Origin of the sequence: Limnohabitans sp., from assembly GCF_046052765.1 — a bacterium.
In the GTDB taxonomy this organism is placed as follows: Bacteria; Pseudomonadota; Gammaproteobacteria; order Burkholderiales; family Burkholderiaceae_C; genus Limnohabitans.
Window position 1 is genome coordinate 1 of record NZ_JAVLFQ010000035.1, and the last position, 57671, is coordinate 57671.

Annotated in this window: 60 protein-coding genes (1 of these 60 running past the window's edge); 26 read left to right on the top strand and 34 right to left on the bottom strand. The window is 46.4% G+C overall.

The window, feature by feature from the left end; all coding sequences use genetic code 11:
• The 6 genes from AC9UG7_RS04510 to aceA all read right to left on the bottom strand — a co-directional run.
• On the bottom strand, positions 1-749 hold a 749-nt coding region (locus AC9UG7_RS04510), incomplete at its 3' end, for a phenylalanine--tRNA ligase subunit alpha (protein ID WP_509584766.1).
• A gap of 103 nt (positions 750-852) precedes the next feature.
• Positions 853-1212 carry a 50S ribosomal protein L20 gene (rplT, locus tag AC9UG7_RS04515; RefSeq protein ID WP_509578148.1) on the bottom strand — a complete coding sequence of 120 codons (360 nt, stop codon included), beginning with the start codon at positions 1210-1212 and terminating at the stop codon, positions 853-855.
• Positions 1213-1239: 27 nt separating this feature from the next.
• Entirely contained in the window at positions 1240-1443 is a 204-nt protein-coding gene (rpmI, locus tag AC9UG7_RS04520) for a 50S ribosomal protein L35 (protein WP_509533459.1), read from the bottom strand.
• Between the two features lie 86 nt (positions 1444-1529).
• The gene (gene infC, locus AC9UG7_RS04525; protein WP_509584945.1) at positions 1530-2129 is read right to left on the bottom strand and encodes a translation initiation factor IF-3; all 600 of its coding nucleotides are present in this window, start codon (positions 2127-2129) and stop codon (positions 1530-1532) included.
• Positions 2130-2205: 76 nt separating this feature from the next.
• Positions 2206-4113 carry a threonine--tRNA ligase gene (gene thrS, locus AC9UG7_RS04530; RefSeq protein WP_509584768.1) on the bottom strand — a complete coding sequence of 636 codons (1908 nt, stop codon included), beginning with the start codon at positions 4111-4113 and terminating at the stop codon, positions 2206-2208.
• Between the two features lie 119 nt (positions 4114-4232).
• Entirely contained in the window at positions 4233-5555 is a 1323-nt protein-coding gene (aceA, locus tag AC9UG7_RS04535) for an isocitrate lyase (protein ID WP_509584771.1), read from the bottom strand.
• 445 nt (positions 5556-6000) lie between these two features.
• Here aceA and AC9UG7_RS04540 point away from each other — a divergent pair, with 445 nt between their 5' ends.
• Positions 6001-6474, top strand: coding sequence for an SWIB/MDM2 domain-containing protein (locus AC9UG7_RS04540; protein ID WP_509584773.1), 474 nt, complete (start codon positions 6001-6003; stop codon positions 6472-6474).
• A gap of 49 nt (positions 6475-6523) precedes the next feature.
• Here the strand turns inward: AC9UG7_RS04540 and clpB are convergent, their stop codons facing one another.
• Genes clpB through AC9UG7_RS04575 form a run of 7 tightly spaced genes read right to left on the bottom strand, consistent with a single transcriptional unit; the run spans position 6524 to position 15186 of the window.
• On the bottom strand, positions 6524-9145 hold the full coding sequence (clpB, locus tag AC9UG7_RS04545; protein WP_509584776.1) for an ATP-dependent chaperone ClpB: 2622 nt from the start codon (positions 9143-9145) through the stop codon (positions 6524-6526).
• A gap of 57 nt (positions 9146-9202) precedes the next feature.
• A complete protein-coding gene (locus AC9UG7_RS04550) occupies positions 9203-9703 on the bottom strand; it encodes a molybdenum cofactor biosynthesis protein MoaE (protein ID WP_509584778.1) in 501 nt (166 codons plus the stop codon).
• 2 nt (positions 9704-9705) lie between these two features.
• Positions 9706-9957, bottom strand: a complete 252-nt coding sequence (gene moaD / locus AC9UG7_RS04555; RefSeq protein WP_509584781.1) for a molybdopterin converting factor subunit 1 — start codon at positions 9955-9957, stop codon at positions 9706-9708.
• Complete coding sequence (locus AC9UG7_RS04560) at positions 9954-11189, bottom strand: molybdopterin molybdotransferase MoeA (RefSeq protein WP_509584784.1); 1236 nt, start codon at positions 11187-11189, stop codon at positions 9954-9956. Before AC9UG7_RS04560 ends, moaD begins: the two co-directional genes overlap by 4 nt.
• A gap of 36 nt (positions 11190-11225) precedes the next feature.
• Positions 11226-12653, bottom strand: coding sequence for a threonine synthase (gene thrC / locus AC9UG7_RS04565; protein ID WP_509584787.1), 1428 nt, complete (start codon positions 12651-12653; stop codon positions 11226-11228).
• On the bottom strand, positions 12653-13966 hold the full coding sequence (locus AC9UG7_RS04570; RefSeq protein ID WP_509584789.1) for a homoserine dehydrogenase: 1314 nt from the start codon (positions 13964-13966) through the stop codon (positions 12653-12655). The genes thrC and AC9UG7_RS04570 overlap by 1 nt, the downstream gene beginning before the upstream one ends.
• Complete coding sequence (locus AC9UG7_RS04575; protein ID WP_509584792.1) at positions 13960-15186, bottom strand: pyridoxal phosphate-dependent aminotransferase; 1227 nt, start codon at positions 15184-15186, stop codon at positions 13960-13962. The genes AC9UG7_RS04570 and AC9UG7_RS04575 overlap by 7 nt, the downstream gene beginning before the upstream one ends.
• Positions 15187-15269: 83 nt before the next feature.
• On the opposite strand from AC9UG7_RS04575, the gene AC9UG7_RS04580 reads away from it, so the two are divergent.
• The 3 genes from AC9UG7_RS04580 (at position 15270) to AC9UG7_RS04590 (ending at position 17914) form a co-directional block, all read left to right on the top strand.
• Entirely contained in the window at positions 15270-15647 is a 378-nt protein-coding gene (locus tag AC9UG7_RS04580; RefSeq protein ID WP_509584795.1) for an Mth938-like domain-containing protein, read from the top strand.
• A 119-nt stretch (positions 15648-15766) separates the two neighbouring features.
• Complete coding sequence (locus AC9UG7_RS04585) at positions 15767-16252, top strand: peroxiredoxin (protein WP_509584798.1); 486 nt, start codon at positions 15767-15769, stop codon at positions 16250-16252.
• Between the two features lie 3 nt (positions 16253-16255).
• The gene (locus AC9UG7_RS04590) at positions 16256-17914 is read left to right on the top strand and encodes a PhoH family protein (RefSeq protein ID WP_509584801.1); all 1659 of its coding nucleotides are present in this window, start codon (positions 16256-16258) and stop codon (positions 17912-17914) included.
• A 2-nt stretch (positions 17915-17916) separates the two neighbouring features.
• Here AC9UG7_RS04590 and dnaB read toward each other — a convergent pair whose 3' ends face one another.
• From dnaB to ppsA, 6 genes are all read right to left on the bottom strand, one after another.
• Entirely contained in the window at positions 17917-19323 is a 1407-nt protein-coding gene (dnaB, locus tag AC9UG7_RS04595; RefSeq protein WP_509584804.1) for a replicative DNA helicase, read from the bottom strand.
• Between the two features lie 152 nt (positions 19324-19475).
• Positions 19476-19928, bottom strand: coding sequence for a 50S ribosomal protein L9 (gene rplI, locus AC9UG7_RS04600; RefSeq protein ID WP_509584807.1), 453 nt, complete (start codon positions 19926-19928; stop codon positions 19476-19478).
• A gap of 11 nt (positions 19929-19939) precedes the next feature.
• On the bottom strand, positions 19940-20221 hold the full coding sequence (gene rpsR, locus AC9UG7_RS04605; protein ID WP_506613822.1) for a 30S ribosomal protein S18: 282 nt from the start codon (positions 20219-20221) through the stop codon (positions 19940-19942).
• Between the two features lie 9 nt (positions 20222-20230).
• Positions 20231-20521 carry a primosomal replication protein N gene (priB, locus tag AC9UG7_RS04610; RefSeq protein WP_509584810.1) on the bottom strand — a complete coding sequence of 97 codons (291 nt, stop codon included), beginning with the start codon at positions 20519-20521 and terminating at the stop codon, positions 20231-20233.
• A 13-nt stretch (positions 20522-20534) separates the two neighbouring features.
• Positions 20535-20900: a 30S ribosomal protein S6 gene (gene rpsF, locus AC9UG7_RS04615; protein ID WP_509584813.1), complete on the bottom strand. Its 366-nt coding sequence runs from the start codon at positions 20898-20900 to the stop codon at positions 20535-20537.
• A gap of 81 nt (positions 20901-20981) precedes the next feature.
• Complete coding sequence (ppsA, locus tag AC9UG7_RS04620; protein WP_509584815.1) at positions 20982-23387, bottom strand: phosphoenolpyruvate synthase; 2406 nt, start codon at positions 23385-23387, stop codon at positions 20982-20984.
• 179 nt (positions 23388-23566) lie between these two features.
• Between ppsA and ppsR the strand changes: the two genes are divergently transcribed.
• Entirely contained in the window at positions 23567-24388 is an 822-nt protein-coding gene (gene ppsR / locus AC9UG7_RS04625; protein ID WP_509584817.1) for a posphoenolpyruvate synthetase regulatory kinase/phosphorylase PpsR, read from the top strand.
• 6 nt (positions 24389-24394) lie between these two features.
• Here ppsR and AC9UG7_RS04630 read toward each other — a convergent pair whose 3' ends face one another.
• From AC9UG7_RS04630 to acuI, 8 genes are all read right to left on the bottom strand, one after another.
• The gene (locus AC9UG7_RS04630) at positions 24395-24802 is read right to left on the bottom strand and encodes a GlcG/HbpS family heme-binding protein (RefSeq protein ID WP_509584820.1); all 408 of its coding nucleotides are present in this window, start codon (positions 24800-24802) and stop codon (positions 24395-24397) included.
• Between the two features lie 192 nt (positions 24803-24994).
• Entirely contained in the window at positions 24995-26335 is a 1341-nt protein-coding gene (locus AC9UG7_RS04635; protein ID WP_509584823.1) for an acetyl-CoA hydrolase/transferase family protein, read from the bottom strand.
• A gap of 33 nt (positions 26336-26368) precedes the next feature.
• On the bottom strand, positions 26369-27796 hold the full coding sequence (lpdA, locus tag AC9UG7_RS04640; RefSeq protein ID WP_509584826.1) for a dihydrolipoyl dehydrogenase: 1428 nt from the start codon (positions 27794-27796) through the stop codon (positions 26369-26371).
• Between the two features lie 15 nt (positions 27797-27811).
• Entirely contained in the window at positions 27812-29056 is a 1245-nt protein-coding gene (gene odhB, locus AC9UG7_RS04645; RefSeq protein WP_509584828.1) for a 2-oxoglutarate dehydrogenase complex dihydrolipoyllysine-residue succinyltransferase, read from the bottom strand.
• A gap of 55 nt (positions 29057-29111) precedes the next feature.
• Complete coding sequence (locus AC9UG7_RS04650; RefSeq protein ID WP_509584831.1) at positions 29112-31991, bottom strand: 2-oxoglutarate dehydrogenase E1 component; 2880 nt, start codon at positions 31989-31991, stop codon at positions 29112-29114.
• Between the two features lie 291 nt (positions 31992-32282).
• A complete protein-coding gene (locus AC9UG7_RS04655; protein ID WP_509584834.1) occupies positions 32283-34175 on the bottom strand; it encodes a propionate--CoA ligase in 1893 nt (630 codons plus the stop codon).
• A 20-nt stretch (positions 34176-34195) separates the two neighbouring features.
• Positions 34196-34801 carry an isochorismatase family protein gene (locus AC9UG7_RS04660; protein WP_509584836.1) on the bottom strand — a complete coding sequence of 202 codons (606 nt, stop codon included), beginning with the start codon at positions 34799-34801 and terminating at the stop codon, positions 34196-34198.
• Positions 34802-34804: 3 nt separating this feature from the next.
• On the bottom strand, positions 34805-35779 hold the full coding sequence (gene acuI, locus AC9UG7_RS04665) for an acrylyl-CoA reductase (NADPH) (RefSeq protein WP_509584839.1): 975 nt from the start codon (positions 35777-35779) through the stop codon (positions 34805-34807).
• A 125-nt stretch (positions 35780-35904) separates the two neighbouring features.
• On the opposite strand from acuI, the gene AC9UG7_RS04670 reads away from it, so the two are divergent.
• From AC9UG7_RS04670 to AC9UG7_RS04705, 8 genes are all read left to right on the top strand, one after another.
• Positions 35905-36420: a C40 family peptidase gene (locus tag AC9UG7_RS04670; protein ID WP_509584842.1), complete on the top strand. Its 516-nt coding sequence runs from the start codon at positions 35905-35907 to the stop codon at positions 36418-36420.
• A gap of 6 nt (positions 36421-36426) precedes the next feature.
• Positions 36427-37953, top strand: a complete 1527-nt coding sequence (locus AC9UG7_RS04675) for a helicase HerA-like domain-containing protein (RefSeq protein ID WP_509584845.1) — start codon at positions 36427-36429, stop codon at positions 37951-37953.
• Positions 37954-38283: 330 nt separating this feature from the next.
• Complete coding sequence (locus AC9UG7_RS04680) at positions 38284-38679, top strand: hypothetical protein (protein WP_509584848.1); 396 nt, start codon at positions 38284-38286, stop codon at positions 38677-38679.
• A gap of 32 nt (positions 38680-38711) precedes the next feature.
• Positions 38712-39605 carry a hypothetical protein gene (locus AC9UG7_RS04685; protein WP_509584851.1) on the top strand — a complete coding sequence of 298 codons (894 nt, stop codon included), beginning with the start codon at positions 38712-38714 and terminating at the stop codon, positions 39603-39605.
• 170 nt (positions 39606-39775) lie between these two features.
• Positions 39776-40372, top strand: a complete 597-nt coding sequence (locus AC9UG7_RS04690; protein WP_509584854.1) for a cytochrome b — start codon at positions 39776-39778, stop codon at positions 40370-40372.
• Complete coding sequence (locus AC9UG7_RS04695; RefSeq protein ID WP_509584857.1) at positions 40369-40941, top strand: YceI family protein; 573 nt, start codon at positions 40369-40371, stop codon at positions 40939-40941. The genes AC9UG7_RS04690 and AC9UG7_RS04695 overlap by 4 nt, the downstream gene beginning before the upstream one ends.
• Positions 40942-40972: 31 nt before the next feature.
• Entirely contained in the window at positions 40973-41548 is a 576-nt protein-coding gene (locus AC9UG7_RS04700; RefSeq protein WP_509584860.1) for a YceI family protein, read from the top strand.
• 187 nt (positions 41549-41735) lie between these two features.
• Entirely contained in the window at positions 41736-42866 is a 1131-nt protein-coding gene (locus AC9UG7_RS04705) for an SMP-30/gluconolactonase/LRE family protein (RefSeq protein WP_509584863.1), read from the top strand.
• Between the two features lie 422 nt (positions 42867-43288).
• Here AC9UG7_RS04705 and AC9UG7_RS04710 read toward each other — a convergent pair whose 3' ends face one another.
• Positions 43289-44128, bottom strand: a complete 840-nt coding sequence (locus AC9UG7_RS04710) for a phytanoyl-CoA dioxygenase family protein (RefSeq protein ID WP_509584865.1) — start codon at positions 44126-44128, stop codon at positions 43289-43291.
• A 181-nt stretch (positions 44129-44309) separates the two neighbouring features.
• Between AC9UG7_RS04710 and AC9UG7_RS04715 the strand changes: the two genes are divergently transcribed.
• From AC9UG7_RS04715 to AC9UG7_RS04725, 3 genes are all read left to right on the top strand, one after another.
• Positions 44310-44924, top strand: coding sequence for a 3'-5' exonuclease (locus AC9UG7_RS04715; protein WP_509584868.1), 615 nt, complete (start codon positions 44310-44312; stop codon positions 44922-44924).
• A gap of 227 nt (positions 44925-45151) precedes the next feature.
• Entirely contained in the window at positions 45152-45916 is a 765-nt protein-coding gene (locus AC9UG7_RS04720; RefSeq protein ID WP_509584871.1) for an SDR family oxidoreductase, read from the top strand.
• A 21-nt stretch (positions 45917-45937) separates the two neighbouring features.
• Positions 45938-46531: a 2-hydroxychromene-2-carboxylate isomerase gene (locus AC9UG7_RS04725; RefSeq protein WP_509584874.1), complete on the top strand. Its 594-nt coding sequence runs from the start codon at positions 45938-45940 to the stop codon at positions 46529-46531.
• Positions 46532-46634: 103 nt separating this feature from the next.
• Here AC9UG7_RS04725 and trxC read toward each other — a convergent pair whose 3' ends face one another.
• Both trxC and AC9UG7_RS04735 read right to left on the bottom strand, forming a co-directional pair.
• On the bottom strand, positions 46635-47075 hold the full coding sequence (gene trxC, locus AC9UG7_RS04730) for a thioredoxin TrxC (RefSeq protein WP_509584877.1): 441 nt from the start codon (positions 47073-47075) through the stop codon (positions 46635-46637).
• Between the two features lie 82 nt (positions 47076-47157).
• Positions 47158-48033 (bottom strand): MBL fold metallo-hydrolase, encoded by an 876-nt coding sequence (locus AC9UG7_RS04735; protein WP_509584880.1) that lies wholly within the window; start codon positions 48031-48033, stop codon positions 47158-47160.
• 102 nt (positions 48034-48135) lie between these two features.
• Between AC9UG7_RS04735 and AC9UG7_RS04740 the strand changes: the two genes are divergently transcribed.
• Genes AC9UG7_RS04740 through AC9UG7_RS04755 form a run of 4 tightly spaced genes read left to right on the top strand, consistent with a single transcriptional unit; the run spans position 48136 to position 51134 of the window.
• The gene (locus AC9UG7_RS04740) at positions 48136-48465 is read left to right on the top strand and encodes an ArsR/SmtB family transcription factor (protein ID WP_509584883.1); all 330 of its coding nucleotides are present in this window, start codon (positions 48136-48138) and stop codon (positions 48463-48465) included.
• A complete protein-coding gene (locus AC9UG7_RS04745) occupies positions 48462-48905 on the top strand; it encodes a YeeE/YedE family protein (RefSeq protein ID WP_509584886.1) in 444 nt (147 codons plus the stop codon). The genes AC9UG7_RS04740 and AC9UG7_RS04745 overlap by 4 nt, the downstream gene beginning before the upstream one ends.
• Positions 48906-48914: 9 nt before the next feature.
• Positions 48915-49379: a DUF6691 family protein gene (locus tag AC9UG7_RS04750; protein WP_509584888.1), complete on the top strand. Its 465-nt coding sequence runs from the start codon at positions 48915-48917 to the stop codon at positions 49377-49379.
• Between the two features lie 18 nt (positions 49380-49397).
• Positions 49398-51134 (top strand): SulP family inorganic anion transporter, encoded by a 1737-nt coding sequence (locus AC9UG7_RS04755; protein ID WP_509584891.1) that lies wholly within the window; start codon positions 49398-49400, stop codon positions 51132-51134.
• A 32-nt stretch (positions 51135-51166) separates the two neighbouring features.
• Here AC9UG7_RS04755 and AC9UG7_RS04760 read toward each other — a convergent pair whose 3' ends face one another.
• Positions 51167-51373, bottom strand: a complete 207-nt coding sequence (locus AC9UG7_RS04760) for a hypothetical protein (protein ID WP_509584893.1) — start codon at positions 51371-51373, stop codon at positions 51167-51169.
• Between the two features lie 345 nt (positions 51374-51718).
• On the opposite strand from AC9UG7_RS04760, the gene oxlT reads away from it, so the two are divergent.
• From oxlT to AC9UG7_RS04785, 5 genes are all read left to right on the top strand, one after another.
• The gene (oxlT, locus tag AC9UG7_RS04765; RefSeq protein ID WP_509584896.1) at positions 51719-52972 is read left to right on the top strand and encodes an oxalate/formate MFS antiporter; all 1254 of its coding nucleotides are present in this window, start codon (positions 51719-51721) and stop codon (positions 52970-52972) included.
• A gap of 352 nt (positions 52973-53324) precedes the next feature.
• Positions 53325-53696, top strand: coding sequence for a surface-adhesin E family protein (locus tag AC9UG7_RS04770; protein WP_509584899.1), 372 nt, complete (start codon positions 53325-53327; stop codon positions 53694-53696).
• A 193-nt stretch (positions 53697-53889) separates the two neighbouring features.
• Complete coding sequence (locus AC9UG7_RS04775) at positions 53890-54201, top strand: ElaB/YgaM/YqjD family protein (protein WP_509584902.1); 312 nt, start codon at positions 53890-53892, stop codon at positions 54199-54201.
• Positions 54202-54212: 11 nt separating this feature from the next.
• Entirely contained in the window at positions 54213-54605 is a 393-nt protein-coding gene (locus AC9UG7_RS04780) for a phage holin family protein (RefSeq protein ID WP_509584904.1), read from the top strand.
• Positions 54598-54867, top strand: a complete 270-nt coding sequence (locus tag AC9UG7_RS04785; protein ID WP_509584907.1) for a YqjK family protein — start codon at positions 54598-54600, stop codon at positions 54865-54867. Before AC9UG7_RS04780 ends, AC9UG7_RS04785 begins: the two co-directional genes overlap by 8 nt.
• A 1-nt stretch (position 54868) precedes the next feature.
• On the opposite strand, the gene AC9UG7_RS04790 is transcribed toward AC9UG7_RS04785, so the two are convergent.
• On the bottom strand, positions 54869-55813 hold the full coding sequence (locus AC9UG7_RS04790; RefSeq protein ID WP_509584910.1) for a 2-keto-3-deoxygluconate permease: 945 nt from the start codon (positions 55811-55813) through the stop codon (positions 54869-54871).
• A 306-nt stretch (positions 55814-56119) separates the two neighbouring features.
• On the opposite strand from AC9UG7_RS04790, the gene AC9UG7_RS04795 reads away from it, so the two are divergent.
• Positions 56120-56467: an NIPSNAP family protein gene (locus tag AC9UG7_RS04795; protein ID WP_509584913.1), complete on the top strand. Its 348-nt coding sequence runs from the start codon at positions 56120-56122 to the stop codon at positions 56465-56467.
• A 3-nt stretch (positions 56468-56470) separates the two neighbouring features.
• Here the strand turns inward: AC9UG7_RS04795 and AC9UG7_RS04800 are convergent, their stop codons facing one another.
• Both AC9UG7_RS04800 and trhO read right to left on the bottom strand, forming a co-directional pair.
• Positions 56471-57319 (bottom strand): SDR family NAD(P)-dependent oxidoreductase, encoded by an 849-nt coding sequence (locus AC9UG7_RS04800; RefSeq protein WP_509584915.1) that lies wholly within the window; start codon positions 57317-57319, stop codon positions 56471-56473.
• Between the two features lie 36 nt (positions 57320-57355).
• Positions 57356-57671, bottom strand: the 3' portion of a protein-coding gene (gene trhO / locus AC9UG7_RS04805) for an oxygen-dependent tRNA uridine(34) hydroxylase TrhO (protein WP_509584918.1). It continues 1304 nt past the right edge of the window; the window shows 316 of its 1620 coding nt (coding positions 1305-1620); its start codon lies off the right edge, out of view; the stop codon is at positions 57356-57358.

Here is a 57671-nt window from a genome sequence, read left to right on the forward strand (position 1 = left end):
TTTTCAAAAAAGGTTTTGCAAAAATCAGTAAATACCACTTTCAAGTCTTTGAAGCTGATGTTTTCGCCAATCCACAAGCCTTCACATTGGTGAAACATGGGCGAGTGCGTGGCATCGCTATCAACACGGTAAGTGCGGCCGGGAGCAATCACACGTATTTCTGGCATGGCTTGCCCAGCATCTATCCGAGTCTGGTACTTTTGCACATGTGCCATGGCATGACGGATTTGCATGGGGCTGGTATGGGTGCGCAACAAGTAGCCGCCTTCAACATAAAACGTGTCGTGCATGGAACGCGCAGGATGATCTTCAGGGGTGTTAAGTGCCGTGAAATTGAACCAGTCGGTTTCGATTTCAGGTCCTTGCGCCACTTCAAAACCCATAGAGGTGAATATCTGTTCGATGCGCTCCAGGCTCAAGCTGACGGGATGCAATCCGCCTTGGCTGTGTAAGCTGCCCGGTAAAGTCACGTCGTAGGTTTCAGCCTTTAACTGAGCGTTCAACTCAGCGAGAGCAAGTTGTTCGCGGCAATGGTTCAAAGCCGCTTCGATCGCTTGTTTGGCGACATTGATCAATGCGCCTTGGCTTTTCTTGGCTTCTATATCGAGTTTGGCCAAGCCCTTCATGCGCTCGGTCAAATGCCCTGCTTTTCCCAGGAACTGCGCTTTGGCATTTTCCAGCTCAACAGGTGTGGTGCAAGCGGTGAACAGTTCCTGCGCCTGTTTCACCAAGGAATCGAGCTCATTCATGACTTGTCTTTGCTACAAATGAAGAAGGGATTGAAGTTTGGAAACCTCAACCCCTAGGGATCAACAAACTGCCCGTGGTCAGACGGACAATTCAAAGGCCGGATCAGGCCGCCAACTTGGCTTTCACTTGGTCAACGATGTGACCGAATGCAGCTTTGTCATGCACCGCCAGATCTGCCAGCATTTTGCGGTCGATCTCGATGGCGGCTTTGCGCAAACCGTTGGCGAATTGGCTGTAAGTGATGCCGAATTCACGTGCAGCCGCATTGATACGGGCGATCCACAATTGGCGGAACACACGTTTTTTGGCACGGCGGTCACGGTAGGCGTATTGCCCAGCCTTCATCACCGCTTCTTTGGCGATGCGATAGACGTTACCGCGGCGACCACGGAAGCCTTTTGCAAGGGCTAAAACTTTTTTGTGTCTGGCGCGAGCCGTCACACCACGTTTTACGCGAGGCATATTAAATTCTCCTTGTTCGTCCGTTGATCACAGGCCGGCCATGGGCAGCATTTGCGCCATGTGACCCATATTGGTTTCATGCACACCGGTTGGACCGCGCAAGTGACGTTTGTTCTTGGTGGTCTTTTTGGTCAGGATGTGTCGCTTAAAGGCTTGACCGCGCTTGACGGTACCGCCTGGACGAACGCGAAAACGCTTTTTAGCGCTGCTTTTGGTCTTCATCTTGGGCATATGAATGCTCCTGTTTTTTGTGCTCGTGAGGCGCTGCGAACCAGACGCAGACTTGTTAGCCCCGAGACACTTGTTTGCGTGGCCTTTTACGCTGTCGCTGTTTGCACAGTTTCAGCGGCGGGTTTGGCTACGCTACCCGGTTTTTTCTTGCCCGGCGCGATCATCATGACCATCTGCCGTCCTTCCAGTTTGGGAAACTGCTCAACCACAATCAAGTCAGCAAGTTCATCCCGAATTCTTTGCAATAGCGCCATACCGATTTCTTGGTGGGTAATCTCCCTACCCCTGAATCGCAATGTGATTTTGCATTTGTCGCCATCATCCAAAAACCGTTTGATGTTGCGCAACTTGATGTTGTAGTCACCATCATCAGTGCCAGGACGGAATTTGATTTCCTTAACCTCGATCACTTTTTGCTTGGACTTGGCTTCTGCAGCCTTTTTCTGTTCCTGGTACTTGAATTTGCCGTAATCCATCAACCTACAAACCGGTGGAACCGCGGTGGGTGAAATCTCCACCAAATCCACATCTAGCTCGCCAGCCATTCGCAATGCTTCAGCAAGACTCAGAATGCCTATGGCTTCGTTGTTCGGGCCGCTAACGCGGACTTCGGGAGCCATGATTTCCCGGTTAAGGCGGTGTTTGCGTTCCTCGCGTTGACGGCGATCGCGAAATTCAGTAGCGATGGTTCAATCCTTCAAAAAGTCGCTGAGTAACCAGCAGAAAACACCGCGCAATGAGGCTCAAGGCAATAACAAAATGTCATTGTTTGGAGGCGATATCAGAGGCTAACTTTTGGGAGAAAGCTTCGAGTGTCATGACACCGAGATCGATATTGCCCCGGGCGCGCACTGCGACGGTACCTGCTGCCATTTCCTTGTCACCCATGACTAGGATGTAAGGCAGCTTTTGCATTGAATGCTCGCGTATTTTATACGTAATTTTCTCGTTCCTCAGATCCTTGGTCACCCTAAACCCTTGATTTTTCAGCTTTTTGACCACATCCAAGGCATATTCAGCCTGTGCATCGGTGATATTGAGCACGACCACCTGCTCAGGAGCAAGCCAAACAGGCAGTGCACCAGCATGTTGCTCAATCAAAATACCAATGAATCGCTCAAGACTTCCAACGATGGCTCGATGCAGCATGACCGGACGATGTCGTGCACCGTCTTCTCCCACATATTCCGCGCCAAGTCGCTCTGGCATGGAAAAGTCCACCTGTATGGTTCCACATTGCCATTGACGGCCGATAGCATCCTTCAAGGTGTATTCAATTTTAGGACCGTAAAAAGCGCCGTCACCGGGCGAAATGATGAAGTCGCAACCAGATGCTTTTAAGCTATGCATCAGCGCATCTTCTGCCCTGTCCCAACTTTCGTCAGAGCCTATGCGTTGTGCTGGGCGCGTGGCAATTTTGTAAATGATATCGACAAAGCCAAAATCTTTATAAACCTTTTGCAGTAACGAAGTGTACGCAACGCATTCATCCAATATTTGCTCTTCAGTACAAAAAATATGTCCATCGTCCTGCGTAAAACCACGCACACGCATGATGCCATGCAATCCACCAGTAGGTTCGTTACGGTGACATTGACCGAATTCGCCGTAACGCAAAGGCAATTCGCGATAGCTTTTAATCCCTTGGTTAAAAATCAGAATATGTCCAGGACAATTCATGGGCTTGAGTGCGTAATCACGTTTTTCCGACTCGGTAGTGAACATGTTTTCACGGTACTTGTCCCAGTGACCTGTTTTCTCCCACAAAGTTTTATCTAAGATTTGAGGCGCTTTGACCTCTAGGTACCCGTTGTCACGGTAAACCTGGCGCATGTACTGCTCCACCATCTGCCACAAAGTCCATCCGTTCGGATGCCAGAACACCAGGCCAGGTGCATGGTCGTCGATATGGAACAAATCGAGTTCACGACCCAGCTTGCGGTGGTCGCGTTTTTCAGCTTCTTCTATTTGCGTCAAATACAGTTGTAAGTCTTCTTTGCTTGCCCAAGCAGTTCCATATATACGTTGCAGCATTTCGTTTTTGCTGTCGCCACGCCAATAAGCACCCGCGACTTTCATCAACTTAAAGTGTTTGAGCTTTCCTGTGCTTGGTACATGCGGGCCGCGGCACAAGTCCTCAAACTCTCCTTCCCTGTAAAGACTGACATCTTCACCAGCGGGAATGCTGCCCACGATCTCTGCTTTGTAATGCTCGCCTAAGGATTCAAAATAAGAAACAGCTTCGTCACGCGGTAACACACGGCGAATTACCTGTTCATCCTTTGCCGCAAGTTCGGACATTCTTTTTTCAATGGCCACCAAATCTTCTGGCGTGAAAGGCCGCTCAAATGAAAAGTCATAGTAAAAACCATTTTCAATGACAGGACCAATGGTGACCTGAGCTTGTGGAAACAAGGATTTCACCGCATAAGCCAATAAGTGCGCAGTTGAGTGGCGTATCAACTCAAGACCCTCGGCGTCCTTAGCTGTTATTATGGAAACAGTCGTATCTTGTGAAATGCTGAAACTTGCATCAACAAGAAGACCGTTGACTTTTCCACCTAATGTGGCTTTAGCTAGTCCAGCACCTATGGATGCGGCCAGTTCAGCGACCGTGACGGGGCCAGGGAATTCACGCAAAGAACCGTCAGGTAATGTGATTTGAACCATGTGTCTGAAATTAAAAAAGCGCGGAAATAAACCGCGCTGAATGGCTGGAGTGTCAACAAGTTGTTGATTTTCACATAAAAAAAGCCCGGTCACGACCGGGCTTTACAAAGCAGCGAATTTCAATGGAATTGTTCTTCTTCTGTAGATCCTGTCAGTGCTTTGACGCTAGATGATCCACCTTGAATAACAGTGGTCACATCGTCAAAATAACCAGCACCCACCTCCTGCTGATGCGATACAAACGTATAGCCTTGATCTCTGGCCGCAAACTCAGGTTCTTGAACCATATTCACATAATGTTTCATGCCTTCACCATTTGCATAAGCGTGAGCAAATTGGAAAGTATTAAACCAATTGATATGAATGCCTGCCAAGGTAATGAACTGGTACTTGTAACCCAACGAGGATAAATCTTCCTGGAACGAGGCGATCTGGTTATCATTCAAATTCTTCTTCCAATTGAATGAGGGTGAGCAGTTGTAAGAAAGCAGTTTGCCCGGGCAAGCAGCGTGAACAGCCTGGGCAAATTCGCGCGCAAACCCAATATCGGGAACGCCAGTCTCACACCAGACCAAATCAGCGTAAGGGGCATATGCCACACCACGGCTGATGGCTTGCTCTAAACCGTTTTTGACTCGGTAAAAACCTTCTTGGGTGCGTTCGCCAGTCAAAAATGGCTTGTCGTTAGCATCATGGTCTGAAGTGATCAGATTGGCGGCTTCCGCGTCGGTGCGGGCCAGAACAATGGTAGGCACACCCATGACATCTGCAGCGAATCGTGCAGAAATCAATTTCTCACAAGCTTCATGCGTAGGTACAAGAACCTTGCCGCCCATATGTCCGCATTTCTTAACAGCTGCCAGTTGGTCTTCAAAATGCACCCCTGCAGCACCAGAGGCAATCATGTTTTTCATCAACTCGAAAGCGTTCAATACGCCACCGAAACCTGCTTCTGCATCAGCCACAATCGGCAGGAAATAGTCGATGAAATCATTGTGACCAGGTTCGATACCACGACCCCATTGAATTTCATCAGCACGCTTGAACGTGTTGTTGATACGGCGAACCATTGTCGGCACAGAATCATAGGCATACAAAGATTGGTCGGGATACATCGTCTCTGAAGTATTTCCATCTGCAGCCACTTGCCACCCAGACAGATAGACAGCTTCTAAGCCAGCTTTAGCTTGTTGCATGGCTTGACCGGCACTGATCGCTCCAAAGGCATTGACATAACCTTTCTTAGAACCTCCATTGATTTTGTCCCACAGCTTTTCAGCTCCGCGCTTTGCAAGCGTGTGTTCAATGTGCATACTTCCACGTAAACGCACCACGTCGGCTGCGGAATATCCACGCTTGACGCCTTTCCAACGTGGGTTATTTGCCCAGTCTTTTTCGATGGCTTCGATTTGCTGTTGCCGGTTAAGTAGGGTTTTTGTCATTTTTAGCTCCAATGTGATGAAAATTGAACGGCTCTTCCTTTAACAAGGATGAATATGGGGTGTATTTTAAGTCTTATATAAGATATTTTTTCAATCTTGTGTCTTATATATGAATAAATTAAAATACATATGAATCAATACTTTATATATTAAATATCATATTATAAAAACGTAATTTGTATTATAAGATGATAAATAAAAAATTAATTTCAATAATTTCATTATGTGGAAAAGATTTTCATCCAATAAGTTTAATTAGCAGATTTTTCTCAAGCTATGGAGCGAATAGAAAAATTTCCAAGGCAAAAATCAATAAAAAATGAATTTCAGAGGAGAAAAAGTGATTTTTGTTATGAAATAAACAATTTCTACCTTAGGATATAGGAAGCCGACAAAAGCAAAAAAACTTGGCGGCTTTTCAATCACTTTTAGAAGGAAAATGAAAATGGCAACTGCAAAAAAAGCGGCTAAAAAAACCGCTGTTAAAAAAACTCCTGCAAAAAAAGCACCCGCAAAAAAAGCGGTAGTCAAAAAACCAGCAGCGAAAAAAGCACCTGCTAAAAAAGCAGTAGCGAAAAAAGCACCTGCAAAGAAAGCGGCAGTCAAAAAAACTGCAGCGAAAAAAGCACCTGCTAAAAAAGTAACAGCCAAAAAGGCGCCTGCTAAAAAGCGCACTCCCAATGCTGCGTTCATGAAACCACTGACACCAAGCAGTGCGTTAGCTGCGGTGATTGGATCAAGTCCGTTGCCACGCACAGAAGTCGTGAGCAAATTGTGGACATACATCAAAAAGCACAGTCTGCAAGACAAAGTCAACAAGCGCAACATCAACGCTGATGACAAATTAAAGGCTGTTTTCGGAAAAGCTCAAGTAACAATGTTCGAGTTAGCCAGCTTAATTGGCAAACACTTGCACTGAAAATACACAACTGCTTGTTTAAAAGGGCCGCTTTTGCGGCTCTTTTTATTTACACAACTGTATTAGAAATTTTGGTTGTCGAAGTGAATGTAAATTCACCTGGCGCACGGATAGGGTCAACGTTCACTGAGATAACAGCGCCTGGAAGAAACTTTCCCTCAAGCAATAACTTTGACAAAGGATTTTCAATACGTTGTTGTATGGCCCTTTTGAGCGGACGGGCACCAAAAACAGGATCAAAACCTACTTTTGCAAGTTCAAGTAATGCAGGATTAGAAACATTTAAGTCGAGGTCAATTCTTGCTAATCGATCACTTAAAGCTCGCAACTGTATGCCTGCTATTTTCTCAATATGTAGAGCATTCAAGGAATGAAAAACTACTGTTTCATCAATTCGATTTAGAAATTCTGGACGGAAATGATTTTTCAATTCATCAAATACAGCTTCTTTGATTTCCAGTGAATCCTGACCAACCATTGATTGGATGATCTTGGATCCTATGTTTGAAGTCATCACAATAACTGTATTTTTAAAATCAACAGTTCTACCTTGACCATCTGTCAATCGACCATCATCGAGCACTTGTAAAAGAATATTGAAAACATCAGGATGTGCTTTTTCAATTTCATCCATCAGAATGACTGAATAGGGTTTGCGACGAACTAACTCAGTTAAGTACCCTCCTTCGTCGTAGCCCACATACCCGGGGGGAGCACCAATCAATTTACTTACAGAGTGTTTCTCCATGAATTCACTCATGTCTATGCGAATCAAGTGGTCCTCGCTATCAAAAAGAAAACCCGCTAAAGATTTGCACAGCTCGGTCTTACCAACACCAGTAGGACCTAAAAATAAAAAAGAACCAGTTGGACGCGATGGATCACTTAAACCAGCCCTTGATCGCCGAATGGCATTTGCAACGGCTTGGATCGCCTCGTCTTGACCAATCACTGTTTCATGCAGGCTGTTTTCCATTTGCAGCAATTTATCTTTTTCACCCTGCATCAATTTCGACACAGGAATACCTGTTGCACGGGCTACAACTTCGGCAATTTCCTCTGCACCGACTTGTGTTCTTAGCAAGCGCGTTGTTTGAACAGCTTTTGCGGGGTTTTGCTCATACGCATTTGCTTCTTTGAATTTTTTTTCTAATTCAGGCAACTTGCCGTATTGAAGTTCAGCAACCTTATTGAAATTACCTTGTCGTTTAAATTCTTCCATTTGCATTTTGCATCGCTCAATTTCTTCTTTAAGCAAAGCGCCACCTTGTGCTTGAGCCTTTTCAGATTTCCAGATTTCTTCTAAATCTGCATATTCAAGTTGCAACTTAACAATTTCATCTTCGATGATTGCCATACGTTTTTGAGAGGCTTCATCTTGCTCCTTGCGCACAGCCTCACGTTCAATTTTGAGTTGAATCAATCGTCGATCAAGCTTATCCATTACCTCAGGTTTTGAATCTATTTCAATTTTTATTTTGGCCGCGGCTTCATCAATCAAATCAATGGCTTTATCCGGTAGAAACCGATCTGTAATGTATCTGTGAGAAAGCTCTGCAGCAGCAACAATTGCAGGATCTGTGATTTCCACACCGTGATGAATTTCATATTTTTCCTGTAACCCCCGCAAAATTGCTATGGTTGCTTCCACTGTTGGTTCACCCACAATGATTTTTTGAAATCGCCTCTCTAAAGCAGCATCTTTTTCAATGTATTTCCTGTATTCATCTAAAGTCGTTGCTCCGACGCAGTGCAATTCTCCTCTTGCAAGAGCAGGCTTGAGCATATTCCCCGCATCCATCGCACCTTCAGCTTTTCCTGCGCCGACCATGGTGTGCAGTTCATCAATAAAAACGATTGAATTTCCTTGATCTTTCGCCAATTCATTCAAAACATTCTTTAATCTTTCTTCAAATTCGCCTCTAAATTTTGCACCTGCCAATAAAGAGGCCATATCCAAGGATAAAACTCGCTTACCTTTTAAGGAATCAGGAACTTCGCCAGCAACAATACGCTGCGCAAGTCCTTCAACAATTGCGGTCTTACCTACGCCTGGCTCACCGATCAATACAGGATTATTTTTACTTCTACGTTGAAGTACTTGAATAGCGCGACGAATTTCATCATCTCTTCCAATGACTGGGTCAAGTTTTCCCTGCCGTGCGCGCTCGGTTAAATCCAAGCAATATTTTTTTAAAGTTTCTCTTTGAGACTCAGGATCAGCACTTTTGACTGACTCCCCTCCTCTGACAGCCTCTATGGCAGCTAGTAATGTTTGTTTATTTAAACCATGCGATCTGGCTTTATTTGCTAGTTCTATTTTTGAATCAGCCAGCACTAGAAAAAACAACTCACTGGCTACGTACTGATCTCCACGCTTAAGTGCATCTTTTTCTGCCGCTTGCAATATAGTCACCAGTTCTCGGCTTACTTGGACTTGTTCCTGCCCGTGAACAGTGGAAAGTTTACCCATCGCTTCTTCGCTGTCACGGAGTAATGCATTGATATTGACACCAGCTCGCATTAACAGCGCCCGCGGTCCATCGTCTTGTTTAAGCATAGCGACGACCAAATGACAGACTTCTATGTAGCCATGGTCAGCACCAAGCGCCAAAGTTTGTGCATCTGATAAAGCTTCTTGGAATTTGGTTGTTAACTTGTCTAGCCGCATACGTACCTCATTTTCAGTTCTAAGAGCTATTTGCGGCAGTTAAACCATTTTTCAATATCAATCTAAAGGTTTAGAAGGACTGTGCGCCGCATTGTTTGACAATATGCCCCATCGGCTCAAAGCATGGTCATCACTGACTCGAGCATCTACCCAACTATGCCCGCGAGGGGTAAGTTCCTTTTTCCAAAAAGGCGCATGTGTTTTTAAGTAGTCCATTAAAAATTCACAAGCTTGGAAACTTTGTCCTCTATGAGCAGAGGCAACTGCTACCAATACGATTTGATCAAGTGGCTTCAATAAACCAACCCTGTGAATAATTGTCGCCCCTATAAGTTCAAAACGAAGTTTAGCCTCCCCCACCATGTGATGAATAGACGCTTCAGTCATACCTGGATAGTGTTCCAATTCGAGCGTGGAAACAGTGTCTCCCTGATTTCGATCCCTCACAGTCCCGATGAAACTGCAAACAGCGCCCACCTCTTTATTATCAAGACGCAATTTCTCAATTTCTTGACTTAGATCAAAATCGTGAGTTTGAATAGCGATTTTTAAATACATATTTATCCACCCGTCACAGGAGGGAAAAAAGCTACCTCGGCATTTTCTTTCAATAACAAATCACCATCACAAACAACTTGGTTCATTGCCATTCGTATAGCCTTACCTTGAGAGAGTGCAGCACGGTAATTGGCTCCTTTAGACATCAATTCATCGCGTAACCCATTTAAATCTAAGCATGATGTCTCGACTTCTTCACTGGAAATTCCAATTTGTTCACGCACTGAAGCAAAATAACGAATGTTGATTTTCATGACATCCAATTTGTAAAGGGAATGAAATTAACTTCATCTCCCGGATTAATGACTTTGCCAGGCGGGTTGTCCACCACGCCATCCGCCCAAACCACAGATGTCAAAACACCTGAACTTTGATTTTCAAATATATCCAATCCGCCGCGTTCATTTCGCTTTACACGCAAAAATTCTCTTCGTTTATCCGCTTTAGGCCAAGCAAAATCAGCCCTCATGGGAAAGGAGGATAAATGAGTTCCATTTGCGCCTTGTAATTTCAAGATAAATGGTTTTGCTAACAGTAAAAAAGTAATATAACTAGAAACTGGATTACCAGGCAAGCCTATAAAGTGAGTCAGTTTGGTTGGATGAATGATTTGCCCGTACGCGAATGGCTTACCAGGTTTGATAGCCAATGACCAAAGATTGAGTTGACCCAGCGATTGAACAGCAGGTTTAACATGGTCTTCCTCTCCCACAGATACACCCCCGCTAGTAAGAATGAGATCATGACTGTTTGCAGCGATTGAAAAAGCTTTTGTAGTTTCTGTCAAATCATCAGGTAGTATGCCGAAGTCAGACACATCACACCCCAAACGAATTAGCAAGGCCTTAAGAAAGAATCTGTTGGAGTTATAAATTGCTCCTGGTTTCATATTCTCAGGCTCAATCTCACCGGGCATAACCAATTCATCACCCGTTGAAAAAAGTGCGACTTTAGGTCGGACAGTTACTTTAATTTTTGCTAAACCAATACTTGCCGCCAATCCAATGGCCGAGGGATGAAGTCTTTGACCTCGAGAAAGAATTTTAGAGTTCAATGAAATATCTTCGCCTTTGTGACGAACACATTGACCCGCTTTAGGTTGCGCATTTATTTGAATGTGTCCGTTTTCTAATATTTCACATTCCTCTTGCATCACTACAGTATCCGCCCCCCGAGGCATTGGTGCACCTGTAAAAATCCTATCTGCTTGACCCGGTGTTAGATTGACAGGCGAACTTCCAGCAGGAATTCGATTGCCTATTTTTAAGATGCCACCACTCTTTAAAAAATCTGAATGCTTAAAAGCATAACCATCCATGGCCGAGTTATCGAAAGCAGGTACTTCTATTTTGGAATAAATATCCTCGGCCAAGACTCTATGGTCAGCATCAAAAATAGAAACCACTTCATCAGCAGGCAAGCTTGCGGAAAAGCCAAGCAGTAACTCTAAAGCGTCATCGAGTGGAAGAAGTGCTTGCTTGTTCATGATGTATGAGGTTTTACAACTAATGAAAAGATAGAATTAGTGACAGTTAGTCTCAATGTAATTCTTAATCAAATTGATATGTGGCGGTAAAACTGTGTATTTCAAATCAAGCTTTGTCAGATCTTTGAATTTGGCTGGTATTTCAGGTAATTGGTGAATGGCTTCGTAAATTGTTTCAGAGAATTTAATTGGCAATGCAGTTTCTAACACTACCATAGGTTCATTAGGTATCAAATAAGAACGAGCAACGTTCACACCATCAGCAGTATGTGGATCAATGATTCTTTCATAGCTTGAGTAGACTTGGTTAATGCAATCTAGTCTATTTTGATGAGAACTCTTACCACTTACAAAGCCATATTTTTCTTTAATATGCATGAAATCCGGCTGGGCTGCAAGCGAAAACTCGCCTCGCTCTCTCAATTGAGTTGAGAATAAATCGTTGGTCAATGATGTGTCACGATTTAAAAAATCAAATATAAAACGCTCAAAGTTGCTTGCCTTGGAAATATCCATAGAGGGACTAGACGTCTCAAACGTATTTTGACTGTCTCTAAGCCTATACACACCAGAGCGGAAAAATTCATCTAGAACATCATTCTCATTGGTTGCAACGACCAGTTGAGAGATTGGCAAACCCATCATTCTGGCAACATGACCGGCACAAACGTTTCCAAAATTACCGCTAGGTACTGCAAAACTGATCTTCTGATCACTTGTGTCGGTGGCTTGGAAATACCCAGAAAAATAATATACAACCTGCGCAAGAAGTCGCGCCCAATTGATTGAATTGACTGTACCAATTTTGTATTTCTTTTTGAAATTTAAATCCCCCGATACAGCTTTGACAATGTCCTGACAATCATCAAAAACTCCATCGATAGCAATATTGAAAATATTTTCATCCAATAGGCTAAACATTTGTGCTTGTTGAAATTTGCTCATGCGTCCATGGGGACTGGTCATGAATACGCGCACCCCTTGCTTTCCTCGCATCGCATATTCAGCCGCACTTCCAGTATCGCCAGAAGTCGCGCCAAGGATATTTAACTGTTCACCCCTTCTCAATAACTCATACTCGAATAAATTTCCTAATAATTGCATGGCCATATCCTTGAAAGCCAAGGTGGGTCCATTAGAAAGTTCAAGGATTGAGATGTTGGAATCGAGTTTTCTCAAGGGTGTGATCAAAGGGTCACCAAATATCTCTGCACGGTAAGTTTTGACACACAAACCCATTAAATCCTGAGCAGGAATATCATCTATGTATAAAGATACGATTTCAAATGCCAGATACGCATATCCCTTGGTGTGATAGATATTGCGCAATCTGTTCAAATTTTCTAGATTTAAATAAGGGTATCTTTCAGGCAGATAAAGACCTCCATCTGGAGCTAAGCCTTCCAGCAGAATATCGCAAAATTTTTGTTTTTGAGCATACCCTCGTGTTGAGACATAAAACATCAGTTGAAATCTTCCTTGCGAATACGAATAACAGGTACCAAAACGGTAGATAGTTTTTGAATCTCGGATATGGCCAATTCCATCACGGATTCTTTAGCCTCATGCGTGAGAATAATGAGTTCAGTTTGCTTGCTTTCTGCGCTAGCTGGTTGCTGCAACATAGCATCTACACTGATGCCATGATCAGCTAGTATGCTGGAAATACTGGCAAGCACACCAGATTGATCTGCAACCCCTATGCGCAGGTAATTGCAAGTTGAAACATCAGCAATAGAAATGATTTGCGTGAATTGAGTATGTTCATATCGGAAACCCAAATCAGCTACCCGTTGATCAGGATCAGCTTTTGCAAGTCTGCTGATGTCTATCAGATCAGCAATAACTGCACTTGCGGTAGGTTCACCACCAGCACCTTTGCCGTAATACATGCTTGTTCCTAGGGCATCCGAGTTCACCATCACTGCATTCATTGCACCCTCTACTTTTGCAAGTAACGATCTCTCTGAAATTAAACAAGGATGGACTCTAACCTCAACTCCTTGGGCCGTTTGCTTTGTAATGCCTAACAATTTGATTCTGTAACCCAACTGCTCAGCAAATTGCATATCTTGTGATTGAAGATGCGAAATTCCTTCAATATATGTTTGATCAAATGGAATAGGGATGCCATAGGCAATGGCAGCCAAGATACTGCACTTGTGTGCGGCATCAATACCTTGTATGTCAAAAGCAGGATCAGCTTCGGCATATCCTAATCGCTGTGCCTCTGTTAAGGCTTGTTGGAATCCCCAATGCTTTTCACTCATTTGAGTCAAGATAAAGTTGGTTGTGCCATTGATAATGCCAGCTATCCATTGAATTCGGTTGGCTGATAGGCCTTCGCGGAGCACTTTAATGACAGGGATTCCGCCGGCAACCGATGCTTCAAACCCGACCATGACGCCTTTTTTTCGTGCTGCTTCAAAAATTTTTCCGCCATGAGTAGCCAGCAGTGCTTTATTGGCCGTCACCACATGCTTTCCTGATTCGATAGCTTTCATGACTATTTCAGATGCAAAACCATAACCGCCTATCAATTCAATAACAGCATCAATTTCTGCGTTAGCAATGATTTCATGGGCATCAGATACCACACGACAATCAGCGCTCACTATAGACTTTACTTTCGCAGTATCAAGGTCAGCAACCATAGAGATGTTCAAAGCGCGGCCCAAACGCCGCTCAATTTGATCTTGGTTTTGAATCAATAACTGATAAGTACTGCTTCCAACAGTTCCAAATCCAATTAAACCAACTTGAAGCGGTTTTAACATTGCGGATTCTTTCGGTAATTTTCTAAAAATTTAGCAATACGTTCTATCGCAACTGTCAGTTCATCTTCATGTGGCAGAAACACTATTCTGAAATGGTCTGTTGTCGGCCAATTGAATCCAGTGCCTTGCACCAGCAAAACTTTTGTCTCTTGCAATAGTTCATTGATAAAGTGCTGATCGTTTTTGATTGGATATATTTTGGGATCTAACTTAGGAAACATATAGAGTGCGGCTTGTGGCTTGACACAAGATACACCGGGAATGGCTGTGATTAATTCATAGGCTAAATCACGCTGTCTTCTTAGCCTGCCGCCAGGCTTGATCAAATCATTGATCGTTTGATAGCCTCCAAGTGCGGTTTGAATGGCGGATTGGCCGGGTACATTGGCGCATAACCGCATTGACGACAGCATGTTAAGCCCCTCAATGTAATCCTTCGCTGGTTTTTTATCACCAGATACCACCAACCATCCCGCCCTGTAACCACATGACCTGTAACTTTTGGACAGTGAGTTAAAGGTCAAAGTAAGCACATCTTTAGACAAACTTGCCATTGCCGTATGGTGAACACCGTCATACAGGACTTTGTCATACACCTCATCGGCAAAAATAATTAATCCATGCTCTCTGGCTAAATCAACAATACTTTTCAACAAATCATCTGAATACAAAGCGCCAGTGGGATTATTTGGGTTAATGACCACAATACCTTTGGTTTTTTTGGTTATCTTAGCTTTGATGTCTTCTATATTTGGCATCCATCCGTTGCCTTCATCACATAAATAATGAACTGGCGTTCCTCCAGACAAACTGACCGCAGCAGTCCACAGTGGATAATCAGGGGCAGGGAGTAACAACTCATCGCCTGTATTGAGTAACGCATTGGTAGCCATGACTATCAGTTCGCTGGCCCCATTACCCAAATAAATATCATCTAAATTTACGCCTTCCACACCTTGTTGCTGTGAGTAGTGCATGACAGCTTTACGAGCAGCAAAAATGCCCTTACTGTCTGAATAAGCAGCAGCACCTGGTAGGTTGCGAATAATGTCTTGCTGAATTTCCTCTGGCGCATCAAATCCAAAAACAGCAAGATTGCCTATATTCAATTTAATAATCTTATGGCCTTCTTCTTCCATTTGACGGGCCTTTTCCAACACTGGACCGCGAATGTCGTAGCACACATTGTCCAACTTGGATGATTTATGAATGGTTTTCAACTCAACTCCATGATCAGTTCGTATGAAAAGTCTATAATTTGACCATAATTCGGGACGAATTCCTGCCCGCTTCAATTGGAATTATGAAAATACAGCCTGATAGATCTGACAATCTCTCAATAACCGCTTACGGTGACTCATGGATTGCGGTTAACGGTAAGCAATACCCCCACAGTTTGTTCATAAGTTTCGAGGGCTTGATTCATCAATGGGAGATTTCATCCTTGGAGGGAATGGAACCCAAGCACGCTAATTTAATCTTTGATTCTGATTGTGAAATATTGATTTGGGGCTCAGGTAGGACACAAAAAATGCTCTCACCCCAAGTGCTGATCGGTTTCTTCAACAAAGGGATTGGTGTTGAGTCTATGGATACTGCTGCTGCTTGCAGAACCTTCAACATATTAAGGAATGAAGGGCGCAAGGTATCCGCCATTTTTCTTCTTGATGAAAATCTATGATTAAAAATTATTTTGTAGGCAAGTAAATACTGACAGATAAAGCAAATGTCTTTTCGATATAAAATGGCGTTACACCGAATAAACTCTTCGGACTCTTCTGTCACAACGGATCCAGCACCATGGCGATTGTTCTCAATAAACACCTACCCGAATTTGAAGCAAACGCTACAGGCGGCGTCAAAGTTACACACCATTCACACATTGGTCAAACTGTTATTTTGTACTTCTATCCCAAAGACAATACCCCTGGATGCACGACTGAAGCCATGCAATTCAGAGATAAATTCAAAGATTTCACCAAAGCTGGCGCTGTTATTTTTGGAGTTTCGCGCGATAACATGCGTTCTCATGACAGCTTCAAAGAAAAATTAGAACTTCCATTTGAATTGATCGCTGACACAGAAGAGAAAATGTGTCACATGTTTGGTGTTGTTAAAAATAAAATCATGTATGGCAAAAAGGTCAAAGGAATTGAGCGTAGTACATTTCTCATTGGCGTTGATGGCGTTCTTAAGCAGGAGTGGCGCGGATTAAAAGTTCCTGGCCATGTTGATGAAGTACTCAAAGCGGTAAAAGCCCTCAAAAAGTCAACCGCTTCAGTCTGATTCATGCCTCTTCCATCACAACCGCGCAAAAGAGCCGACTTACTCCAAGCAACAAACCCTAGAAAATCGGCTGTTTCAAAAATTGGCATAAAAAATAATCTCTTAGAAGAGGTGGACATGTCGCCTGCGAGCTTTGAACCGCAAGACGCAATTGCGGTCATCGGAATTCAACATAATGAGGCCACAAAAAATCCCCGATCAAAGACACGCAAACATATTGAGAGCAACACTCACTCACAAGAGAAGATCAAACAAAATAGAAAGAACAAAGATGTTGTAAAAAAACTCTTTGTCTTGGATACAAACGTTTTGATGCACGATCCCATGTGCCTTTTTCGGTTTGAAGAACATGATATTTTCTTACCTATGATTGTTCTAGAAGAACTAGACAGTCATAAAAAAGGCATGACAGAGGTTGCAAGAAATGCTCGTCAAACCAGCAGATTACTCGACGGCTTGGTGGGAATACACAACTCAGACATCTCAAACGGTTTAACCTTATCTAGCACTGGCCATAAAGAAGTAGGAGGAAAACTCTTCTTCCAAACCATGCCACTCGCATTTGAGTTACCTGTCAGTCTTCCCCAAGGAAAAGCAGACAATCAGATCTTAGGTGTTGTTAAAGCACTTGGGGATTTACATTCTGATAGACAGGTTGTTTTAGTCAGTAAAGACATCAATATGAGGGTTAAGGCAAGAGCCCTTGGGTTACATGCTGAAGACTATCAAAACGACAAAACACTGGAAGATGGAGATCTACTTTATTCTGGAGCCTTAGCTTTGAGCTCAGACTTCTGGTCTAAGCAAGCTAAAACCATTGAGAGTTGGCAAAGCGCTGGTCACACCTATTACCGAATCAGCGGAGCGGTTGTATCAAGTCTTCATATCAATCAATTCATTTTTTTTGAGTCTCCCGGGGAACCCAGCTTGTATGCAAGGGTTACTGAAATAAGAGGCAAAACAGCTGTTTTTAAAACGCTGAAAGATTTCAGTCATTTGAAAAATGCTGCCTGGGGAATTACAACAAGGAACAGAGAGCAAAATTTCGCACTGAACATGTTGATGGATTCAGATATTGATTTTGTGACTTTGACTGGCACAGCGGGTACTGGTAAAACTTTACTAGCTTTAGCTGCCGGCCTAGTTCAAGTATTAGACGAACGTCGGTATACAGAAATTATCATGACTCGAGCAACCGTCAGTGTCGGTGAAGACATAGGCTTTTTGCCAGGTACAGAAGAAGAAAAAATGGGCCCGTGGATGGGTGCGCTTGATGATAATTTAGAAGTGCTTGGAAAAACCGACACCAGCGCTGGTGAGTGGGGCCGTGCTGCAACCAGTGAATTAATCAGAAGCAAAATCAAAATCAAAAGTTTGAACTTTATGCGCGGCAGAACTTTTTTAAATAAGTTTGTCATTATTGATGAAGCTCAAAACTTAACCCCTAAACAAATGAAGACCTTGATTACCAGAGCAGGGCCTGGGACAAAAATCATTTGCATGGGTAATATTGCCCAAATTGATACACCCTACTTAACAGAGGGCTCCTCCGGACTGACCTATGCAGTTGACAGATTTAAAGGATGGCCACACGGCGGACACATCACCCTTGCTAGAGGTGAGAGATCACGACTTGCAGACTACGCCAGCGAAGTTCTGTAAGTCTAATAATCGGCGTTGCTTCCCGCGTAAGACTCAAACTTGGTGATGGGTTTAAGAAAGGTCAATTTAACCATCCCTGTTGGACCGTTTCGCTGCTTTCCAATGATTATTTCTGCGACTCCTGGCTCTTTTGAATCTTTGTTGTAATAGTCATCTCTGTAAATAAACATAATCACGTCTGCATCTTGCTCAATCGCACCTGACTCGCGCAAATCGCTCATCATTGGACGCTTATCGGTTCGCTGCTCAACACCACGGTTTAACTGAGAGAGGGCAATCACAGGACACTGCAGTTCTTTGGCAAGCATTTTTAATCCACGAGAAATCTCACCTAATTCAGTCGCTCGGTTATCACCATCCCCGCCACTACTGCCACTCATTAATTGCAAATAATCCACAACAACCAATCCCAATTTTCCACAAGTACGTGCAAGGCGGCGTGCACTTGCCCTGAGTTCAGCTGTGGTCAACCCTGGTGTTTCATCTATGGATAGAGAAACATTGCGTAATCTTTCAACAGCCTCAGTCAGTCTGGGCCATTCCTCATCTATCAGTTTGCCAGTTCTCAGTCTTGTCTGATCAATTCTGCCAATAGAACCCACTATACGGATGGCCAACTGAGAAGCGCCCATTTCCATTGAAAAAACAGCAACTGGAAGACCTTCATTTAAAGCTACATTTTCAGCAATATTAATTGCTAAGGCTGTTTTACCCATAGATGGTCTGGCAGCCAATACGATCAAGTCCCCTGCTTGCATACCAGAAGTCATTCGATCAAGGTCAAAAAATCCAGTGGGAACGCCTGTAATGTCATTTGGATTTTGAGACATCTCTTCAACCCTATCTAAGAGTTGAACGACTAAATTACCCATCGATTGAAAGCCCTGGCGCATGCGCGAGCCTTCCTCACCGATATTAAATATCTTCTGCTCCGCTTCATCCAGAATATTAGGTACAGGGCGTCCATTGGTATTCATAGCAGATGTAGCGATTTCATCGCTCACACTGACCAGTTTTCTGAGAATAGCTCGCTCGCGAACAATCTCAGCGTAACGACGTATGTTGGCAGAGCTCGGTACGTATTGCGCCAAGGAATTTAAAAAAGCCAATCCGCCTATTTCTTCTGATTTACCTTGACTTTGTAATTGTTCAAAAACAGTAATGACATCGGCAGCTCTGTTTGCGTTAATCAATCCACTGACGGAGGTGAATATGAGGCGATGTTCATAACGGTAGAAATCGCTTTCACTTAAGACGTCACCAATCTTGTCCCACGCGCTGTTGTCCAGTAAGAGGCCACCAAGAACACTGGACTCTGCCTCCACCGAATTGGGGGGTATGCGTAATTGAGCAATTTGCCGATCAATAGATGAAGATGATTCTTCAAACTCTGGAAAAACAACAGCCATTTTTATCCTCTAAAAGATTGATGGTATTCAAACCGCAGCTTCTTGTCACTGTATAAACTTGTTGAAAATACTGAGGATAAGTTCATGAGGTTGTGAATAACTTTGGCATAAAAAAACCGCCCCAAAGAGCGGTTTTTAAAAGTAGCATTAAATTATGCAGATTCACCGTAAACAGATACTTGTATGTCTACTAAAACATCTGTATGAAGTGAAACAGATACAGGGGAATCACCCACCACTTTAATTGGCCCTTTAGGCATTCGGATTTGAGCTTTGGATACTGCATATCCCATCTTGCCCAACTCTTCAGCAATATCAAAATTAGTGACAGATCCAAACAGTCGACCGTCCACACCAGCTTTCTGTGTGATTTTGACAGTAGTACCTTTTAACTTTTCACCTTGCGTCTGAGCAGCATCCAATTTTTCATGGGCTGCCTTTTCTAACTCAGCACGTCTTTCCTCAAATTCCTTAATGGCTACACTGGTTGCACGACGAGCTTGGCCCGATGGAATCAGAAAATTTCTTGCATAGCCGTCTTTGACTTTGACGATCTCACCTAAATTTCCCAGATTCACAACTTTTTCAAGAAGAATAATTTGCATGTTGCGACTCCTTAGATTTTGTGCTGATCGGTATATGGCAACATTGCCAAGAATCGAGCACGCTTGATGGCCGTGTTCAATTGTCTCTGATATATGGCTCTGGTACCGGTTAGACGGGCCGGGATGATCTTTCCATTCTCAGCAATGAAATCTCTCAGCGTGTCTATATCTTTGTAGTCGATTTCTTCAACGCCAGTGACTGTGAACCGACAAAACCTTTTACGCTTAAAAAGTAAGGACTGGGTGTTGCGCTTGGGGCGCTTGTCTTTGTTAAATTTTTTAAAAGTTGCCATGATGGGCTCCTAGGAAACAGATTGGTACGATTGGATATGAAAAACTACATGCTTTGAGTTAGAACCAGATGCCAAAAAACCGTTGAATAAAAAAGCAGATTCCATCGATTGTGAAACTAGCTTTTCTGCCGAAATTCCAATAACTTTTGCTTTGATTAAAAAGCTAAGTTTTCTCTGAATTCCTGCTTCTTCAATTTCAGATTCATGTCTTAGTTGAATATCCAATACCGGGAGTCCGGATGGCGTGTATCGCAGCGCTGAAATTTCAACAATGCGAGCAATCAACTCAACATGATTCACATCTGGTTAAAACTCAAGCTTGAAATTCAGTGTGTTGAGTTTTGCGGGCTTCTTCGCGCTCAACAGTTTTCATCATCAAAGATGGGGTAGTTTCTGCTTTCTTCTTAGCAACCGTCAAATGACGCAAAACAGCATCATTAAACTTAAAAGCATGTTCTAACTCAGCCATTACTTCTTGATTGGCTTCAATGTTCAAACACAAATAATGAGCTTTGGCTAATTTGTTGATCATATAGGTCAACTGACGTCTACCCCAATCTTCCAGGCGATGAACTTTGCCCGATCCATTGGTAATTAAACTTTTGTACCGCTCAAGCATGGCAGGTACTTGCTCACTCTGATCCGGGTGTATCAGCAATACGATTTCATAATGACGCATAAACTCTCCTTGTGGAATAAGCCACCCACAGCGTCTTCAGTGGTATGGCAAGGTGAAAGACAAACATTATAGCAATCTTAGTTAGGCTTTCTCTTGGGCTAGAGCCAAAGCATTCCAAGTAGAAATAACGCTGTCGGGGTTAAGAGAAATGGATTCAATTCCTATATCTACCAGCCACAGTGCGAAATCAAGATGATCGCTTGGGCCCTGACCGCAAATTCCCACGTATTTATTTTTCTTTTGACAAGCTTCAATCGCCTTTGCAAGAAGTATTTTTACGGCAGGATCTCTTTCATCAAAATCAGCTGCAAGCAATGGCATTCCAGAATCTCGATCTAAGCCTAGGGTAAGTTGGGTCAGGTCATTTGATCCTATAGAAAACCCATCAAAAAATGTCAGAAAATCATCAGCAAGCAATGCATTGCTTGGTACTTCGCACATCATGATGAGCTTCAAATCGTTTTCGCCCCGCTTTAATCCGTGTTGGGCCAATAAATCGACTACTTTTTGAGCTTGGCCTAAGGTTCTTACGAAGGGAACCATGATTTGTACATTTGTCAACCCCATTTCATCTCTGACATACCGCAAAGCTTGGCATTCCATGGCAAACGCTTCTTGAAAATCATGACTTAAATACCTGGCAGCACCTCTGAATCCAAGCATGGGATTTTCTTCCTCTGGCTCATACCTATTGCCGCCAATCAGTTTTCTATATTCATTAGATTTGAAATCTGATAGACGCACAATCACAGGCTTGGGCCAAAAAGCTGCAGCTATGGTTGACACGCCTTCCGTCACCTTATCGATGAAAAAAGACTTAGGGGAGGCATGTCCTCTTGCAACTGATTCAACCGCCTTTTTCAATTCTGTGTCTATGTTTGGATAATCCAAAATCGCCTTAGGGTGGACACCGATGATGTTATTGATGATGAACTCCAATCGGGCCAGCCCCACTCCGGCGTTCGGAAGTTGAGCAAAATCAAAAGCCATGCTTGGATTGCCAATATTCATCATGATTTTGGTATTGATGTCAGGCATCACGCCGCGCTGTACTTCAGAAATTTCTGTTTCTAGAACACCGTCGTATATAAATCCAGTATCACCTTCGGCACAACTGACAGTGACTAAACTTTCAGAAACCAAAATCTCAGTTGCATTTCCACAGCCTACAACTGCTGGTATGCCAAGTTCTCGCGCGATGATGGCTGCATGACAAGTTCTCCCTCCCCTATTGGTGACAATCGCACTCGCTCGTTTCATCACAGGTTCCCAATTGGGATCAGTCATGTCCGTCACAAGAATATCGCCCGGTTGCACACTTTCCATTTGAGAAGAATGACTCACCAGTCTGACAGGACCTGTACCAATTTTTTGGCCAATCGCCCTACCCTCAGCTAAAACAGTTCCTTTATTTTTTAAACGGAATCGTTGTTCAGACTTGCCTTTTGATTGACTCTTTACTGTCTCAGGTCTAGCTTGCAATATATATAAATGACCATCTAGGCCATCCTTACCCCACTCAATATCCATGGGATGCCCGTAATGATTTTCAATAAGTACGGCATATTTCGCCAATTGATTGATTTCTAAATCTGTCAATGAATATCGGTTTCGCATTTCAGACGGTACATCTTCTATAGAAACCAATTTGCCGTTTTGTTTTCGCTCCACTTCTGAGGCGAATTTCATCTGTATTAATTTTGAACCTAAACTTCTTCGGACTATGGCCTTTTTACCTGCAGACAGCATAGGTTTATGGACATAAAACTCGTCAGGATTGACAGCACCTTGGACGACTGTTTCACCTAATCCGTAACTTGAAGTGATAAAAACTACATCCTTAAAACCCGATTCAGTATCGATAGTAAACATGACGCCTGAGGTTGCCAGATCGGATCTGACCATCTTTTGAACACCAGCAGACAAAGCCACATCAGAGTGCTTGAATCCCTTGTGGACCCGATAACTGATGGCACGGTCGTTATACAAAGAAGCAAAAACTTCTTTGATTTTCACCAAAATATCGTCTATACCTTGAACATTCAAAAAACTTTCTTGTTGGCCTGCGAATGATGCATCTGGTAAATCCTCTGCTGTTGCAGATGAGCGCACAGCATATGAAGCTTTTGCATCTTGACCATTTAATTTCTGAAAAGCCAAGCGAATTTCTTTTTCAAGTATTTCAGGTAAGGCTTGGTCAATAATCCATTGCCGAATCATGGCCCCTGTTGTGGCTAAATCAGATAAATTTTCTGAGTTTAAATTTTCAAGAGCAGTTTCAATTCGATTATCTAAATTCTCTTGTTTAAGAAAAACGCGAAATGCATGTGAAGTGGTGGCGAAACCACTAGGCACCCTAACAGCAGTTGGGATTTGCGAAATCATTTCTCCTAAGCTGGCATTTTTTCCTCCCACATCTTCTACATCAGACATTCGTAAATTTTCGAATGGAACGACCATTGCCGAGGAATTGAAAAGATCAGACATGCAATACTCCAAAAATAAAAAAACGAAACGCAGTGAGTCACTTTTTTTAAGTTCTCACTGGACATGCACTGAACCGCAAAAACATTCATTCGAATGTAGGTAATATTTGGCTTTGGCATGCTTAAATTCTGTTAGGCTTATTTTAAAGCTTAGCTTCAATTCAATTTACTGAGATCAATATGTCGATCCGAACAGTTTTTTTTGTATCCGATGGAACCGGCATCACTGCGGAAACATTTGGCAATGCCATTTTGGCCCAGTTTGAGATTCAACCGCTGCACATCAGACTTCCCTTTATTGATTCAATAGAAAAAATATGGACAGCAGTAGAAAGAATCAATCAAACTGCTGAAAAAGAAGGCAACAAGCCTATTGTTTTTACAACTTTGGCCAAAGATGAATTACTTGAAATTTTGACGCTCAACACTAATGCCGTCATCATGGATATGTTCAGCACATTTGTAAAACCGCTTGAAATTGAATTTGGCATTAAATCAAATCACCGGATAGGCAGATTTTCAGACATCAGCAAAAGTAAAGCCTATCATGACCGCATTGAAGCTATCAATTTCAGCCTGGCGCACGATGACGGACAAAAAAATACGGATCTAGAAAATTCTGATGTCATTCTCGTAGGGGTAAGCCGTAGCGGTAAAACCCCCACAAGTTTGTATTTGGCAATGCAATACGGGCTCAAAGCGTCTAACTATCCACTCATACCTGAGGACTTTGAAAGACAACAACTTCCATCCGCTTTGGTTCCTCACCTGAAAAAAATATTTGGCTTAACCATCACTGCTGACAGATTAAGTGAAATTAGAAACGAACGAAGACCCAATTCTCATTACGCTAAATTGAATAATTGCCAGTATGAAGTTAAATCAGCAGAATCAATGATGAAACTTTATGGTATCCGATGGTTGTCAACAACAACTAAAAGCATAGAGGAAATCGCAACAACAATTATTCAAGAGGTCAAACCTGACCGATTGACCTACTGAATGATTTCAAAGATCAATCGCAGCAATCCCTGCCTTTGCTATCTGCGCATCTTCATTTGACTTTACGCCGCTTACACCTACGGCACCGATCACAGCGCCATCTTTGATGATAGGCACGCCACCTTCAAGCATTCCATGTATGACAGGTGCGCTGAGGAAAGACAATCTGCCGTTGTTGATGATGTCTTCGTAAATTTTGGTTTCTCGACGCCCCAATGCAGCAGTTTGCGCTTTGGCAGGTGCAATGTGAGCTGAAATTGGAGCGGCGCCATCGAGCCTATGCAACCAAAGTAAATGTCCGCCCTCATCCACAATGGCAATTGTCACAGCCCATTCGTTTTTGATGGCCTCCGCCATCGCAGCAGAAGCTATGGCTTGAATATCTTTGGATTCGAGAAAATATTTGGTTTTCATTACGTATGTGGTGAGTGTCAAAAACAATAAGCATAACCAATTAAAAATACCGGATGTATTTTTTAATTTAGCTGGTCTATTTATGGAAGTATTTGGCTGATTGTGCAGACAAGCGAGGACAGGTATAAAAGGAATAGCAAAGTAATTTCATGATTTAAATATTCAAAACCTCCACAGTCCCATCACATCAGCTCAGCTAAAGCTTACGCCTCTTGGAATCATTCGATTCTCATAAGCTTGTCGGGTCAGTTCTTCTCGGTAATCTGGGTGGGCTATGGATATCAGAGCCAAAGCCCGCTCGGGCACGGATTTACCTTTGAGATTGACAATGCCGTATTCGGTCACCACGTACATCATGTCGGTACGCGGGGTTGTCACGATGTTTCCTGAGGTCAGTGAAAGTGCGATACGGCTTTTGCGTTCGCCGCGTTTTTCAAAGGTTGACGACAAGCACATGAAAGACTTACCACCCTTGGAGGCATATGCACCTCGTACGAACTGAAGTTGTCCACCAGTTCCGCTGATGTGGCGAAAACCATCCGACTCGGAGGCTGCTTGCCCTTGTAAATCCATTTGGGTAGTGTTATTGATAGCGACTACACGATGGTTGCGCATGATTTCATGCGGCAAATTGGTATCCTCAACAGGCAAACAAGCCATATCGGGATTGCGATGCAGACTATCGTAATACGATTGCGACCCTAGACCAAAAGAAAACGCCATCTTGCCAGTATGAAGTTGCTTGCGTGCATTGGTGATTTGCCCTTTATCGTAAAGCGCCATCATGCCCTCGGTCAACATTTCAGAATGCACGCCGAGGTCACGCGCATTGCTATGAAGCAATTGTTCGCACACCGCGTTTGGCATGCCGCCGATACCAATTTGCAAACACGATCCGTCTTCGATTTCAGCGGCAATCAATTTGCCGACAGCAACATCAACATCGGAAGCAGGCGGATTCGGCAGCACAGGCGCCGGCTGGTTATCACCTTCAATGATGTAATCCACTTCGCTGATATGCACGCCATTGTTCACGCCAAACACATACGGCAAGCCATCAGTGATTTCCACCATCACCACACGGGCGCGTTCAATGATGTCGCGGTGCCATAAATTGGCGGCGCTGAAATTGAAGTAACCGTGCGCATCGATGCGGCAGGTTTTGAGGACCACGATATCCACGGGTGGAATGAAGCGGCGGTAATAGTCTGGGATTTCCCCCAAATTGACCGGCAAGTAATGGACCCGCCCTGCGTCATGCATTTTGCGGTCGTAACCGGAGAAATGCATGCTGAACAAATGGAAATGCTTGCCCTCTGGGTCTTGGTCCAGCACCGCACGTGGACGCATGGTGATGCAAGAACGAAACTTTACGTCATGCAGTTCGTCTTTACGCACAGCCACAGCTTGATCAAACGCATCAGGTTGACACAAGGTGGCACCGTAGTCGATCCACATACCGGACTTGACCATAGCCGCAGCTTGATCGGCAGAAATTGTTCGAGCTGGGTTTGGGGCTTTACGCAGTTGCATGAAAAATATTTCAAGCGACAGTCAAATTCATGATCAGAAATTCAATGTTCTTTTATCAACGGCTAACGCAGCCTCTTTGGTGGATTCACTCAGCGATGGGTGTGCATGACAAATACGCGCAATGTCTTCCGCACTGGCTTTGAAAGCCATGGCAACGGTTGCTTCAGAAATCAACTCGCTGGCTTGTGGTCCGATGATATGTACACCTAATATTTCATCAGTTTTGGCATCGGCAAGCATTTTCACCATGCCTGTGGTGTCGCCCAAAGCGCGTGCACGTCCATTAGCCAAAAACGGAAAGGTACCGGATTTGTAAGCCACGCCATCAGCCTTGAGTTGCTGCTCGGTGCGCCCAACCCAGGCGATCTCAGGGCTGGTGTAAATCACCCAAGGTACCAAGTTGAAATCTATATGGCCATGTTGACCTGCGATGCGCTCAGCCACGGCCACACCCTCTTCTTCTGCTTTGTGCGCAAGCATGGGGCCGCGCACCACGTCGCCCACTGCCCAGACGCCCGGCAAAGCGGTTTTGCAATCGGCATCCACCACAATGGCACCGCGCTCGTCGAGTTGTAAGCCAATCGCTTCGGGATTCAAACCGGTGGTATTGGGTACTCTGCCTATGCTGATAATTAACTTATCAACATCCAGTATTTGCGCTTCACCTTTGGCATTGGTGAAGTTCACGCTGACGCTTTTTTTACTGTTTTTGATGTCGCCGACTTTGACGCCGAGTTGTATGTTCAAACCTTGCTTGTCAAAAATCTTTTTGGCTTCTTTGGCGATTTGCTCATCTACCGCGCCAAGAAACGTTGGTAAGCCTTCCAAAATGGTGACTTCAGCGCCCAGACGTCGCCAAACAGAACCCATTTCCAAACCAATCACGCCTGAGCCAATCAGCGCGAGTTTTTTGGGGACCACGCCTAGGCGCAAGGCGCCATCGTTGGACAAAATATTTTCTTCATCAAACGGCACACCAGGCAAAGCCCGCGCACTTGAACCTGTAGCGACAATGATGTGCTTGGCGGTCAAAGAATCTTCAGTTTTGCCGAACACTTTGATTTCATAACCAGCGTCAGACTTGCTGGCGAAACTGCCGCGCCCGTGGAAAAACGTGACCTTGTTTTTCTTGAACAAATACAAAATGCCGTCGTTGTTTTGCTTGACCACCGTGTCTTTGCGGGCGAGCATTTGGGCCACGTCCATTTTGACGCTGGAGGCAGTGATACCGTGCTCGGCGAAATGGTGGTTCGCCTGCTCAAAATGCTCAGAAGACTGCAACAAGGCTTTTGACGGAATACAGCCCACATTCGTACAAGTACCGCCTGGTGCCGGGCCGCCACTGGCGTTTTGCCATTCGTCTATGCAGGCAACGTTCATACCAAGTTGGGATGCGCGAATCGCCGCAATATAGCCGCCAGGGCCGGCGCCGATGACGATGACATCAAATGATTTACTCATGATTTTTTCTTTTCATCAAATGTCAAACAACAAGCGAGCTGGATCTTCCAATGCTTCCTTCATGGCGACCAAGCCGAGAACGGCCTCGCGGCCGTCGATGATGCGGTGGTCATAAGACATGGCGAAATAGTTCATGGGACGAACCACCACTTGACCGTTTTCTACGACGGCGCGGTCTTTGGTGGCGTGCACACCCAAAATAGCCGACTGAGGCGGGTTGATGATGGGCGTAGACAGCATAGAACCGAAAACGCCGCCATTGCTGATGGAGAAGGTACCGCCGGTCATCTCCTCGATGCCAAGTTTGCCATCGCGTGCTTTGGCGCCGTATTCAGCGATTTTCTTTTCGATTTCAGCAAAACTCATTTGATCGGCATTGCGCAATATCGGTACCACCAGACCACGCGGTGAACCAACTGCGATACCGATATCGAAATAACCGTGGTAAACGATATCGTTGCCATCTACGGAGGCATTGAGAACTGGATATTTTTTCAGCGCATGAACTGCTGCTTTGACGAAAAAGCTCATGAAGCCGATCTTGACGCCGTGTTCTTTTTCAAACTTCTCTTGAAAGCGCTTGCGCATTTCCATCACGGGCGCCATATTGATTTCATTGAACGTGGTCAAAATGGCGTTGGTGGATTGCGACTGCAACAAACGCTCGGCCACACGGGCACGCAAACGACTCATAGGCACGCGTTGCTCGGGACGTTCTCCCAGATTGACTGAGGGGCCATCGACTTGCGGTAACACCTTGGTAGGTATACCGGTTGGAATCGCAACAGACGCGGTCTTGACGCCGGCAGCCACCGCACCGAGCACATCGCCTTTGGTGACCCGGCCGTCTTTGCCTGTGCCAGTGACTGAACCTGTAGCCAGTTGGTTGTCCGCCATCAATTTGGCGGCGGCAGGCATGAGCACATCTGACTTGGATGTGGCAGCGACAAATACTGCCGCAGGAGCAGATGCAGCAGGCTTGGCAACTGCTGCCGCAGGTGCGGCAACAGAGGCGCTGGCGGCCGTGTCAATGCGTGCAATCAATTGATCGGCCATGACGGTGCTGCCGTCGGCACAGAGAATTTCGACAATCACGCCAGCAGAAGGTGCGGGCACTTCCAACACTACTTTGTCAGTTTCGACGTCGATGAGGATTTCGTCAGCAATCACTGCCTCACCGACTTTCTTTTTCCATTGCAATAAAGTGGCTTCAGCCACCGACTCTGACAATTGAGGGACTTTGACTTCTACGATAGACATGTTGAATTCCTGAATGAATGACAGACACCAAACGCGCGCTTGAAAGCGGGCATGCTTATTTGGTCAATATGAAACCTTTGAGACGGCCGAACGCACCGTCGACCAGCGCTTTTTGCTGCTCCTGGTGCAAATGCGAATAACCGACAGCGGGTGAGGCGGAAGCGGCGCGACCGCTGTAGCCGAGTTTTTGTCCGGCGGCCATGTTTTCAAACAGGTAATGCTGTACAAAAAACCAAGAACCTTGGTTTTGCGGTTCATCCTGACACCAGACCACCTCTGTGACATTGGGGTATTTTTTCAACTCGGCGGCAAACACTTTGTGCGGGAACGGATACAGCTGTTCCAAACGCAGCAACACTGTGTCGTCGTGACCACTCTCTTCGCGTTTCTTGGACAAGTCGTAATAGACCTTACCAGAGCAAATCACCAAACGTTTGATTTTGTCGGCCTTGAGTTCTTTAACTTCTGGAATGATGGTCTGAAAACCGCCTTTGGTGAATTCGGATAAGGGAGAAGCAGCGTCTTTGTTGCGTAGCAATGATTTGGGCGTGAAGATAATCAATGGCTTACGCAGATTCCGCACCATCTGACGGCGTAGCACGTGGAAAATTTGGCTGGCTGTGGTTGGTTGAACAATTTGCATATTGGTATCAGCGGCAAGTTGCATGAACCGCTCAACCCGCGCTGAACTATGCTCCGGCCCCTGCCCTTCATAACCGTGGGGCAGCATCAATGTGATGCCATTGACGCGACCCCATTTCACTTCGCCAGAGGCGATAAATTGGTCAATCACTACCTGCGCACCATTGGCAAAATCACCAAATTGAGCCTCCCAAATGACCAAGGTATTCGGATCATTGGAAGCGTAGCCGTATTCAAAACCCAGCACCGCTTCTTCAGAAAGAATGGAATCTATGACGATGAAAGGAGACTGGTTCTCAGCCACGTTTTGCAAAGGAATGTAAGTGCCTGTGTCCCACTTTTCGCGGTTCTGATCGTGAATCACCGCATGGCGGTGCGTGAAGGTGCCACGTCCTGAATCTTCTCCAGACAAACGCACCGGAAAACCACTGGCCACCAGCGAAGCAAACGCCATATGCTCGCCCATGCCCCAGTCCACCGGTAAATCGCCCCGGCCCATGGCCGCGCGGTCATCCAATACTTTTTTCACCAGCGAATGCGGTGTCACACCGGCGGGCAATGTGGTGATGCGTTCGGCTAATCGCTTCCACTCCGCCATTGGCAAAGCAGTGTCTGCAGCGTCAGTCCATTTTTTGCCGAGGAACGGACTCCAGTCCACGGTGAACTTGGTTTTGAAATTAGTCAGCACTGGATCAGAGGTGTTTTTGCCTGCGTCCAATGCGGCGCGATAGGTTTTCACCATGTCGTCGCCAATGTTTTCTCCCAAGCCTTGCGCACTTAAACGGTCGGCATACAAGCGACGGGTTCCAGGGTGTGCGGCAATCTTCTTGTACATCAAAGGCTGCGTTAGGCTGGGCGTGTCTTGCTCGTTGTGACCTAATTTTCGAAAGCAAGTGATATCAACCACCACGTCTTGGCGGAAAGTCATGCGGTATTCCAAGGCCAATTGGGTGGCCAACACCACCGCTTCTGGGTCATCTGCATTCACATGCAAGACTGGCGCCTCAACCATTTTGACAATGTCTGTGCAAAAGGCTGAAGAACGCATGTCACGTGGATCAGAAGTAGTGAAGCCAATTTGGTTATTGATAATGAGGTGTACCGTGCCGCCAGTGGTGTAACCACGGGTTTGCGCCAGCGCCAGCGTTTCTTGGTTAACACCTTGACCGCCAAAGGCCGCATCGCCATGAACCAATACAGGAAGCACCTGACTGCCTGTTGGGTCGCTGCGCCGGTCCATGCGCGAACGCACCGAACCTTCGACCACCGGGTTGACGATTTCTAAGTGTGAGGGGTTAAAGGCCAATGACAAATGCACCGGCCCGCCGGGAGTGGGCACATCCGAGCTGAAACCCTGGTGGTATTTCACATCCCCTGCGGGAAGTTCCTCGGGGGCAGTGTGGTCAAACTCGGCAAACAAATCTTTGGGCATTTTCCCCATGATGTTGACCAGTACATTCAAGCGACCACGGTGTGCCATGCCAATCACGACTTCTTGCACGCCTTGAACACCAGCAGCTTGGATCAGTTCGTCCATGGCCGCAATAAAGCTCTCACCGCCTTCAAGTGAAAAGCGTTTTTGTCCGACGTATTTGGTGTGTAAATAACGCTCTAATCCCTCTGCTGCGGTGAGCCGCTCAAGAATGCGTTTTTGTTGATCAGCTGACAGTTGCGGATGGCTGCGGATGCTTTCAAGTTTCTGTTGCCACCACCGCTTTTGACGCATATCGGTGGTGTACATGTATTCTGCGCCGAGTGTGCCGCAATAGGTCTGCCGCAAGGCGTTGAGCAATTCGCGCAAGCTCATGCGGTCTTTGCCAAAGAAGGTGTTGCTGGTGTCGAAAACAGTTTCTTGGTCAGCATCGGTAAAGCCGTAAAAGGACGGCTCCAGCTCAGGAATTTGAGGGCGCTCGGTGCGTTGCAAAGGATCGAGATTGGCCCATAACTGACCGATATTGCGGTAGGCCGCAATCAGCTGCTGAACTGCTGTTCGCTTGCGCCCCATTTCTTGGTCCGCGCTGGCCATGACCACGCGGGTTCCACCTTGCTTGGCGCGTTCGGCAAAGGCGTTGATGACGGGCAAATGCGGCACATCTTTGGCCTGACTGCCATCCACAGCAGGGACATGTTGCAAAGCGTCAAAATATTGTCGCCAAGTATCAGGCACGCTGCCGGGATTGAGGAGATAGTTTTCGTACATCTCTTCGACGTAAGGCGCATTGCCCCCGAAGAGATAAGTGTTGCCTGCATAGGCTTGGTAGACGGACGAACCCGTCTGCGGTGAATCGCTCATTGCTGACCTCCGTTTCCCTGCAGGAAACATAAGCTTGGTTGATAGACCCTCCACGACACGGCTGAACCGGATAGTGGATGCGACTGGCGCCTTGAAGAACACCAATATGTGTGTTGATTGTGCCATCAAAGCCTGACAGTTTCACGACAAAGTTTCAGGGGGAGAAATCAGGCTTGAACCGACCGATACCAGCGGAAGTTTTTGCTTGAGCGCTGCGCTGGGCTCAATTTAAACGTATATGCCCCTAAGTTTGCCCCGACCGATCGCTGAAGTGGAACGTGTTGGCACCTTTTAGGCCAGTTGCTCTTTGATTTGCTGCAGCGGCGTCGGGTCATCCATCGTGGTCAAGTCACCCGGGTCACGCTGTTCGCATACCGCTTGTATGGCGCGACGCAGCAACTTGCCGCTGCGGGTTTTAGGCAACAAGTTCAGGAACAGGACGCGAGAAGGTCGGGCTACCGCGCCTAACTGGCTGTCGACCAATTTCATGATGTCGCCTTCCAGTTTCAACTTTGCGACCGGGTCACCCAAAGCGGATATGTCTTTCGCCACCACAAAAGCCATGGCCACCTGCCCTTTCAAAGCGTCAGCCACGCCGACCACAGCAACCTCAGCCACATTGGGATGGCTGGAGATGCTTTCCTCGATTTCTCTGGTACCCAAGCGATGACCGGCCACATTGATCACGTCATCGGTGCGACCCAAAATATAGAAATAACCATCCTCGTCGCGCAAACCCCAATCAAATGTGGAATAAAGCCATTGACCAGGGACGCTTTGCCAGTAGGTTTTGACAAAACGTTCATCGTCGCCCCACAAAGTTTGTAAACAACCGGGCGGCAACGGACCTTTGATGACAACCACGCCCTTTTCATTCGCTCCAGTAAGTGCTTCGCCTGTGCTGTCACTCAAGAGTTTGACATCAAATCCATACATAGGTATGCCTGGACTACCGAATTTGCTAGGCATTTTTTGAACGCCGTTTGCCACTGTCAAAATAGGCCAACCTGTTTCAGTCTGCCAATAATTGTCGATGATAGGTTTACCCAGCCCGTCTGAAATCCATTGCGCCGTGGGTTCATCTAGGGGTTCACCAGCCAGGTACAAGGCCTTGAGGCTGGAGATATCGTATCGAGTTAACAACGCGGGGTCCTGTTTTTTCAACACGCGAACAGCAGTAGGTGCGCTAAACATGTGCGTGACTTTGTATTTTTCAACCAACTCCCACCAGATACCGCCATGTGGATGTGTCGGAAGGCCTTCGTACATCAGCGTGGCCATGCCAGCGAGCAGTGGGCCGTAAATGATGTAACTGTGGCCGACCACCCAACCGATATCGCTGGTGCTGAAATACACCTGACCAGCCTGACCTTCAAAAATATGTTGCATGCTGGCGGCCAGCGCTACGGTGTATCCGCCAGTGTCTCGTTGCACGCCTTTAGGTTTACCCGTGGTGCCCGAGGTATACAAGGTGTAACTCGGGTGCTGGCTGTCTACCCACACACATGGCACTCTCGCATTCAAATGCTGATGACGCAAAGCCGTGTAATCATGGTCACGCCCTGTAACACTGGTGAAAGCTGTCAGACTACGATTTACCATCAACACCGCAGAAGGTTTGTGTTGGCTTAGCGAAATAGCTTCGTCTAACAACGGTTTATAGGGCACGAGTTTGCCGCCGCGCGAACCTGCATCTGCACTGATGATCAGCACCGGCGTGGCGTCATCAATTCGGGTGGCGAGTGAATGCGAGGCAAAGCCGCCAAACACCACGGAATGGATGGCGCCAATACGTACACAAGCCAGCATGGCAAACGCAGCCTCAGCAATCATTGGCATGTAAATAAGTACTCTGTCGCCCTGTTTTACCCCCAAGCTTTGCAACACGGCGGCCATGCGTTGCACTTCATCACTCAGTTGGGCAAAACTGTAAGTCTCTTCCACGCCTGTTTCGGTAGAGACATAAATCAACGCAGGCTGGTCGGGCCTGTCTTTCAAATGCCGATCCACCGCGTTATGACACAGGTTGGTTTGGCCGCCGACAAACCAGTGTGCAAATGGCGGATGGGTGTAATCGCAAATTTGTGTGGGTTTGACATGCCAATCTATGAGATCAGATTGTTGAGACCAAAAACCGTCGCGATCATCGATAGAACGTTTGTAAAAGCTGGCGTAACTGTTCACTGCGGCTCCCGTTTTGACTTCTATTTGATCAAGGCTTGAATATCTTTGAAATGTTCGTGCTCAGAAGTACGTAACCATTCAAACAACACCATTTCGGTAGTGAGCAATTCAGCACCAGCAGCAGCCAGCCTGTCGTAAGCGGCATCGCGGTTGCGTTCAGTGCGTGAAGAACATGCGTCGGTCACGACCCAGACATCAAATTCGTCTTCCAGTAAATGCAGCGCCGTCTGTAACAAACACACATGGGCTTCGACGCCCGCAATAACAATGCTGGATGGCGAGTTAGCAGCTACCACAGGTTTTTGCAAATGCTTGGGCAGACTGCGGGCATTTCCTGAGATTTTGTTTTTGACCTCTGGTCGCAACCACTCCACTAAACCTTCTTCGCAGGCGCTGAAATGCATTTTGGCCAAAGTTTGCCTGCAAAGGACTTTCATTTCTGCAGGATTGCTGCCAAGTTTGGATGGATTTTGCTCCGTAGCCCATGCAGGAACGCCCAGAATATGGGCGGCCCGAGCCAGTTGCATGGCATTGTGCAGACACAATTCGCCTTGGAACATGGCAGGTATCAACCGTTCCTGATAGTCGACCAGCACCAGTTGGGAATCTTCAACCTCGAGCAGCATGGCTTAGATCCTCACCACCACACGACCGCGTACTTGACCTGCCATCAGCGCATGTGCCTTGTCAATCGCTTGTTCAAGGCTAACTTCTTCGATCATGCTCTCAAGTTTGCTGACATCTAAGTCCATGGCCAACCTGTCCCAGGCTTGTTGACGCAGCGACAGCGGCGCCATCACCGAGTCCACCCCGATCAATCGCACGTTCCTCAAAATGAATGGCATCACAGTTGTAGGTAAATCCATGCCTTGGGCCAAGCCGCATGCTGCAACCGCACCCCCATAGCGGGTTTGAGCCAGCGCATTAGCCAGTGTGTGCGAGCCCACGGCGTCGACCACACCAGCCCAACGTTCTTTCTGAAAAGGTTTGCCTGGGGCTGACAACTCAGCACGGTCCATGATGCTGATCGCACCCAAACTTTTTAAATACGCTTCTTCAGTCGCTTTACCGGTGGCTGCCACCACCGCATAGCCTAATTTGGAAAGCAAGGCCACAGCCACACTGCCCACACCACCCGTTGCGCCTGTGACCAACACTTCGCCTTGTCCTGGTTGAACCCCTTGTTGCTCTAAAGCCATGACGCACAACATGGCGGTATAGCCCGCAGTACCAATAGCCATGGCTTGTCGCGGCGTAAATGCTTGAGGCAATTTAACCAACCAATCACCTTTTAATCGCGCTTGCTCAGACAAGCATCCCCAATGTGTTTCGCCTACACCCCAGCCGTTATGTACAAACTGATCGCCCTCATTCCAGTGGGCGTGTGTCGAAGAAATCACGGTGCCGGCACCATCAATACCGGCGACCATAGGCCATTGGCGTACCACAGGGCTTTTGTTGGTGATAGCCAGCCCGTCTTTGTAATTCAATGTGGAATAAGCAAGTTTGACATGCACATCCGCTGGCGGCAGGCGACCCTCGTCAACTGTTTGGATACTGGCACTGAAAGCAGGTTCTTTCTCTAAAACGAGGGCACGAAACATTTGTAATTCCTTGATAGTGGGTGTAACAGAAGTCAAGATTGTGCGACAGATAGCCACCTAGCCTTGTACCGTTAGAATATTGTGCTATGTATAAATGGATACTTATTATTTGCTTATCAATAGGAGTGGCCCATGCCGCGCCTGTTTTACCTGATCAGGATGATCTGGAAAGCTTCATCAATCAAAACATCGTTATTTCACAAATCAATCACATCAGCCAATCAGTCGGCAATCGGGCCTCAGACTTGGTCATCAATGCCATGGGTTTTTTAGGTGTTCCTTACAAGCGGGGCGGCACGGGTATCAGCGGTTTTGATTGCAGTGGTTTTGTCCGTGCCATGTATGAAAACACCCTAGGTTTGGCTCTCCCACACAACGCCAAGGCCCAAGCTGAGGTCACCCAGAAAATTGACCGTGACGAATTGCAACCCGGAGATTTGGTGTTTTTCAACACCTTACGCAGGACGTTCAGCCATGTAGGAATTTATGTGGGTGAAGGTAAGTTCATTCATTCTCCACGTGCGGGGGGTGAAGTACGGCTTGAGAGCATGTCAGACAGTTATTGGCGAACGCGGTTCAACGGGGCTCGTAGGGTAGATACCCAATCTTTCAGCAAATCGACGGATTCCACACAGCGCTGATTGAACATGGCTGACCCCATACTGATCGCTACCAATGGCAAGACCTCCTGCTTTTTACTGCCTCAGTTGGCTAATCGCCATGGGTTGATCACCGGCGCCACCGGCTCCGGCAAGACAGTCACACTCCAAACCATGGCCGAGGGTTTATCGCGCATAGGCGTCCCTGTATTCATGGCAGATGTCAAAGGCGACTTGAGTGGAATCAGCCAGCCGGGCAAGTTGTCTGAAAAAATGGTCGCTACCTTAAAGGAACGGGGACTTCAAACACCCACATTGAACGCCAATCCTGTCACCCTCTGGGATGTGTTTGGCGAACAAGGCCATCCCATCAGAGCTACCGTGAGCGACATGGGGCCGTTGCTGTTATCCCGCATGCTCAATTTGAACGAGACACAAGCTGGCGTCCTGAATCTGGTCTTCAAAATAGCCGACGATAACGGTTTGCTATTGTTGGACTTGAAAGATTTGCGAGCAATGCTTCAGCATGTGGGTGACAACGCCAAAAACTTCACCAGCGAATACGGCAATATCAGCGCGGCCAGTATCGGCGCGATTCAACGAGGTTTGCTACAAATTAACGAGCAAGGCGGTGACCGATTCTTTGGTGAACCCATGCTCGACATTCACGACTTCATGCAAACCGATACCCAAGGTCACGGTCTGGTCAATATTTTGGCTGCTGACAAGTTGATGAATTCTCCTCGCCTATATGCCAGTTTTTTGCTCTGGATGTTGTCTGAATTATTTGAGCAATTGCCAGAGGTCGGTGATCTGGACAAACCCAAATTGGTATTTTTCTTTGACGAAGCCCACTTATTGTTCAATGAAGCGCCGAAAGTATTGATTGAACGCATAGAACTGGTGGTTCGACTCATTCGCTCTAAAGGGGTTGGCGTTTATTTCGTTACACAAAACCCGTTGGACATACCAGACAGTGTGTTGGGACAACTGGGTAACCGCGTTCAGCACGTGCTGAGAGCTTTCACTCCCCGTGACCAAAAAGCAGTCGCCGCCACTGCGCAGACGATGCGCCCTCAAAAAGGCTTGGACATTGAAGCAGCCATCACCGAATTGTCTGTGGGAGAAGCCTTGGTCAGCTTATTGGACGAGAAAGGCCGACCCAGTGAAACTGAGCGTGTTTTTGTGCTTGCACCTGGCAGTCAGTTAGGGCCCGTTTCACCCATACAAAGAAAAGAATTGATGGGCAGTTCATTGGTCGCAGGCGTTTACGAGAAAACCATTGACCGAGAATCTGCCTACGAAAAAATCAAAGGTCGTGCGCCAGCCATGGACGCGCATTCCATCAGCCAAGCTCAACAAAGTATCCAAACTGCCACTGGCTCAACTGACAACGGCGTCATGGGACAGGTATCGGACATATTGTTTGGCACAACCGGACCACGCGGCGCACGACACGATGGCGTTGCTCAGTTAGTGGTCCGCAGCGCTGTTCGCACCGTAGGCTCAGCCATCGGTCGCGAAATAGTTCGCGGCGTGCTGGGAGGTTTGTTAGGTAGTGGTAGAAGGCGTTAATCACCTTATTCAAAATATTAAATATATTCATAAACAAAATATTTCAGTCTTCTAAATCGCAGCATTTATTATTTTCGTTTTAACTATTTTTGGTTTTTTTCCATTTAATTTTTATTTAAGTATTTTTTCGAACTTTTTTTAAATCAAACACGTTGGATATTTGTTAAAAATTTCATTTTTAACAAATTAATTGATATATTTGTATAAATTCAGCTCGCAGCTGCACATGTCCATTCACCTTGATGGTTTAACCACATCATCTTCCTTCGTATGCATACATTTTTTAAGTCTTTGATCTTTGGCTGCTTGTTGTTTTTACTGTAGCCGATTTTGTGGGCACAAACCCCATGGCCTGTGTTGCAAAGCTCGATTTATCCCTATGTCGAGTCGATGCTGTTAACCCGTCATGAGCAAACTGTTTTGTTAGGTGAAGGGCACCAACAAACCGGTATCTTTTATGCAACCTTGCCTGAAGCCTATAGCGAGCAAGTGCAAAACGAATTGATCAATGATGGTCTGATGAAAAACTGGCGGCTTCTCTCTGTGATGCGAACCGGCACCAGTTATGTGGTGACCATGACTCAGGATGAACGCATTCTTGATATTCGATTGACAAATACGGTTAAAGGTGTGGATGCGGTTTACTCTGTTTTGATGAATCAGCGCGGCAATCGATCAAAAACCCGAGATGTCTCCCTGCAGCCATTGACCAAATCTTCCGATTGAAAAAGCCACACTGAATCACACCGGGTAACTCCATGCACAACCAATTCAACCTCTTTATCAAATGGCTATCTTTCAGTGGATTGTTACTGTTGATCACAGCCTGTTCCAGCTTCCTAAATTTGGACGATGACAGCCAGCCTTTCTTCCGAACTCTGAGGGATTCCATCAACCGCAATGAACCCTTGACCCTCAATAAACCAGCCACGGATTTAGCTGTATTCACCGAAAAAACTGTCTTATTGGCTCAGGCGGAACAAGTAGTTACTGACAACAAAACACCCGCGGTGATGCCCAAGCAGGTTGCGCAGGCACCTACACCCGTGGTTGACGAACAACCCCGAGCGCCTAACGCAAAAATGTTGTTTGCCCCTTACATACCCAGCTTGCGTGAAGGCGAAGCACCACGCAAATGGCAAAAAAAACCTACCTACGATTTCCCATGGATAACAGGTGCTCAACCTGTACGTGTGAATGAAGAAACCATTGTTGGCTTTGGCGATCAAATGCTGGGGCGTTTGTATGCCAAGGTGTTATTCCCTGAAAAATCCACCGATGTGACATGGGTTGATGTTGCAACGCCCCCCGCAGAAACCGCTACACCATCCTCAGATAAAAAATCCCGTAAAAGTAACGTCAATAAACCGATTGAATTGACGCCAGTAGCCAGTAGCCCTGCCAAAAAGAAAACCGTCATTCAATGCAATGCAGGCGCGCCTTGCTTGGATGTTGCACGCGATATTCTTGTGGAAGATGCGGCAGCCAAAGGCTGGGAAATGATGCTTAATCGTCGAGTGAGTTTGCACAACTCGTTTCAGTTTGCCAAAGGACAACGCGTGGTTTGGATAGAGTTGACCTCCAACGGCGGGCAGGAAATGGAAATTGAGTACACCTTGCTTCCCATTCAATCTGAGCTACAGCGCAGGTAAATTTCACTGATCAAGTCTTTTCTCCGCCTAGAAGGAATGTGCCACTCCATTTTTGGTATGTTGGTCAGAATGTCACCGACGAAAATACATGGCTGAGAGATCAAAATTTTTAATCGTAATCGTGAAATATATGCAAGGGTTTTGTTCATTCCAGGTCTAAGATCCATTCCATGGATTTAGAAAACGCCGAGCTCACCCCCATTGGAAACACTTACGGTGTGACCGCAATCTTCTTTCATTGGATGTTGGCTTTAGGCCTGGTTGGGTTGTTTGGTATGGGCTTGTTCATGTCAGATCTGCCCGTTTCCCCGTTGAGACTCAAACTTTTCAATTGGCATAAGTGGGCCGGGATATGTGTGCTGGTTTTGTCGCTGTGGCGACTTGCATGGCGCATGTCACACCAAGCGCCCCCTCTGCCTGAAGAAATCCAAGCAGACATGCCTGCATGGCAGCAACAAGCACACTATGCAGTGCAGTATGTCATGTATGCATTATTTTTGATCGTGCCCTTGGTGGGCTGGGCCTACAGCTCAGCGGCAGGCTTCCCAGTGGTTGTATTCGGTGTGCTTCCCCTGCCCGACTTTATTGCACCAGACAAAACATGGGCAGCGTGGATCAAACCGTGGCACGAGATCACTGCCTTTGCATTGGCGGGGCTGGTTATCTTGCATGTGTCTGCGGCACTTAAACACCAATGGATGGACAAGCATGCACTCCTTCAACGTATGTGGCCACCACGTCAGCCATCATCTGGAGAAAAAATATGAAAATATTCCTACGGAAATGCTTGGGTTTGTTTCTGCTGTGCATTTTTAGTGTTTCTCCTGCGCAGGCTGAACAAAAACTACAAACCGCTCAAAGCGAGATTGTTTTTGTCAGCAAGCAAATGGGTGTGCCCGTCGAAGGACGGTTCAAAAATTTCGATGCTCGCATTATTTTTGATCCGGCAAAAGTTGCTGCAGGCAACATCAGTTTCATGGTTGACATGAGCAGCGCCACGCTGGGGTCTAAAGAAACAGACGCTGAGCTCGTTAAACCCGACTGGTTCCACACCGCAAAATTCGCTAAGGCCAGTTTTCAATCAACCAACCTCAAAAGCACTGGCGCTGGCAAATATGAAGTCAGCGGCAAACTCAGTATCAAGGGAATGAGCCAGGACATCGTGGTCCCAGTCAACCTAAGCCAAACCGGCGGCCTCACCACCGCCGTGGGCGCATTCGCTCTCAAGCGGTTGCCCTTCAAGATCGGTGACAACGAATGGTCGGATACCTCCATGGTGGCCGACGAGGTACAAGTGAAATTCAAATTTGTACTGACAGGCGTTGCCAAACTTTAATTTTTTTCACTCAATCTCCAGGAGTATTTTCATGCGTCAGTTTTTTATAGCCACCGCCATGACAGCCACCGCTGTTGTCGGCTCAGTCAGCGCCCAGGCAGCCACTTACAACATTGACCCCACCCATACGTTCGTCACCTTTGAAGTGACCCATTTCGGCACATCCACCAACCGAGGTCGTTTTGATAAAAAAGAAGGCACTGTGCAATTTGACCGTGCAGCTAAAACTGGCAAGGTGGAGTTGACCATCCAAGCCGACTCGATCAATACAGGCACGGAAGCCTTCAATGCCCATTTGAAAAAGCCCGACTTTTTCGACGCGGCCAAGCACCAGACCATGCAGTTCACTGCCGACAAATTCAGCTTTAACGGCGATAAAGTGTCTGAAGTAACGGGTAGCTTGACCATGTTAGGTAAAACTGTACCCGTGGTGTTGAAAGCCACCCATTTCAATTGCTACGACCACCCCATGCTCAAGCGTGAAGTTTGCGGCGGCGACTTTGAAACCACCCTGATGCGCAGCCAATGGGGCATGAACTGGGGCATCGATTTTGGTATCCCAGACAAGGTCAAATTATTGATTCAAGTTGAAGCTGTCAAGCAATAAACTGTGTACAAGTCAATCCGCCAAATTAATACGGCGGGTTGCAATCCGTACTTTCCAGTAAAAAAAGAGCAATTATAAAAATCCCTAGTTTTACAAAGGGTTTACGCTGATTGTGGACTTTGGGTTGTGCGCTGAAGATGCCAATGCTTTCTAAGCATTCATAAGCGCAACAATCCAAGGAGAACCCATGAAACCCATCGCAGACCAGACTTCAACTGCTGTCGCTGACACTGTCGAAGCCAAACCCCAATCACTTGCACGCCGTGGCTTTTTAGCCAGTGCAGCAGCAGGCGTGGCTGCAGCGACTGCCACAGTCACTGCCAGCGCTAACGATAAATTCCAGCAAGGCCGTGACTGGACCGGTAATCACCCCGTGACTTACCCAGAACCTGCTTTCGAAGTACTGGACAAGCGTTTCAGCGGTCGCCAAGGCAATGCCACTTTGCAACGCATTTGGCACGGCCAAGGTCATGACGCTGCCTTGTGGTGCGAAGGTCCAGTATGGATGGGCGACTGGGGCAATTTGCTTTGGAGCGATATTCCTAACAACCGTGTGTTGCGTTGGAACGAAGAAAATGGTGCTGTCAGCACTTACATGAGTGACTCTGGTTACTCCAACGGCCACAGCCGTGACACACAAGGTCGCTTGATCGCCATGGAACACGACACACGCCGCGTGCGTCGTCGTAACTTTGACGGCACATGGACTGTGTTGTGCGATAGCTTCGGCGGCAAAAGACTCAACGCACCTAACGATGCAGCCACCACACCTGACGGCTCCATCTACTTCACCGACCCAGGCTACGGCATCATGGGTCCCTACGAAGGCCACAAAGCAGAGTTCGAGTTGCCCACACGCGTCTACCGCATTGCACCAGACGGTAAGGTCACAGTGGCAGCTGAAGGCCCAATGCGTCGTCCTAACGGCATTTGCTTCTCACCTGACTTCAAGAAGTGCTATGTGGTTGACACCGGCGCAACCGATGGTCCTGGCAACCCTGCCAACATCATCGTGTTTGATGTGAAAGACCAAAAGCTCAGCAACCCCAAAATTTTTGCAGATTTTGCACCAGGTTTTACCGACGGTATCCGTTGCGACACCGATGGCAACGTATGGTGCGGTTGGGGTTGGGGCGGTATGGAAACCAATGGCGTTCGCGTCCATCATCCAGATGGCACTTTGTTGGCTTTCCTGCACACTCCTGAAGTCATTGCCAACCTGTGCTTCGGTGGCACCAAACGCAACCGTTTGTTCATGTGCGGATCTACCTCTATTTACGCTTTGTACGTGAATGCACAAGGTCACGCTCTGAGCTAATCAGTTCTGCTCTTTGGGTTAAATCAAGCCCCCGCTGTGCGTCATGCATGGTGGGGTTTTTTTTGATATTTGGCCTTTACCATGTCATCTTGCTTCACTGCCAGTCTATTTAAACCTGAGTTGTCCATGCATCAGTCCATTTTGAGTTCCGCTGAAAAAGCGTTTACAAACAAAACGGTTATGCGGTTCCAAAGTTTCGTCTGCCAGATGACATGTTGAAGTCATTACAAATTGAATTACAAAATTTGATCCAAGCCAATCCTGGCGTGAGACCCGAAAAACGGGTGAGCGCCCTACCCTTTGGGCTACTGAAGGGCCGTGATGTGTGTGGGCTTAATGAATTTCACATTGGCCATCAACAAAATTCATGATGCTGCTAAGGTATTTGTCTGACTTTCCAACAGGCACTCGAACAAGCAATATCAAGCGCCCAAACGTTTTTTCAATTCAGGCGGGTTACTGAAAGTACTGCGAAAAAAATTGTCATTGCTATCGTTATGTTTGACCCCTGCTTGTTGAATGGCATCATCATCGACTTTGATCAATGGTGTATATAACGGGTGGTGATGCTCTAAGTAGGGGTTGTTGCGGGCAGCGTTGTAGCAAAACAATACCGTCCAGCGACGGTGGTCAGATCGGTTCTGATCGGAGCGATGCATCAGGTTTGAATGAAAAAATAAGCCATCCCCTGGATCGAGTTCGGCATAAACCAGTTCAAGCGACTTAAGCATTTCCTCCACACGTCGCGGATCGGCGCCCACTTGCTCACCCTCCAAGATGCCATGTTCTACACGTCCAGCCAAATGAGATCCTCGGATCACCTGTAAGCAACCGTTTTCTCTGCTGCTGCGGTCTAACGCAACCATCACACTCGCCATCAAGGGGAAGACGCATCCATTGTGGTACCAGTAGCCGTAATCTTGGTGCCATTCCCATGCGCCTCCCACTTTGGGTTCTTTGGCTGTTAGTTTGGAGTGGTAGTGATAGACCTCGCCACCAAGCATGTCCTCCATGGTGTCGACCACTCGACGGCTGCGGGCGGCCAAACCATAAACACTTTCGCCAGGATGATTCCAAGTGGCCATACGCGTCGCTTTACCGCTGGCGTCATGTCTGTCATACAAGCTCTCACATAACTGCGGATCAGTTTCTATGGCTTCTCGCAATAAGCCTATTTCCGTTTCATCAAATAAGCGACGCACGATAACAAATCCATCTCGCTCATAGTCAGACCGCTGCTTCTGGGCAAACAAACTTGGCATGACTATCCCCTTGTGAATTGCTATGGTTTTGAATGGCGCAAAAAACGACAACGTGTTCGAAATGTATAGGGTTTAACGCCACTTGACCATGGGTATCAAATATTGCGCTTCAACGCTAAGCTCCAAACGAGGTTGGGCCAGCAGATGGGTAAATAAGTCCAATCCCTCACAATCACTACATATGCATACCCGTCAACCCACGCCAGACAAAGAGGCCATCGCCTTGTTACAGCCATTTGAACGCTTGTACATGGACCGAATAGCGTTAATCAGTACGGCCACACAAGCCATAGAGGCGCGTGAGCAGTTGCTTGAATACAAGGTGTGGGGTTTTGACACCGAATCCAAGCCCACCTTCAAAGTTGGCGAGGTATCTGACGGCCCGCATATCCTGCAATTGGCTACCGCTGATAGAGCTTGGGTGATTCAATTGCATGACCCGCCGTGCCGCGAGGTTGCTGCTGAACTGCTGACCCAGCCTGGCATCATCAAAGCAGGCTTTGGTCTGGGCGATGACCGCAAACGCATCATTCAAAAATTAGGCGTGGATCCAACTGATTTATTGGATTTGAACGCGGTGTTTCGTGAGCGCGGTTTTCGCAAAGACATTGGTGTCAAAGGCGCTATCGCAGTCCTTTTTAACCAACGCTTTATCAAGTCCAAAAAAGCGGCCACGAGCAATTGGGCCCAATCTGTGCTGACAGAGGCGCAATTGATTTATGCAGCCAATGATGCATATGCAGCGTTCAGGGTCTGGCAAGCACTTGACGCCACTGCAATAGCCAATCCCCCTTAAGGTGGTTTTGCAGCTATCACAAGCAAGTCATCATTGTCGTATCTGCGATGCGGCCGTTGCGTGCCCTCATCACACCTGTGTGAGCATATTTAACTGCGGAGAAGCTGGTCTCTTGCAGTCGCAAAGATGACTGGATAAATCGGTATTGTCACTACAACAAGCGTTTAGGAATGTCTTTTCAATAAGAAATGCGTAAGATGTTTACATATCCAAAAATTCAACCTTCAATGAAAACTTCCAAAGTCTGCTTGGTCATAGGTGCAGGGGACGCCACTGGCGGCGCAGTCGCCAAAAGATTTGCAAGAGAAGGCTATGTTGCTTGCGTGACGCGCAGAACACTAGATAAATTACAACCACTGTTAATCCAAATACAACAAGCAGGTGGCATTGCACATGGTTTTGCTTCTGACGCCCGCAAAGAAGATGAAGTGATCGCACTGATAGAACATATCGAATCAAGCATCGGTCCCATAGAAGTGCTGGTCTTTAATATTGGCGCTAACTCTCCCAACAGCGTATTGACAGAAACAGCAAGACGCTACATGAAAATGTGGGAGATGGCCTGTTTTGCTGGTTTTTTAAATGGGCGCGAGGTAGCGAAGCGAATGGTTTCGAGGCTTGAACAAAGGGATCAACACATCAACGGTGTTACGCCCAAAGGCACCATCATTTTTACGGGTGCCACTGCCTCTTTAAGAGGCAGTGCAAACTTTGCAGGTTTTTCTGGCGGGAAAATGGCGCTGCGCGGATTGGCCCAAAGCATGGCTCGCGAATTGGGTCCCATGGGCATACACGTAGCACACACCATCATTGACGGAGCCATTGATACAGAGTTTATTCAAACACTTTTTCCCGATCGATACGCCTTGAAAGATCAAGGCGGAATTCTCAATCCGGACCATATAGCCGATGCATATTGGATGCTTCATCAGCAACCGAGAGACGCTTGGACACACGAACTCGATTTACGACCCTATATGGAAAAGTTTTAACTGCAAATAAAGAAAGACACCATGACGAAAGCATTTGATTATTACTTTGATTTTGGCAGCTTGGCCAGCTATTTGGCGCACACACAAATGGACAAGATTCAGGCTGAAACGGGTGCCATACCCCATTACCTTCCCATGCTGTTGGGCGCTGTGTTCAAGGCGACAGGCAACGTTTCACCGGTAAGCGTACCTGCCAAAGGCAAGTATATTTTTGTTGACTTCAAACGTTTTGCAGACAGTTACGGCGTTCCCCTCAATAACAACCCTTTCTTTCCCATCATCACAACCACACTGATGCGCATATTGACAGGCTTACAGATGCGCTCTGATCCTCGCATACATGAATTCATGGACCTTATTTTTCATGCGATATGGATAGATGCACAAAACCTCAATGACCCTGCAGTGGTAGAGCGTGTTCTGAGCGAAGCGCACTTTGACGCCGCTGAATTAATTCAACTCGCCAACGAGCAAGCCACCAAAGACAGACTCAGAGATATCACCACGCAAGCTGTGGACCGAGGCGTCTTTGGTGCTCCCACATTTTTTGTCGGCGAACACATGTTCTGGGGCCAAGACCGTATCGAACAGCTGAAGTCAGCACTCAAAGAATAGCCCAGTAACCAATTGAGGCTTGATTATCGAATCATGCGAAGAATGCGGCCGATGCCGCCAAGGTTTTGAGCCAAGTTGTTTTCCTTGATGATGATGGGTCTTGTTATGTCTTGCGCAATGCAGCGCTGACCCAACGCGTGATATCGGGTGCCGACATAGACCCAGGCTGTCTGTCGATTTCACGGCCGCCCGCAAAAACCGCCAAAGTAGGAATGCTTCTGATGTTGTACTTGGCCGCCAATCCTTGCTCTTCTTCAGTGTTCACCTTGACGAAACGGGCTCTGCCATGCATGTCTTGGCTGACCTTTTCATAGGCTGGCGCCATGATTCGGCAAGGGCCGCACCAAGGTGCCCAAAAGTCGACCACCACAGGCAGCTCACTTTTGGCTAACTGCGCATTGAAAGCCTTTTCACTGAGGTTGTCAGGATGCGCTCCCAGCAAGGAGGCGTGGCATTGACCGCATGCCAACTCGGCCTGCAATTTGTCAGACGGTACCCGGTTGGTGACGTTGCAATGTGGACAAACCAAATGTAAGTTGCTCATATTTTTTGAGAAATAAAACCTAGCCACACCGACATGTTTTTTTTGTGGCCTGCGCCCTTTTGAATATCGGTTTCAGTCATGTTCACAGCGCGTTCAAAGGGATTTTGGCGTAAGCAATGCCGTTGTCTTCCTTGGGTGGCAGCTCACCTGCGCGGATATTGATTTGTACCGCAGGCAGGATCAGCACCGGCATTTCCAATGTAGCGTCACGCTGATTGCGCATCTCGACAAACTGCGCTTCGCTGATGCCATCATGCACATGGATGTTATTGGCTTTTTGCTCGGCAACGGTGGTCATGAAATTCACCGGGCGTCCGTCGGGTGGGTAATCATGGCACATGAACAATCGGGTAGCCGGCGGCAAGCTCAATATCTTGCGGGTAGAGGCATACAAGGCTTTGGCGTCGCCACCCGGGAAGTCACAACGCGCAGTACCTACATCGGGCATGAACATGGTGTCGCCCACCAACACCGCGTCGCCAAACTGGTAAGCCACGCAAGCAGGCGTATGGCCGGGCACGTACATGACGTAACCAGTCAGGCCGTCGACTTGAATGCTTTCGCCGTCTTTGAACAAATGGTCAAACTGTGAGCCGTCTTGTTTGAAACTGGGCTCCATGTTGAAAATGCCCTTGAACACTTTTTGCACGCTGCTGATATGGTCGCCAATGGCAGTTTGACCACCCAAGTGTTGCTTTAAGTAAGGTGCAGCGGTCAGATGGTCAGCATGGGCATGGGTTTCAAGTATCCATTCGACCTTTAAGTTGTTGTGGTGGACAAATTCGATGACCTTGTCAGCGGATGTGTGACTGGTGCGTCCCGACTTCGGGTCGTAATCCAGCACTGAGTCAACGATGACACAAGCAGATCCTGGTTTTTCATAAACCACATAGGTAACGGTCCAAGTAGCAGGGTCAAAAATACCGTGAACTTGGGGGTTGACAGTCATTGTGGTCATAGAGGATTCCATGTTTGATTAAGTTTTCGATATTATATTGACAGATATTATGTTTGTCAATATACTTTCTCATCTTATTCAAAAACGCCAAGAAAATCACCCATGAACACTGCAACTTTGGATCTCGACAAAATGAAAGTATCGGCTGGTAACGCTTGCCGACTGATGAAAGTGCTATCCAACCCCGACCGGCTCATGCTGCTTTGTCAGTTAACACAAGGCGAAAAAAAGGTAGGCGAATTGGAAGAGGTATTGGGCATTGTGCAGCCCACCTTGTCCCAGCAACTCACCGTCTTACGTGAGGAGGAACTGGTCTCCACCCGCCGCGAAGGCAAAAACATTTATTACCAAATCACCAGCCCACAAGCGCTGGCGGTCATGGTCGTTTTGTTTGACCAATTTTGTGGACCGAACACAGGAGCAAACGCATGAACATCGATTGGACACACTTCACACCCTTTGCATCCCTGTCCGGCGGCGTCATGTTGGGCGTAGCCTCGGCCATGTTTATTTTGATCAACGGCCGCATACTTGGTATCAGTGGCATCTTGGGCGGCTTGATGCCCCCTAAAGCGGGTGACACCATTTGGCGAATCGCCTTCCTCTTAGGCTTGTTTGCAGCTCCCACGGTGTTTCATGCGGTGGTGCCTGAAGGCTACGTCACCGCCCCCCGTATTGACGCTAGCGACGCGATGGTTGTAGCCGCAGGTTTGCTGGTGGGCATTGGCACACGCTATGCATCGGGTTGTACCAGTGGTCACGGTGTTTGCGGCTTATCCCGCTTGTCACCACGCTCCTTGGTGGCCACCGTATCTTTCATGTGTTCTGGCTTCGTAATCGTTTACGTCATGCGCCATCTCTTTGTCATTTAAGGAACTCCAATGCTTCACAAAAACCTTTTCTACCGCGTTGCTGAGTTTGCCGCCGGACTGCTTTTTGGCCTTGGGCTCATGCTATCGGGCATGACCGACCCTGGCAAAGTCATTGGTTTTCTGGACTTGATTGGCAACTGGGATCCATCCTTGGCAATGGTTATGGGTGGCGCCATCATGGTGGGTTTTTTCGCCTTCCATGTAGCCAAGAAGCGCACCACAGCAATTTTTGGAGGCTTATTACGTCTGCCCGATAACAACAGCATGGACAAACCGCTGGTGATTGGCAGTTTGTTGTTCGGTGCCGGTTGGGGCTTGGCCGGTTTTTGCCCTGGCCCTGCACTGGTTTCAATGGCTGACGGCCAACCCAAGGCGTTGGTTTTCGTGTTGGCCATGTGGGTCGGCATGCTGGGCTTTGAGCTGATGGACCGTTTTGTCCACGCCCCTCGCAAAGCCAAATTTAACGCGGCTTAAACAGAAAATGGAGGGCTCATGTCTGCTTTAAAGCGTTGGTTGCCCTCGGTTCCCTTGCTTGACTGGGGTCGCCAATACAACCGCGAAACATTCACCAACGACGCGGTGGCTGCGCTGATTGTCACCCTCATGATGATCCCGCAAAGCCTAGCCTATGCATTATTGGCGGGGCTGCCGCCCGAGGTCGGTTTGTATGCCAGCGTGGCACCGCTGTTGCTTTATGCGGTGCTGGGAAGCAGCCGCGTATTGGCGGTCGGCCCCGTGGCCGTGGTGTCATTGATGACGGCGGCAGCCGTGTCTGAACACGCCGTTACTGGCAGCCATGCCTACTGGCAAGTCGCCATCACGTTGGCGTTTTTGTCAGGCAGCATGTTGCTAATGATGGGCTTGTTACGTTTGGGTTTCTTGGCGAATTTCTTGAGTCATCCTGTCACCTCCGGCTTCATATCAGCCTCGGGTTTGTTGATTGCGCTGAGCCAAATGAAAACCATTATGGGCGTGACAGCCGAAGGACATCACTTTTTCGATCTGCTGTTGGCGTTGATGAACCAAGTCTCGCATCTGCACTTGCTTACCTTGGTGGTGGGCATCGTCGCCACAGCCTTTTTGTTTTGGGTGAGAAAGGGCTTGCAGCCATTGCTCATTTCGGCAGGTTTAAAGCCCAAGCTGGCCAACGTGTTGGCCAAGGCTGGCCCTGTGGTTGCCATTGCTCTCACCACCGTATTGGCTTGGCGTCTGGACTGGCAAGGCCAGGGTATGAAATTGGTGGGTACAGTGCCACAAGGCTTACCGCCATTGACTGCCCCTTTGTGGGATCTGGCCCTTTGGCAAGAGTTACTGTTGCCTGCACTTCTCATCAGTGTGGTGGGCTTTGTGGAGTCGGTATCAGTGGGTCAAACCTTGGCCGCCAAACGCCGTCAGCGCATCGAACCCGACCAAGAGTTGGTAGCCTTGGGAGCCAGCAATTTGTCAGCGGCCTTCACTGGTGGCTTTCCAGTGACAGGCGGTTTTGCGAGGTCGGTGGTCAACTTTGACGCTGGCGCTGTCACGCCTGCGGCGGGTGTGTTCACCGCGGCAGGCATCACCTTGGCTTCGCTTTTTTTAACACCTGCTCTTTACTATTTGCCCCAAGCTACTTTGGCCGCCACCATCATCGTAGCTGTTCTTTCATTGGTAGATTTTGACATCCTCCAATCTACGTGGCATTTTTCCAAACTGGATTTCACTGCTGTGCTCACCACCTTATTGGCTACTCTACTTATGGGTGTAGAAAGCGGGCTGGTAACCGGCGTATCTGTGTCTTTGGCCTTGTTTTTATTCAGAGCCAGTCGACCGCACATAGCCTCTGTAGGTTTGGTACCCGGCACCGAGTATTTCCGCAATGTGTTGCGCCACGATGTGTTGGTCAGCCCCAAATTGGTTTGCCTGCGGGTGGATGCAAGCATGTTTTTTGCAAATGCAAGAAGTATTGAAGATCGAATCAATGCCGAGATCGCAACCAGACCTGATGTAGAACACGTATTGCTTCAATGTTCAGCTGTGAACGATATTGATGCGAGTGCATTAGAAAGCCTGGAAGCTATTTCCAGCAGATTGAAAGATGCCAACGTATATCTGCATTTCTCGGAAATCAAAGGGCCTGTGATGGACAAACTACAAAAAACACGGTTTCTTGAGCATTTGCACGGCCAGGTATTTTTAACCAACTATCAAGCCATCAAGGCGTTGACTCCCGAGATTATTCAAAATAACTGAATAGCTCTCGAGAAAATCAACCACTTAATTAATTATTTCTTGGGGGCACTGATGGCGAAAGAAAGCCAGCCAAGAAAAATACCAATAACCACGCACACGATCAACTTAGAAGTGCCGGAAACTGCGCCGGAGGATGGCAATATCAAATTGACAGCAATTGCAATGCTGATCACCATTCCTACAAAGCCAGCATATTTAGAAACGGCATCTTTTGCATCATGAGGTTCAGGAAAAAACATATTTAGGTTCCTTTCAAATGGGATGAATGCATTTGACAATAAGACCATTGCAGAAGCAATGAATTGACTTCATCATTAATCAGATTACATCTGGCTGAATATTCAGTCAATAGCCAATGAGCAATATCTAGGGTTTACCTTCATTTTGAATATCCTTTTTACACGCTCTCTGCGTATTAATCATGGTATAGGAATTGCTTTTCTATCTAGGTGTTGAATGCAATGTCATTGTTTGAAGCCCTTGACTGGATTCTGAATCTACGGGCTTTCAAATTTACCCCCCCCCAGCGCACGTATACAGTGCATTCTTAACCGAGATATGCACCTTTTTGAGGGAAAGTAAGCATGTGGAACGTCATTGAAACAAAATTGAATACTCGCTGGGTGCAACTGTTGACAGGGGTACTTTGCATGATGTGCATATCCAGTCCACAGTATGTGTGGGCGCTGTTTACTAAGCCATTGGGTTCTCAGCTGAATGTGGGATTGACTGAATTACAAATTACCTTTTCAATTCTCATTGTTTTACAGACTTTTTTTTCGCCATTTCAAGGCTATCTGGTAGAGCGATTCGGAGCGAAACGATTATTGTCTATGGGATTCATCTTGACTGGAACCAGCTGGGCATTAGCCTCCCGAGCAAATTCCATTTTTGAACTCTATTTAACTTATGGCTTGTTGGGTGGTCTCGGTACGGGTATTGTTTACATTGGTGTGGTTGGACAGGCTGTCAAGTGGTTTCCAGCTAAACGTGGATTTGCGGTTGGCATGGTTGCAGCCGGTTACGGTATGGGCGCAGTCGTAACAACATTTCCTATCGCCCATTCACTGGCAAGCCAAGGCATACAGGAAACCTTATGGTGGTTTGGCTGCTTGATCGGAGTCATTGGGTGGTTATTGGCTCAAGCCCTGCGATCGCCGCAGCTATCGACAGGCAAGGGATTTCCAAAATTGAATGGCGTAAGTCCAAAGGAGATGTTGAAGTCACCGGTTTTTTGGTTACTCTTTTTAATGATGTCCATGATGTCAACGTCAGGATTGATGGTGATATCGCAAATGGGCGCGATAGCAAAAGATTACCAAGTCTCAGATGCGGTTGTTTTTGGAATGGCTGCACTTCCATTGGCATTAACCATTGATCGATTAACGAATGGACTTACCCGCCCGTTTTTTGGTTGGGTATCCGATGTATGGGGGCGAGAGAACACTATGTGCTTCGCCTTTGGTTTGGAAGCCGTTGCCATGTTGTTGTGGATATTGAGCATTGACCAACCCCTGTTATTCGTCATTCTTTCAGGCGTCGTTTTTTTCGGATGGGGGGAAATATTTTCATTATTTCCTTCAACCTTAACCGATACCTTTGGAGAAAAACATGCAACCACTAACTACGGTTTTTTATACATGGCGCAAGGCGTAGGCTCGGTCATTGGCGGCCCAGTCGCCGCCATGGTTCATGCCAGCAGTGGTAGCTGGATTTCCGTATTTGTTTTGATGATCAGCTTGGATCTGATGGCAGCGTGTTTAGCGATTGGATTGCTCAAGCCAATTCGAAAAAAATATTTGATCAACCAACCACGTTCCTCGTCAATTGGTAGTTGATGCATCGACAACTTGAATCGTTAGATCGCATCTTTCACATAGCAATGGATTAAATGTAATGAACAGTTCAGCCATATGATTTATTGGACAAACTTCCAGTCAGAAATCAAAAAAATTGTCTCCACTTTCAGTATCTAGGTTATAGGCAGGTTCATCTGCAAGTATCAATCAAGGTTTCATCTTATAAAGGCTTATTCTTTGCCATGGGTTTGTCAATTACATTTAAGCGCTTTGCACCTAGGAATGGAGAGATGTTTTGCCAGACAGCTTAGGAACAGAAACCCTAGGCTCAAAGGGTATTCATTGAATTGACCGTGTTTTTATAATGAAAAGTAAACAAGGGATTAAATTCATGAAAAAATTATTCACACTCGTCTGTCTACTATGCTGTGTGACAGCGTATGCAGAATGGGTTTTGGTTTCTAAAAATGAAACAGGGACGTCTTTGTACGTCGATCCCAACATCAAAATCAACGGAAATTTGCGCATGTTTTGGCATATACAAGATCTTGCCAAAGCGGATAACCAAGGCGATATGTCTTACCGAGGTGTCTGGCAATATGATTGCACAGAGAAGAAACAGCGGAATATGCAAGTCGCTGCTTATTCCAAACCCATGGCTGGTGGAGAGAAAACTGAAGAAGTTTATAAACCAACGGATTGGGTCACTATAGGATCTGATCCAAGCAGCCAAGCTTTATTGAAATTTATTTGCTCTATCTGACAATTTTTGGCCGTTTTTTTACAGCAGAGCGAACGATGAGCATCATTATTCGCTCTGCTGACGGTCAAATAGACCGGCACAATCAGATACCGAATCATTTCTACAGAAACTTCCCTAAACATTGATATTAATCAATTAGCTATTCTTGTTTGCGCCATACATTTCCACTTATGTTTTTAACATAGGAATTACGATGCCGACGGCTTATACAAAAGATAAAGATAAATTGATCAATGATCTGACAAATTTTATTCATGAAACCCAAGAATTACTTCACCTTTCTGCTGATCAAGTAGGCGAACGCGCTGAAAGTATCCGATCCAAGGTGTCAGATCGATTGAACAAAGCAAGCATAGAGCTCGAACATCTTCAATCAATGGCTGTAAAAAATGTCAAATTGGTCGGTGATGCAACCGATGAATTTGTACATGCCAACCCTTGGACATCCATAGGTATTGCAGCTGGTATAGGGTTGGTTGCAGGTCTCTTAATCAGTCGACGCTAAGTGGTTCGAGCATGCACAACGACAAAACAGGGGGCATATTCTCATCTTTGCGTCAACTGTCAGTGACAGCTATCGAGCTAATGATGGTCAGACTGGAATTGTTTGGCAATGAAATTGAATTTGAAAAACGTCGGATTTTGAGGGCCCTGATAACTGCTATCCTAGCCCTATGTTTTTTCAGCATGAGTCTGATTTTTTTATGTGCACTCTTGATTTTTATTTCTGAACCAGACACCAGACTCACAGTCATCTTCTGGATTTCCATCCTATTTTTATTTTCAGGCACCTATTTCTATTTCAAATCACGCAAGCTGATGGTGAGTACGATCGGTATTTTCAATGTGAGCATCAACGAATTGAAAAATGATTTAGCCCATATGCATAGTAAGTCCTCAGATGGATAACAGGACTCTACTTCAACAACAAGAACAACTCTTAGAAAAAAGTGCGAGTTTGAGACTAGCACTCGATCACCAGTTACAACAAATAAAAAAACCCTTAAGTTATGCAGATCAGTTTATATCTGTCATCGCATGGCTTTACCGTCACCCGATATATCCTGTCCTAGCCACAGGCATACTTCTCATGAAGAGACCGTCGTTGGTGCTTGCAAGTTTGCGCAGTTTGTTCATTGGCTGGTTATCGCTACAACGCATGCGACAGTGAATCATTCCTTGTTTTCTTTTTGCTTTTGAACTCTACGGTAAACATAAGCAGTCAGAAGTGGCGTAAAAACAGCTGTCACGATGACTGAAGCGGCTACTTGTAAAGTGGCAATCGGCGCAATGGCCGCAAAAGATGGATCAGCTAAAGCAACCGCTTGTGGTGTACCCGTTGAGTTCCCAGCTGTACTAGATGCCGCAGCACCTGCAACACCCGATCCACCCAAGATCCGGTCGGCAAATATACATACCAATCCAGTCAAAACAAGCACTGAAAAACCAAGAATTAAGCCAGGAATACCAGCCTTGGTGATGGCATTCAGATTGATACCTTGACCTAAGGTAAACGCCATGAAAGGAATGATGATGGGTTCATGGCTGCCAAAAAATTCCCGAATATCCTCATCTAAGTTTCCAAGAATGGCACCGGCCACAATTGGCGCAATAACACTGACCATGGTTAACCAGGGAATAACTGCCAAACCAGCACCAACGAGCACCAACATGGTCAGAAAAGGACCTGTTTCTATGCTTTGTGGAATATATGTGCCTGCATCCTCTTTATTTCCAAACGTACTGGTCAGGGCTAAAAACATGCCGCCGTTGGTGTCATTCATCGCCGCTAACACCGCCAGCGTACTCAGGCCAATCAGGTCGCCATCAAAAAAATGGGCCAAAGACAAAGCTACCACAATGGCCATTCCTACTTTGGCAAACATAATGCCAAAGCCACGCTTGAGCATAGTAGGGGCAGCATTCAAAGTCATTTTTGTACCTACTGTAAATAAGTACATGGCAAGAAATGTAGGGTACCCCACATTGGTCAATGCCTGAGTGAATCCGCCGATTTTCATCGCGTCAGGTGCTAATGTGTTCAACAACATACCCAGAAAAAGAGGTACGACCATCAGACCGCCGGGAACCTTGTGAATCAATTGAAGAATTTTCATGCATACCTTTTTTAATTTTTTTTACAAATTGATTTTGGACTGACAAAGCCCACTCACAATGCCAAACTGATGGCTTTTCAGCTGTGTCCGCACACTTCTATGATCCAACATATTGAAGGAACAAAATAAACGAAACATAGCAATTAACCTAGTATTTACCCTGTCAAATCATCTTTCAATTCAACCTAATTCTTGAATTTATATTTTTTATCTCAATCTCTTTACCAATTCAATAGACATAAAAAAATTCTTATCATTACAAATTTTCCAGCAGAAACCCATTTTCAATTCCACTGAGGTCATGTGATGCATCCTATTTATGAAAAAAGAATTTATGCTGTCAAAGTTGGCGAAATGGCAGAAGTCAAGCGCGTGTATTCAAGTCTTGGTTATCCGGCTATGGTTGCGGGAGAATTTGACAAAAAATTGGTGGGCTACTTCATAAGTGACACAGGCGATTTGCATCAATTGATCCATATCTGGCGATTTGACAGCGATACTGACAGACGTGATTTCTGGCATAGGTTAATGTCAGATGAACAGTTTCTTGTTTTTGCAAAACACATACGACCATTGATTCATTCGCAGAATGTGCAATTGATGGTGTCTGCACCATGGGGGCCACAACCCACTCCCCACGGGGTCTTGAAATAGCCGTTAATTCAGATAGGCCGATACCCATTGCATAGAGTTTGTCCAAAGTCTCTGTGCAGTCACAGGGTCTTGCGCGACCATTGACGGGGCTTTGATGGTGCATTTGTCGTAATACAAACCACTTTCAGTGGCAGGTGCTTCAAGCGCACAGTACAAACTGGTTTGTGCGCCCTGCTCTGGTGTCAACATTCCCCGCCATTTCATGATAGGTTGTAAAAATCTCGGCACTTCACGCCAGACATGCGTATCAACCACACCTGGGTGCAAGGCATAGCAAGATACTTGGGTTCCTGCCAATTCCTTGGCCAAATGTGCGTTAAAAAGAATATTTGCCAATTTGGAGACTGCGTATTCAGAGATACCTGTCAAACTATGTGAAGCAGATTGCAAACCGTCCCAATTGATTCCGTTTCTGGCCATCAAATGCGCCCGACTGGCGACAGTGACCACACGCGCAGGTGCACTAGCGGTTAATTTCTTCATCAACAAAACCGTCAATAAGAAATGACCCAAATGATTGACACCAAAGGCAAGCTCAAACCCCTGGCGAGTTTGCCCTTTAGCACCCGCAAGTCCTGCGTTGTTGACCAACAAATGCAAATCAAGGCCGGTTTTCAAAAATAAATCGGCACAATTTTTGACTGACTCAAGATCGTCAAGTTGAAGGGGTAAAAATGTTGCCGCATCGTTTTGTTGACGCAAAGAGCAAATCTCATCAATCACGGGTTGCGTTCTGGCCTCTGAACGACCGGCCAAAAAAAGCCGATACCCTTGCTTGGAAAGATTCAATGCTGTGACACGACCGATGCCCACATTGGCACCGGTAATCAATGCAATTCGCTCATTTTTCATACGTATTTTCCTTGTTCAGATGAGGTGTGACCGGATTTAATTCGCTGGATAAGCCACTGGCTTTGAATCGGGATGCCACACTTTGTATTTGTACATGGCTTGTTGGTAGTCTTTAGAAGCTTCAAATTGAGTCAACCATTCAATCAGTGGTGTCCAAGACTGAGACGCAAACCAGTTGGGATCTGTGTGTGCAAATTGCCGAACAAAGGGCGCAATAGCAGCATCTGCAAAACCCCACTGAGCAGTGCTTAAGAAGGCATTTGTTTTTAATCGTTGGTTCAATAGATGCAAAAACTCTGCCCCTGCCTGCCGATGGACCAGGCCATCTGCTAATTGATAACGATCTGGGTAT

Excerpts from the sequence above, each read along its gene's own strand:
- rplT (WP_509578148.1), bottom strand. The coding sequence starts at position 1,212 with ATGCCTCGCGTAAAACGTGGTGTGACGGCTCGCGCCAGACACAAAAAA.
- rpmI (WP_509533459.1), bottom strand. The coding sequence starts at position 1,443 with ATGCCCAAGATGAAGACCAAAAGCAGCGCTAAAAAGCGTTTTCGCGTT.
- thrS (WP_509584768.1), bottom strand. The coding sequence starts at position 4,113 with ATGGTTCAAATCACATTACCTGACGGTTCTTTGCGTGAATTCCCTGGC.
- aceA (WP_509584771.1), bottom strand. The coding sequence starts at position 5,555 with ATGACAAAAACCCTACTTAACCGGCAACAGCAAATCGAAGCCATCGAA.
- AC9UG7_RS04540 (WP_509584773.1), top strand. The coding sequence starts at position 6,001 with ATGGCAACTGCAAAAAAAGCGGCTAAAAAAACCGCTGTTAAAAAAACT.
- clpB (WP_509584776.1), bottom strand. The coding sequence starts at position 9,145 with ATGCGGCTAGACAAGTTAACAACCAAATTCCAAGAAGCTTTATCAGAT.
- AC9UG7_RS04550 (WP_509584778.1), bottom strand. The coding sequence starts at position 9,703 with ATGTATTTAAAAATCGCTATTCAAACTCACGATTTTGATCTAAGTCAA.
- moaD (WP_509584781.1), bottom strand. The coding sequence starts at position 9,957 with ATGAAAATCAACATTCGTTATTTTGCTTCAGTGCGTGAACAAATTGGA.
- AC9UG7_RS04560 (WP_509584784.1), bottom strand. The coding sequence starts at position 11,189 with ATGAACAAGCAAGCACTTCTTCCACTCGATGACGCTTTAGAGTTACTG.
- thrC (WP_509584787.1), bottom strand. The coding sequence starts at position 12,653 with ATGTTTTATGTCTCAACACGAGGGTATGCTCAAAAACAAAAATTTTGC.
- AC9UG7_RS04570 (WP_509584789.1), bottom strand. The coding sequence starts at position 13,966 with ATGTTAAAACCGCTTCAAGTTGGTTTAATTGGATTTGGAACTGTTGGA.
- AC9UG7_RS04580 (WP_509584795.1), top strand. The coding sequence starts at position 15,270 with ATGAAAATACAGCCTGATAGATCTGACAATCTCTCAATAACCGCTTAC.
- AC9UG7_RS04585 (WP_509584798.1), top strand. The coding sequence starts at position 15,767 with ATGGCGATTGTTCTCAATAAACACCTACCCGAATTTGAAGCAAACGCT.
- AC9UG7_RS04590 (WP_509584801.1), top strand. The coding sequence starts at position 16,256 with ATGCCTCTTCCATCACAACCGCGCAAAAGAGCCGACTTACTCCAAGCA.
- dnaB (WP_509584804.1), bottom strand. The coding sequence starts at position 19,323 with ATGGCTGTTGTTTTTCCAGAGTTTGAAGAATCATCTTCATCTATTGAT.
- rplI (WP_509584807.1), bottom strand. The coding sequence starts at position 19,928 with ATGCAAATTATTCTTCTTGAAAAAGTTGTGAATCTGGGAAATTTAGGT.
- rpsR (WP_506613822.1), bottom strand. The coding sequence starts at position 20,221 with ATGGCAACTTTTAAAAAATTTAACAAAGACAAGCGCCCCAAGCGCAAC.
- rpsF (WP_509584813.1), bottom strand. The coding sequence starts at position 20,900 with ATGCGTCATTATGAAATCGTATTGCTGATACACCCGGATCAGAGTGAG.
- ppsA (WP_509584815.1), bottom strand. The coding sequence starts at position 23,387 with ATGTCTGATCTTTTCAATTCCTCGGCAATGGTCGTTCCATTCGAAAAT.
- ppsR (WP_509584817.1), top strand. The coding sequence starts at position 23,567 with ATGTCGATCCGAACAGTTTTTTTTGTATCCGATGGAACCGGCATCACT.
- AC9UG7_RS04630 (WP_509584820.1), bottom strand. The coding sequence starts at position 24,802 with ATGAAAACCAAATATTTTCTCGAATCCAAAGATATTCAAGCCATAGCT.
- AC9UG7_RS04635 (WP_509584823.1), bottom strand. The coding sequence starts at position 26,335 with ATGCAACTGCGTAAAGCCCCAAACCCAGCTCGAACAATTTCTGCCGAT.
- lpdA (WP_509584826.1), bottom strand. The coding sequence starts at position 27,796 with ATGAGTAAATCATTTGATGTCATCGTCATCGGCGCCGGCCCTGGCGGC.
- odhB (WP_509584828.1), bottom strand. The coding sequence starts at position 29,056 with ATGTCTATCGTAGAAGTCAAAGTCCCTCAATTGTCAGAGTCGGTGGCT.
- AC9UG7_RS04650 (WP_509584831.1), bottom strand. The coding sequence starts at position 31,991 with ATGAGCGATTCACCGCAGACGGGTTCGTCCGTCTACCAAGCCTATGCA.
- AC9UG7_RS04660 (WP_509584836.1), bottom strand. The coding sequence starts at position 34,801 with ATGCTGCTCGAGGTTGAAGATTCCCAACTGGTGCTGGTCGACTATCAG.
- acuI (WP_509584839.1), bottom strand. The coding sequence starts at position 35,779 with ATGTTTCGTGCCCTCGTTTTAGAGAAAGAACCTGCTTTCAGTGCCAGT.
- AC9UG7_RS04675 (WP_509584845.1), top strand. The coding sequence starts at position 36,427 with ATGGCTGACCCCATACTGATCGCTACCAATGGCAAGACCTCCTGCTTT.
- AC9UG7_RS04685 (WP_509584851.1), top strand. The coding sequence starts at position 38,712 with ATGCACAACCAATTCAACCTCTTTATCAAATGGCTATCTTTCAGTGGA.
- AC9UG7_RS04690 (WP_509584854.1), top strand. The coding sequence starts at position 39,776 with ATGGATTTAGAAAACGCCGAGCTCACCCCCATTGGAAACACTTACGGT.
- AC9UG7_RS04695 (WP_509584857.1), top strand. The coding sequence starts at position 40,369 with ATGAAAATATTCCTACGGAAATGCTTGGGTTTGTTTCTGCTGTGCATT.
- AC9UG7_RS04700 (WP_509584860.1), top strand. The coding sequence starts at position 40,973 with ATGCGTCAGTTTTTTATAGCCACCGCCATGACAGCCACCGCTGTTGTC.
- AC9UG7_RS04705 (WP_509584863.1), top strand. The coding sequence starts at position 41,736 with ATGAAACCCATCGCAGACCAGACTTCAACTGCTGTCGCTGACACTGTC.
- AC9UG7_RS04710 (WP_509584865.1), bottom strand. The coding sequence starts at position 44,128 with ATGCCAAGTTTGTTTGCCCAGAAGCAGCGGTCTGACTATGAGCGAGAT.
- AC9UG7_RS04715 (WP_509584868.1), top strand. The coding sequence starts at position 44,310 with ATGCATACCCGTCAACCCACGCCAGACAAAGAGGCCATCGCCTTGTTA.
- AC9UG7_RS04720 (WP_509584871.1), top strand. The coding sequence starts at position 45,152 with ATGAAAACTTCCAAAGTCTGCTTGGTCATAGGTGCAGGGGACGCCACT.
- AC9UG7_RS04725 (WP_509584874.1), top strand. The coding sequence starts at position 45,938 with ATGACGAAAGCATTTGATTATTACTTTGATTTTGGCAGCTTGGCCAGC.
- trxC (WP_509584877.1), bottom strand. The coding sequence starts at position 47,075 with ATGAGCAACTTACATTTGGTTTGTCCACATTGCAACGTCACCAACCGG.
- AC9UG7_RS04735 (WP_509584880.1), bottom strand. The coding sequence starts at position 48,033 with ATGACCACAATGACTGTCAACCCCCAAGTTCACGGTATTTTTGACCCT.
- AC9UG7_RS04740 (WP_509584883.1), top strand. The coding sequence starts at position 48,136 with ATGAACACTGCAACTTTGGATCTCGACAAAATGAAAGTATCGGCTGGT.
- AC9UG7_RS04745 (WP_509584886.1), top strand. The coding sequence starts at position 48,462 with ATGAACATCGATTGGACACACTTCACACCCTTTGCATCCCTGTCCGGC.
- AC9UG7_RS04750 (WP_509584888.1), top strand. The coding sequence starts at position 48,915 with ATGCTTCACAAAAACCTTTTCTACCGCGTTGCTGAGTTTGCCGCCGGA.
- AC9UG7_RS04755 (WP_509584891.1), top strand. The coding sequence starts at position 49,398 with ATGTCTGCTTTAAAGCGTTGGTTGCCCTCGGTTCCCTTGCTTGACTGG.
- AC9UG7_RS04760 (WP_509584893.1), bottom strand. The coding sequence starts at position 51,373 with ATGTTTTTTCCTGAACCTCATGATGCAAAAGATGCCGTTTCTAAATAT.
- oxlT (WP_509584896.1), top strand. The coding sequence starts at position 51,719 with ATGTGGAACGTCATTGAAACAAAATTGAATACTCGCTGGGTGCAACTG.
- AC9UG7_RS04770 (WP_509584899.1), top strand. The coding sequence starts at position 53,325 with ATGAAAAAATTATTCACACTCGTCTGTCTACTATGCTGTGTGACAGCG.
- AC9UG7_RS04775 (WP_509584902.1), top strand. The coding sequence starts at position 53,890 with ATGCCGACGGCTTATACAAAAGATAAAGATAAATTGATCAATGATCTG.
- AC9UG7_RS04780 (WP_509584904.1), top strand. The coding sequence starts at position 54,213 with ATGCACAACGACAAAACAGGGGGCATATTCTCATCTTTGCGTCAACTG.
- AC9UG7_RS04785 (WP_509584907.1), top strand. The coding sequence starts at position 54,598 with ATGGATAACAGGACTCTACTTCAACAACAAGAACAACTCTTAGAAAAA.
- AC9UG7_RS04790 (WP_509584910.1), bottom strand. The coding sequence starts at position 55,813 with ATGAAAATTCTTCAATTGATTCACAAGGTTCCCGGCGGTCTGATGGTC.
- AC9UG7_RS04795 (WP_509584913.1), top strand. The coding sequence starts at position 56,120 with ATGCATCCTATTTATGAAAAAAGAATTTATGCTGTCAAAGTTGGCGAA.
- AC9UG7_RS04800 (WP_509584915.1), bottom strand. The coding sequence starts at position 57,319 with ATGAAAAATGAGCGAATTGCATTGATTACCGGTGCCAATGTGGGCATC.